The sequence below is a fragment of the Rhodococcus sp. NyZ502 genome (assembly GCF_041464245.1).
Classification (GTDB): domain Bacteria; phylum Actinomycetota; class Actinomycetes; order Mycobacteriales; family Mycobacteriaceae; genus Rhodococcus_F; species Rhodococcus_F qingshengii.
Map to the genome: position 1 here is coordinate 4,022,501 of NZ_CP167155.1, position 57,671 is coordinate 4,080,171.

General features: G+C 62.9%; 52 protein-coding genes and 2 tRNA genes (1 of these 54 cut by a window edge). 16 read left to right on the top strand and 38 right to left on the bottom strand.

The annotated features are described in order from the left end of the window. Positions 1–333: 333 nt before the first annotated feature. Positions 334–1,593 carry a UDP-N-acetylglucosamine 1-carboxyvinyltransferase gene (gene murA / locus ACBG85_RS18485; protein WP_003941314.1) on the bottom strand — a complete coding sequence of 420 codons (1,260 nt, stop codon included), beginning with the start codon at positions 1,591–1,593 and terminating at the stop codon, positions 334–336. A 54-nt stretch (positions 1,594–1,647) separates the two neighbouring features. On the opposite strand from murA, the gene ACBG85_RS18490 reads away from it, so the two are divergent. Continuing rightward, on the top strand, positions 1,648–2,220 hold the full coding sequence (locus ACBG85_RS18490) for a cob(I)yrinic acid a,c-diamide adenosyltransferase (RefSeq protein WP_007726220.1): 573 nt from the start codon (positions 1,648–1,650) through the stop codon (positions 2,218–2,220). A gap of 10 nt (positions 2,221–2,230) precedes the next feature. Here ACBG85_RS18490 and ACBG85_RS18495 read toward each other — a convergent pair whose 3' ends face one another. The 22 genes from ACBG85_RS18495 to argS all read right to left on the bottom strand — a co-directional run bounded on the left by ACBG85_RS18495 (position 2,231) and on the right by argS (position 25,565). Beyond that, the gene (locus ACBG85_RS18495; protein ID WP_029255703.1) at positions 2,231–2,653 is read right to left on the bottom strand and encodes a DUF2550 domain-containing protein; all 423 of its coding nucleotides are present in this window, start codon (positions 2,651–2,653) and stop codon (positions 2,231–2,233) included. A 49-nt stretch (positions 2,654–2,702) separates the two neighbouring features. Beyond that, the gene (locus ACBG85_RS18500; RefSeq protein WP_372024283.1) at positions 2,703–3,071 is read right to left on the bottom strand and encodes a F0F1 ATP synthase subunit epsilon; all 369 of its coding nucleotides are present in this window, start codon (positions 3,069–3,071) and stop codon (positions 2,703–2,705) included. A gap of 6 nt (positions 3,072–3,077) precedes the next feature. After that, positions 3,078–4,529: a F0F1 ATP synthase subunit beta gene (atpD, locus tag ACBG85_RS18505; RefSeq protein WP_003941349.1), complete on the bottom strand. Its 1,452-nt coding sequence runs from the start codon at positions 4,527–4,529 to the stop codon at positions 3,078–3,080. Between the two features lie 3 nt (positions 4,530–4,532). Further along, positions 4,533–5,516 (bottom strand): F0F1 ATP synthase subunit gamma, encoded by a 984-nt coding sequence (locus ACBG85_RS18510; protein ID WP_003941320.1) that lies wholly within the window; start codon positions 5,514–5,516, stop codon positions 4,533–4,535. Positions 5,517–5,564: 48 nt separating this feature from the next. Continuing rightward, positions 5,565–7,208, bottom strand: a complete 1,644-nt coding sequence (gene atpA / locus ACBG85_RS18515) for a F0F1 ATP synthase subunit alpha (RefSeq protein WP_007726218.1) — start codon at positions 7,206–7,208, stop codon at positions 5,565–5,567. A gap of 62 nt (positions 7,209–7,270) precedes the next feature. After that, complete coding sequence (locus ACBG85_RS18520) at positions 7,271–8,095, bottom strand: F0F1 ATP synthase subunit delta (RefSeq protein WP_003941304.1); 825 nt, start codon at positions 8,093–8,095, stop codon at positions 7,271–7,273. 5 nt (positions 8,096–8,100) lie between these two features. Further along, positions 8,101–8,661, bottom strand: coding sequence for a F0F1 ATP synthase subunit B (locus ACBG85_RS18525; RefSeq protein ID WP_003941337.1), 561 nt, complete (start codon positions 8,659–8,661; stop codon positions 8,101–8,103). Positions 8,662–8,668: 7 nt separating this feature from the next. After that, positions 8,669–8,911, bottom strand: coding sequence for an ATP synthase F0 subunit C (locus tag ACBG85_RS18530; protein WP_003941327.1), 243 nt, complete (start codon positions 8,909–8,911; stop codon positions 8,669–8,671). Positions 8,912–8,994: 83 nt separating this feature from the next. Beyond that, the gene (gene atpB / locus ACBG85_RS18535; protein ID WP_042445557.1) at positions 8,995–9,822 is read right to left on the bottom strand and encodes a F0F1 ATP synthase subunit A; all 828 of its coding nucleotides are present in this window, start codon (positions 9,820–9,822) and stop codon (positions 8,995–8,997) included. A 280-nt stretch (positions 9,823–10,102) separates the two neighbouring features. Further along, positions 10,103–10,573 (bottom strand): glycine zipper family protein, encoded by a 471-nt coding sequence (locus tag ACBG85_RS18540; protein ID WP_019749175.1) that lies wholly within the window; start codon positions 10,571–10,573, stop codon positions 10,103–10,105. Between the two features lie 32 nt (positions 10,574–10,605). Continuing rightward, positions 10,606–11,793, bottom strand: coding sequence for a glycosyltransferase family 4 protein (locus tag ACBG85_RS18545; protein ID WP_080726516.1), 1,188 nt, complete (start codon positions 11,791–11,793; stop codon positions 10,606–10,608). Beyond that, positions 11,790–13,115: a serine hydroxymethyltransferase gene (gene glyA / locus ACBG85_RS18550; RefSeq protein ID WP_372024290.1), complete on the bottom strand. Its 1,326-nt coding sequence runs from the start codon at positions 13,113–13,115 to the stop codon at positions 11,790–11,792. Before glyA ends, ACBG85_RS18545 begins: the two co-directional genes overlap by 4 nt. A gap of 2 nt (positions 13,116–13,117) precedes the next feature. Then, entirely contained in the window at positions 13,118–13,780 is a 663-nt protein-coding gene (locus ACBG85_RS18555) for an L-threonylcarbamoyladenylate synthase (protein ID WP_003941345.1), read from the bottom strand. Continuing rightward, on the bottom strand, positions 13,777–14,709 hold the full coding sequence (gene prmC / locus ACBG85_RS18560) for a peptide chain release factor N(5)-glutamine methyltransferase (RefSeq protein ID WP_019749178.1): 933 nt from the start codon (positions 14,707–14,709) through the stop codon (positions 13,777–13,779). The genes ACBG85_RS18555 and prmC overlap by 4 nt, the downstream gene beginning before the upstream one ends. A 77-nt stretch (positions 14,710–14,786) precedes the next feature. Next, complete coding sequence (gene prfA / locus ACBG85_RS18565) at positions 14,787–15,866, bottom strand: peptide chain release factor 1 (RefSeq protein ID WP_003941341.1); 1,080 nt, start codon at positions 15,864–15,866, stop codon at positions 14,787–14,789. A gap of 146 nt (positions 15,867–16,012) precedes the next feature. Further along, entirely contained in the window at positions 16,013–16,249 is a 237-nt protein-coding gene (rpmE, locus tag ACBG85_RS18570) for a 50S ribosomal protein L31 (protein ID WP_003941310.1), read from the bottom strand. A gap of 225 nt (positions 16,250–16,474) precedes the next feature. Then, complete coding sequence (gene rho, locus ACBG85_RS18575) at positions 16,475–18,613, bottom strand: transcription termination factor Rho (protein WP_042923185.1); 2,139 nt, start codon at positions 18,611–18,613, stop codon at positions 16,475–16,477. A gap of 503 nt (positions 18,614–19,116) precedes the next feature. Further along, positions 19,117–20,061, bottom strand: a complete 945-nt coding sequence (gene thrB, locus ACBG85_RS18580; RefSeq protein WP_007726194.1) for a homoserine kinase — start codon at positions 20,059–20,061, stop codon at positions 19,117–19,119. Positions 20,062–20,105: 44 nt separating this feature from the next. Continuing rightward, a complete protein-coding gene (gene thrC, locus ACBG85_RS18585; RefSeq protein ID WP_003941280.1) occupies positions 20,106–21,188 on the bottom strand; it encodes a threonine synthase in 1,083 nt (360 codons plus the stop codon). Beyond that, the gene (locus ACBG85_RS18590; protein WP_030537332.1) at positions 21,185–22,498 is read right to left on the bottom strand and encodes a homoserine dehydrogenase; all 1,314 of its coding nucleotides are present in this window, start codon (positions 22,496–22,498) and stop codon (positions 21,185–21,187) included. Before ACBG85_RS18590 ends, thrC begins: the two co-directional genes overlap by 4 nt. After that, positions 22,495–23,916 (bottom strand): diaminopimelate decarboxylase, encoded by a 1,422-nt coding sequence (lysA, locus tag ACBG85_RS18595; RefSeq protein ID WP_003941384.1) that lies wholly within the window; start codon positions 23,914–23,916, stop codon positions 22,495–22,497. Before lysA ends, ACBG85_RS18590 begins: the two co-directional genes overlap by 4 nt. Further along, positions 23,913–25,565, bottom strand: coding sequence for an arginine--tRNA ligase (gene argS / locus ACBG85_RS18600; protein WP_003941360.1), 1,653 nt, complete (start codon positions 25,563–25,565; stop codon positions 23,913–23,915). The genes lysA and argS overlap by 4 nt, the downstream gene beginning before the upstream one ends. Positions 25,566–25,781: 216 nt before the next feature. Between argS and ACBG85_RS18605 the strand changes: the two genes are divergently transcribed. Beyond that, on the top strand, positions 25,782–26,609 hold the full coding sequence (locus tag ACBG85_RS18605) for a DUF3105 domain-containing protein (protein WP_003941378.1): 828 nt from the start codon (positions 25,782–25,784) through the stop codon (positions 26,607–26,609). Next, positions 26,602–27,321, top strand: coding sequence for a DUF305 domain-containing protein (locus tag ACBG85_RS18610; protein ID WP_007726186.1), 720 nt, complete (start codon positions 26,602–26,604; stop codon positions 27,319–27,321). The genes ACBG85_RS18605 and ACBG85_RS18610 overlap by 8 nt, the downstream gene beginning before the upstream one ends. Before the next feature lie 55 nt (positions 27,322–27,376). Here the strand turns inward: ACBG85_RS18610 and ACBG85_RS18615 are convergent, their stop codons facing one another. Then, positions 27,377–29,746, bottom strand: a complete 2,370-nt coding sequence (locus tag ACBG85_RS18615) for a phosphoketolase (RefSeq protein ID WP_007726185.1) — start codon at positions 29,744–29,746, stop codon at positions 27,377–27,379. Positions 29,747–29,989: 243 nt separating this feature from the next. Here ACBG85_RS18615 and ACBG85_RS18620 point away from each other — a divergent pair. The 4 genes from ACBG85_RS18620 to ACBG85_RS18635 all read left to right on the top strand — a co-directional run bounded on the left by ACBG85_RS18620 (position 29,990) and on the right by ACBG85_RS18635 (position 34,433). Next, a tRNA-Arg gene (locus ACBG85_RS18620) sits at positions 29,990–30,065 on the top strand. 89 nt (positions 30,066–30,154) lie between these two features. Then, a complete protein-coding gene (locus ACBG85_RS18625) occupies positions 30,155–31,081 on the top strand; it encodes a LysR substrate-binding domain-containing protein (protein WP_030537328.1) in 927 nt (308 codons plus the stop codon). A gap of 128 nt (positions 31,082–31,209) precedes the next feature. Then, positions 31,210–32,538, top strand: a complete 1,329-nt coding sequence (locus ACBG85_RS18630; RefSeq protein WP_063316877.1) for an MFS transporter — start codon at positions 31,210–31,212, stop codon at positions 32,536–32,538. A gap of 2 nt (positions 32,539–32,540) precedes the next feature. Then, complete coding sequence (locus tag ACBG85_RS18635) at positions 32,541–34,433, top strand: FAD-dependent monooxygenase (protein ID WP_372027878.1); 1,893 nt, start codon at positions 32,541–32,543, stop codon at positions 34,431–34,433. Positions 34,434–34,506: 73 nt separating this feature from the next. Here the strand turns inward: ACBG85_RS18635 and ACBG85_RS18640 are convergent, their stop codons facing one another. After that, complete coding sequence (locus ACBG85_RS18640) at positions 34,507–36,036, bottom strand: MFS transporter (protein WP_372024299.1); 1,530 nt, start codon at positions 36,034–36,036, stop codon at positions 34,507–34,509. 85 nt (positions 36,037–36,121) lie between these two features. On the opposite strand from ACBG85_RS18640, the gene ACBG85_RS18645 reads away from it, so the two are divergent. Continuing rightward, positions 36,122–36,499 (top strand): MarR family winged helix-turn-helix transcriptional regulator, encoded by a 378-nt coding sequence (locus tag ACBG85_RS18645; RefSeq protein WP_003941367.1) that lies wholly within the window; start codon positions 36,122–36,124, stop codon positions 36,497–36,499. A 233-nt stretch (positions 36,500–36,732) separates the two neighbouring features. Then, positions 36,733–37,884 (top strand): N(5)-(carboxyethyl)ornithine synthase, encoded by a 1,152-nt coding sequence (locus ACBG85_RS18650; protein ID WP_007726175.1) that lies wholly within the window; start codon positions 36,733–36,735, stop codon positions 37,882–37,884. A 9-nt stretch (positions 37,885–37,893) separates the two neighbouring features. On the opposite strand, the gene ACBG85_RS18655 is transcribed toward ACBG85_RS18650, so the two are convergent. The 5 genes from ACBG85_RS18655 to ACBG85_RS18675 all read right to left on the bottom strand — a co-directional run bounded on the left by ACBG85_RS18655 (position 37,894) and on the right by ACBG85_RS18675 (position 43,261). Continuing rightward, entirely contained in the window at positions 37,894–38,265 is a 372-nt protein-coding gene (locus tag ACBG85_RS18655; RefSeq protein WP_007726173.1) for a limonene-1,2-epoxide hydrolase family protein, read from the bottom strand. Further along, positions 38,262–39,416 (bottom strand): 3'(2'),5'-bisphosphate nucleotidase CysQ, encoded by a 1,155-nt coding sequence (locus ACBG85_RS18660; protein ID WP_372024304.1) that lies wholly within the window; start codon positions 39,414–39,416, stop codon positions 38,262–38,264. The genes ACBG85_RS18655 and ACBG85_RS18660 overlap by 4 nt, the downstream gene beginning before the upstream one ends. Further along, a complete protein-coding gene (gene cysC, locus ACBG85_RS18665) occupies positions 39,413–41,257 on the bottom strand; it encodes an adenylyl-sulfate kinase (protein WP_003941334.1) in 1,845 nt (614 codons plus the stop codon). Before cysC ends, ACBG85_RS18660 begins: the two co-directional genes overlap by 4 nt. After that, positions 41,257–42,183 (bottom strand): sulfate adenylyltransferase subunit CysD, encoded by a 927-nt coding sequence (gene cysD / locus ACBG85_RS18670; protein ID WP_209922761.1) that lies wholly within the window; start codon positions 42,181–42,183, stop codon positions 41,257–41,259. The genes cysC and cysD overlap by 1 nt, the downstream gene beginning before the upstream one ends. Before the next feature lie 142 nt (positions 42,184–42,325). Continuing rightward, positions 42,326–43,261: a helix-turn-helix domain-containing protein gene (locus ACBG85_RS18675; protein WP_039972651.1), complete on the bottom strand. Its 936-nt coding sequence runs from the start codon at positions 43,259–43,261 to the stop codon at positions 42,326–42,328. A 116-nt stretch (positions 43,262–43,377) separates the two neighbouring features. On the opposite strand from ACBG85_RS18675, the gene ACBG85_RS18680 reads away from it, so the two are divergent. The 3 genes from ACBG85_RS18680 to ACBG85_RS18690 are packed head-to-tail and all read left to right on the top strand — an operon-like array spanning position 43,378 to position 46,476. After that, entirely contained in the window at positions 43,378–44,544 is a 1,167-nt protein-coding gene (locus ACBG85_RS18680) for a hypothetical protein (protein WP_030537322.1), read from the top strand. Between the two features lie 2 nt (positions 44,545–44,546). Continuing rightward, complete coding sequence (locus ACBG85_RS18685) at positions 44,547–45,329, top strand: SDR family oxidoreductase (protein ID WP_007726165.1); 783 nt, start codon at positions 44,547–44,549, stop codon at positions 45,327–45,329. A gap of 7 nt (positions 45,330–45,336) precedes the next feature. Further along, positions 45,337–46,476, top strand: a complete 1,140-nt coding sequence (locus ACBG85_RS18690) for a sulfotransferase (RefSeq protein ID WP_007726163.1) — start codon at positions 45,337–45,339, stop codon at positions 46,474–46,476. 87 nt (positions 46,477–46,563) lie between these two features. Here ACBG85_RS18690 and ACBG85_RS18695 read toward each other — a convergent pair whose 3' ends face one another. Next, on the bottom strand, positions 46,564–47,409 hold the full coding sequence (locus tag ACBG85_RS18695; RefSeq protein WP_372024308.1) for an alpha/beta fold hydrolase: 846 nt from the start codon (positions 47,407–47,409) through the stop codon (positions 46,564–46,566). Then, positions 47,406–49,196 carry an amidohydrolase family protein gene (locus tag ACBG85_RS18700; RefSeq protein WP_204856357.1) on the bottom strand — a complete coding sequence of 597 codons (1,791 nt, stop codon included), beginning with the start codon at positions 49,194–49,196 and terminating at the stop codon, positions 47,406–47,408. Before ACBG85_RS18700 ends, ACBG85_RS18695 begins: the two co-directional genes overlap by 4 nt. A 97-nt stretch (positions 49,197–49,293) precedes the next feature. Here ACBG85_RS18700 and ACBG85_RS18705 point away from each other — a divergent pair, with 97 nt between their 5' ends. Together ACBG85_RS18705 and ACBG85_RS18710 are read left to right on the top strand one after the other, a co-directional pair. Next, complete coding sequence (locus ACBG85_RS18705) at positions 49,294–49,941, top strand: TetR/AcrR family transcriptional regulator (protein ID WP_042923173.1); 648 nt, start codon at positions 49,294–49,296, stop codon at positions 49,939–49,941. A 394-nt stretch (positions 49,942–50,335) separates the two neighbouring features. Then, entirely contained in the window at positions 50,336–50,461 is a 126-nt protein-coding gene (locus ACBG85_RS18710) for a hypothetical protein (protein WP_255246884.1), read from the top strand. 82 nt (positions 50,462–50,543) lie between these two features. Here the strand turns inward: ACBG85_RS18710 and dcm are convergent, their stop codons facing one another. Together dcm and ACBG85_RS18720 are read right to left on the bottom strand one after the other, a co-directional pair. After that, on the bottom strand, positions 50,544–51,878 hold the full coding sequence (gene dcm, locus ACBG85_RS18715) for a DNA (cytosine-5-)-methyltransferase (protein WP_372024311.1): 1,335 nt from the start codon (positions 51,876–51,878) through the stop codon (positions 50,544–50,546). 120 nt (positions 51,879–51,998) lie between these two features. Then, positions 51,999–52,069: transfer RNA gene (locus ACBG85_RS18720), tRNA-Cys, on the bottom strand. A gap of 233 nt (positions 52,070–52,302) precedes the next feature. On the opposite strand from ACBG85_RS18720, the gene ACBG85_RS18725 reads away from it, so the two are divergent. Then, positions 52,303–53,589 carry a multidrug effflux MFS transporter gene (locus ACBG85_RS18725; protein ID WP_372024314.1) on the top strand — a complete coding sequence of 429 codons (1,287 nt, stop codon included), beginning with the start codon at positions 52,303–52,305 and terminating at the stop codon, positions 53,587–53,589. Here the strand turns inward: ACBG85_RS18725 and mraY are convergent. Beyond that, the gene (gene mraY / locus ACBG85_RS18730; RefSeq protein ID WP_372024316.1) at positions 53,586–54,662 is read right to left on the bottom strand and encodes a phospho-N-acetylmuramoyl-pentapeptide-transferase; all 1,077 of its coding nucleotides are present in this window, start codon (positions 54,660–54,662) and stop codon (positions 53,586–53,588) included. The genes ACBG85_RS18725 and mraY overlap by 4 nt on opposite strands. Positions 54,663–54,747: 85 nt before the next feature. On the opposite strand from mraY, the gene ACBG85_RS18735 reads away from it, so the two are divergent. Next, on the top strand, positions 54,748–55,281 hold the full coding sequence (locus ACBG85_RS18735) for a MarR family winged helix-turn-helix transcriptional regulator (RefSeq protein WP_020970065.1): 534 nt from the start codon (positions 54,748–54,750) through the stop codon (positions 55,279–55,281). Positions 55,282–55,358: 77 nt separating this feature from the next. Here ACBG85_RS18735 and ACBG85_RS18740 read toward each other — a convergent pair whose 3' ends face one another. The 3 genes in view from ACBG85_RS18740 to ACBG85_RS18750 are tightly spaced (at most 23 nt apart) and all read right to left on the bottom strand, a layout consistent with a single transcriptional unit that may run on beyond the window. Further along, positions 55,359–56,135: an enoyl-CoA hydratase gene (locus tag ACBG85_RS18740; RefSeq protein ID WP_003941374.1), complete on the bottom strand. Its 777-nt coding sequence runs from the start codon at positions 56,133–56,135 to the stop codon at positions 55,359–55,361. Continuing rightward, complete coding sequence (mmsB, locus tag ACBG85_RS18745) at positions 56,135–57,028, bottom strand: 3-hydroxyisobutyrate dehydrogenase (RefSeq protein WP_003941308.1); 894 nt, start codon at positions 57,026–57,028, stop codon at positions 56,135–56,137. Before mmsB ends, ACBG85_RS18740 begins: the two co-directional genes overlap by 1 nt. Before the next feature lie 23 nt (positions 57,029–57,051). Beyond that, on the bottom strand, positions 57,052–57,671 hold the 3' portion of the coding sequence (locus ACBG85_RS18750; RefSeq protein WP_372024320.1) for an enoyl-CoA hydratase/isomerase family protein. It continues 439 nt past the right edge of the window; the window shows 620 of its 1,059 coding nt (coding positions 440–1,059); the start codon falls outside the window, past its right edge — the gene reads right to left on this strand; it ends in the stop codon at positions 57,052–57,054.

The following is a 57,671-nucleotide window of genomic DNA, read 5'->3' on the forward strand; positions in this document are numbered from 1 at the left end:
GCCGCCGCTCCGGGGCAACTTTTCCAGCCTATCCCAACCTGGCCACCGGCGCAAACCGCTGAACATTCGGGGAAGAACTGGAGGTGAAGCACAACCATACACGATGGAAACTACTTCGAAATTTGGTCAGGCACTTCGTACAACCTCGTGTCACTCGCCGTAAAGGCGGGAGTCGGTGTCCGTGTCGCTCTGACTTGGAATAAGTTACGCGAACCTTCAATCAATTCACAAATCGCCTGGTCACTACAGCGATTGGCCTGCTAAGGCCAGGTCAGACTGTTGCGCCTATCTGCCAATCGCGAATAGACCCGAGTGTGACGCCGAGCACCGAACCTATTCGGAGCCCACCCGCTCGATCACTCCCCCGAGTCCACGGAGATTCTCGACGAATCGCGGGTACCCACGGTCGATGTGGAAGATGTCGTGAACTTCGGTGGTTCCGTCCGCAACCAACCCCGCAAGCACGAGCCCGGCGCCGGCCCGAATGTCCGAAGACCACACCGGCGCACTCGACAGCACTGGAACTCCGCGGATCACCGCATGGTGACCGTCGGTACGAGCGTCGGCGCCGAGTCGGATCATTTCCTCGACAAATCGGAAACGCGATTCGAATACGTTCTCGGTGATCATCGACGTGCCCTCGGCAACCGCCGCCAAACCGATTGCCATCGGCTGCAGGTCGGTGGGGAATCCGGGGTAAGGCAAGGTTGCGAAATTGACCGCCTTAGGCCGTTCGCGCTGGATGACACGGAAGCCGTCGACCTCGGGAGTCACCTCCGCGCCGGCTGTCCGAAGCTTGTCGAGGACCAACCCGAGATGCTTGTGGTTCACCCCGCGAACTCGGACGTCACCCCTGGTCATGGATGCCGCGACACCCCACGTTGCAGCGACGATCCGATCGCCGATGACACGGTGCGTAGTCGGTTCCAACTTGCGGACGCCTTGAATGGTGAGCGTCGAACTTCCGCCGCCAGATACCTTGGCGCCCATCTCGTTGAGCATGTTGCACAGATCCACGATCTCGGGCTCACGTGCAGCGTTGTCGATCACTGTCTCACCACGGGCGAGGACCGCTGCCATCAAGATGTTCTCGGTTGCACCCACAGACGGGAAGACCAGGCGGATGTTCGCTCCATGCAGGTCGTCTGCCTCGGCAACTACACATCCGTGTTCGATCTCGCTGCGCGCACCCAACAGGCGGAGCCCGGATTGGTGCATGTCGAGGGGCCTCGAACCGATGGCGTCACCGCCAGGCAAGGCAACAACAGCGCGTCGACAACGCGCGACCAGCGGACCGAGAACACACACTGACGCTCGGAACTGTTTCACCGCATCGAAGTCAGCGTGATACTTCGGCTCGGCCGGCGTCGTGATCCGCACTTCGGAATCTTCGAGTTCGACTTCGCAGCCCAGACCTCGCAGAACGTCCGCCATCAGCGGTACGTCGAGAATGTCCGGGCAGTTGGTCACGACAGTGGTGCCTTCGGCCAACAGCGCCGCGGCCATCAGCTTCAGCACACTGTTCTTGGCCCCTCCCACCAGTACTTCACCTTCGAGGCGGTTACCCCCGGTCACAAGAAAGTGCTCACTCACGGTTCACAGCCTAGAGCCACAACCTCGTCGGCACCGCGCCGGTACCGTAGCCCTATGTCTGTTCACCTGACGAAGATCTACACCCGGACCGGCGACGACGGGACCACGGGCCTCAGCGATTTTTCCCGCGTGTCCAAGAACGATCCGCGTCTGATCGCCTACGCAGATTGCGACGAGACCAATGCAGCGATCGGTGTGGCCGTTGCCCTCGGCACTCCCCCGGAGAATCTCCTCGCAATGCTGCGCCAGATCCAGAACGACCTTTTCGACGCAGGTGCCGACTTGTCCACCCCCGTGGTCGAGAACCCGAAGTACCCGCCGCTACGAGTGACTCAGTCCTACATCGATCGACTCGAAGGATGGTGCGATGAACTCAATGAGCAACTGGCACCGTTGAATTCGTTCATTCTGCCGGGCGGTACCGCCTTGGGAGCCCTGCTTCACGTAGCAAGAACCGTCTCGCGGCGTGCGGAGCGTGCGGCTTGGTCCGCCATCGATACGAACCCGGAGGACACGAGCGTGCTCCCCGCGAAATACCTCAACAGATTGTCGGATCTGCTCTTCATCATGGGAAGAGTGGCAAATCCTGAAGGCGATGTGCTCTGGAAGCCCGGCGCCGGGGCTTGAGCGGGACCGGTCAGGCGGTGCGTCGCCTACGGGCGCGCCCGTCCGGCCGCGATTCCACCCAGGACAGGAACGCTGTCAATGCTCCACTGTCCAAAGCGATTTCGTAGGCCGACGAGCCGTCATTGACCTTGACCACGACGATGTCGTCGCTCATGATGTCGAATTCGGTACCCGAGGGAGAACGACGGCTCTCGACCTCGATACCTTGACGATCGATCCTGGAGTCCGGGCCCGGCCGCAGACTCGACAGTTTGAAAAAGACAAAGGTGCTTTCGCCGTAGCGAATGATTCCGTGACGCCACCCGCTGTCCCCCGGGGACGGCAGAACACGAAGCAGTGCAGCGGTACCGCCGCGACGCAGAACCAGCAGACGATACAGAAAAGCCGCGACGAGAACCGCGAGCAGCACAACCAGAATGATCAACACAGTCATTCCGAATGTCACTGTTCGTCGGCTCCCGTCGCGGCTTTACTCGAGTAACTTACGCGCGCTCGACGGCCCGGAGCTGACCCTTGGCGACCGCAATCGCTTCGAGGTCGCCCGAGTTCTCGGCCAAGACAGCCTTGGCTGCCTCGACGTCGATGTCCTGTGCCATGTCCGCGGACTCGGCAAGGATCGTCACCGTCGTCGCAGTGACGGAGAGAAATCCTCCGTGTACCGCAGCAACGATACGCTCGCCGGCGACCGAGGTGATCGACACGGTTCCGCCCTCGATCAGCTGGCCGAGGACCGGCTCATGCCCAGGCATGATTCCGATTTCACCCTCGGTGGTCTGAGCGCTGACCAGCGTCGCCGAACCAGACCACAAGCGCTGCTCGACGGCAACGAGTTCTACGGTCATCTCAGCCATCGTGGACTACTTCCCGGCCATCTTCTTGGCTGCAGCCTCGACGTCGTCGAGTCCACCGCAGCTGTTGAATGCCTGCTCGGGCAGGTGATCGAACTCGCCCTTGCAGACGCGGTCGAAGGCTTCGATCGTGTCGCGGAGCGGCACGACGGAGCCGGGCTCACCGGTGAACTTCTCGGCAACGATGAAGTTCTGGCCGAGGAACTTCTGGATACGACGGGCGCGGCCGACGAGGACCTTGTCCTCTTCCTGAAGCTCGTCCATACCGAGGATGGCGATGATGTCCTGCAGTTCCTTGTACTTCTGCAGAATGCGCTTGACCTCGTTGGCAACGCGGAAGTGCTCGGCACCGACGATGCCGGGCTCCAGGATGCGGGAGGTCGAGCTCAGCGGATCCACAGCGGGGTAGATACCCATCTGCGAAATCGGGCGCGAAAGCTCGGTGGTGGCATCGAGGTGCGCGAACGTCGTAGCCGGCGCGGGGTCGGTGTAGTCGTCGGCGGGCACGTAAATAGCCTGCAGCGAGGTGATCGAGCGACCACGGGTCGAGGTGATGCGCTCCTGGAGCTCACCCATCTCGTCCGCCAGCGTGGGCTGGTAGCCCACTGCCGAAGGCATACGGCCGAGGAGGGTGGAAACCTCGGAGCCTGCCTGCGTGAAGCGGAAGATGTTGTCGATGAACAGCAGAACGTCCTGGCCCTGAACGTCGCGGAAGTACTCCGCCATCGTCAGTGCGGACAGGGCGACGCGCATACGCGTTCCGGGCGGCTCGTCCATCTGGCCGAAGACAAGGGCGGTGTCCTGGAGGACGCCCATCTCTTCCATTTCCAGGTGGAGGTCGGTGCCCTCACGGGTACGCTCACCGACGCCTGCGAACACCGAGGTGCCCGAGAACTCGCGAGCGATACGCGTGATCATTTCCTGGATCAGAACGGTCTTGCCGACGCCGGCGCCACCGAACAGGCCGATCTTTCCACCCTTGACGTACGGGGTGAGGAGGTCGATGACCTTGATGCCGGTCTCGAGGATCTCGGTCTTACCTTCGAGCTGATCGAAGGCTGGTGGCTTGCGGTGGATTCCCCACTGCTCGCCGTCGCGGCCGAGGCCCGGGGTGTCGAGGCAATCGCCCAGTGCGTTGAACACGTGGCCCTTGACGACGTCACCGACGGGAACCGAGATCGGCTTGCCCGAGTCGGTCACTGCAGTGCCGCGGACGAGTCCGTCGGTGGGCTGCATGGAAACGGTGCGGACCAGGTTGTCACCGAGGTGTTGTGCAACCTCGAGCGTCAGCGTCTTGGCGACCGAGGGAAGCGTGATCTCGGCGTTCAGGGCGTTGAACAGTTCAGGAACAGCGCCACGCGGGAATTCAACGTCCACGACGGGACCGATGACCCGCACGACGCGGCCGGCTACGGCCGAAGCCGAACCTGCCCCGTTGTTTTCGGTTACTGCTGCGGTCATGTGCTAGTCACTTCCTGCGCTCGAGGCGAGCGCGTTGGCGCCGCCGACGATCTCGCTGATTTCCTGGGTGATCTGGGCCTGGCGAGCCTGGTTGGCCTGACGGCTCAACGTGTTCACCAGTTCGTTTGCGTTGTCCGTCGCGGCCTTCATGGCAGTACGACGGGCTGCCGACTCCGATGCCGCAGCATCGAGAAGCGACGAGAAGATACGAGTGCTGACGTACTTCGGGAGAAGAGCGCCGAGAAGCTTCTCGGGCTCGGGCTCGAAGCTGAAGTCCGCGACGGGGCCATTGTCATGGTCGTCGTCGTGGCCGTTGGTCAGCATGTCGTCACCGAGTTCGATGCGCTCTTCCGACACGAAGACCTCGAGAGGAGCCATACGGCGAACCTCGGGAGTCTGCGTCAGCATCGACACGAACCGGGTGTAGACGATATGGAGTTCGTCGACGCCCTCGATCGTGCCTTCACCGTTCGGAGCGGCAACCTGGTTACCCGAACCAGCCATGAACAGCTCCACCAGGTGGCGGCTGGCCTTCGCGGCATCCGAGTAACCCGGATCCTGCGAGAAGCCCGTCCACGCAGCACCGATGTCGCGGCCGCGGAACGTGTAGTAGCCGAGCCCCTTGGAACCGAGCACGTACACGACCGGCTCCTTGCCCTCGCTGCGGAGGAGAGCCATGAGCTCTTCTGCCTGCTTGAGGACGTTGGAGTTGTAGCCACCACACATGCCGCGGTCACTGGTGACAACGAGGACCGCTGCCCGCTTGGGCTCCGGACGCTCGTTGAGCAACGGGTGATCGAGCGAAGCAGACGCACTCGCCAATTCGGTGAGTACCTTCGTGATCTCCTCGGCATACGGCTTGGACGCGGCGACGCGAATCTGAGCCTTGGTGATACGCGAAGTCGCGATCAGTTCCTGTGCCTTGGTGATCTTCTTGGTCGAGTTGACCGACTTGATACGAGACCGCAATTCGAGAATGCTCGCCATCGATCAATCACTCTCCCTTCGGAATTCGCAGTGTCATGGGCGCGTACGTCACTTGCTGACGGTCTTGCGCTTGACGTTGATCTGCTCGTTCGCGACCTCGTCGGCGCCCAAAGCGTCAGCCTCGGCTTCGTTCACGACCCGGCTTCCGTCGGATGCGATGAAGCCTTCCTTGAACTTGTTCGTCGCGGCGATCAGCTCAGCAGCGTTGTCGGCATCGAGTGCCTTACCGCCGTTGATGCTGGAGTAGACGCCAGCAGCCGAGTGCTTGAGGTCTTCGAGCAGTTCCTTCTCGAAGCGACGGACGTCGCCGATCGGAACGCTGTCGAAGATGCCTTCGCCGGCCAGGTAGATCGAGACGATCTGGTCCTCGACGGGGATCGGGCTGTACTGATCCTGCTTGAGCAGCTCGACCAGACGGGCGCCGCGCTCGAGCTGAGCCTTGGAGGCAGCGTCGAGGTCGGAAGCGAAGGCGGAGAACGCTTCGAGCTCACGGAACTGAGCCAGTTCCAGACGCAGCGAACCGGAAACCTTCTTCATGCCCTTGGTCTGTGCAGCGCCACCGACGCGGGAGACCGAGATACCGACGTTGATCGCGGGGCGAACGCCCTTGTTGAACAGGTCGGACTCGAGGAACACCTGACCGTCGGTGATGGAGATGACGTTGGTCGGGATGTAAGCCGAGACGTCGTTCGCCTTGGTCTCGATGATCGGCAGAGCCGTCAGCGAGCCACCGCCGAGTGCGTCGGACAGCTTCGCCGAACGCTCCAGCAGACGGGAGTGCAAGTAGAAGACGTCACCGGGGTAAGCCTCGCGTCCCGGCGGGCGACGCAGCAGCAGCGAGATGGCGCGGTACGCCTCTGCCTGCTTGGTCAGGTCGTCGAACACGACCAGAACGTGCTTGCCCTGGTACATCCAGTGCTGGCCGATGGCCGAGCCGGTGTACGGTGCGAGCCACTTGAAGCCTGCGGAATCAGATGCCGGAGCAGCAACGATGGTGGTGTATTCCATCGCGCCCTTCTCCTCGAGGGCAGCCTTGACGCCCGCGATGGTGGAACCCTTCTGACCGATGGCAACGTAGATGCAGCGCACCTGCTTGTTGACATCGCCGGAATCCCAGTTGGCCTTCTGGTTCAGGATGGCGTCGATGCAGACCGCGGTCTTGCCGGTCTTGCGGTCGCCGATGATGAGCTGGCGCTGGCCGCGGCCGATCGGGGTCATGGCGTCGATAGCCTTGATACCGGTCTGGAGCGGCTCTTCGACCGGCTGGCGCTCGAGCACCGAAGCGGCCTGGAGCTCGAGTGCACGGTTCTCGGTGCTCTCGATCTCGCCGAGGCCGTCGATGGGCGCACCCAGCGGGTCGATGACGCGGCCGAGGAAAGCATCGCCGACGGGAACCGACAGAACGTCGCCCGTGCGCTTTACTTCCTGGCCTTCTTGAATGTTCTGGTAATCGCCAAGGATGACGGCACCGATTTCGGTGGCATCCAGGTTGAGCGCGACGCCGACGATTCCACCGGGGAACTCCAACAGCTCGTTGGACATAGCCGAAGGCAGGCCAGAGACGTGCGCAATGCCGTCACTGGTGTCGGTCACTGTGCCGACCTCCTCACGGGAGGCCTCCGGGGAGTAGCTCGCGGTGTAGTTGTCGATCGCGCTACGGATCTCGTCGGAGGAGATCGTCAGCTCCGCCATGTTTTTCCTGCTCTCGGTGTCTGGTCTTCGAAAAGATCTGGAGTATGTGTTCGGCTGAAGGACTACTTGAGGTTCTTCCGCAGTGCTGCGAGTCGACCCGCTGCGCTGCCGTCGATAACCTCGTCGCCCACCCGGACGACCAAGCCGCTGAGGAGTTCTGGATCGACCTCGACGTGCACTGCTACCGGCTTCCCGTAGGTGCGGGTAAGAGTGCTCGCCAAGCGATCCGACTGCTCCGAGCTCAACGCCGAGGCGCTGCGAACGTGAGCAACGGTGGTATCGCGCTGCGCTGCGGCAAGATTCGACAGCTGATCGAAAGTGTCTGCGGGTGCAGACTTCAACCGGCCGACAGCCTGTCCGGCGAGTGCCTCGGTGACCGCGGTGACCTTGCCGTAGAGCAAGCGGGAGAGGAACTCACGCTTGCGGGCTGCGGGAACCGACAGATCCGAGAGCGTCTGCTCCAGGCTGGGATCCCCTGCCACGATGCGACCGAGACGGAAGAGCTCGTCCTCAACGGTGTCCAACTGGCTCTGATCGGCTGCGGCGCGGAGCAGAGCTTCGCGTCCGAGCAGTTCGAGCGAGTTGACCAAGTCGCGGGCCGCAGACCAGTCCTGGCCTGCAGCTGCCTTCACGGTGGCGAGCGCCTCGGCGCCGACCTTTCCGGAGAACAACTGCTCTGCCAAAGCCTGGCGACCAGCGGCCGGTGCCGAAGCGTCAGCCAGCGCGCTGCGAAGAGCGCGCTGGCCGTCGAGTACCTCGACCACCGAGAAGAGCTCGGACCCAGCCTGAGCAGAAGCAGCAGTTGCGGCTCCTGCAGAGACGGCGCCCAGGGCACTGCTCAGCGCAGAACGAGTCTGCGCCAAGGCTTCACGGCTCGCTGCGTACATGTTGCTCACTTCCTGGCTGAATCAGCGCTGACGGTGTCGAGCTCGTTGAGGAAACGATCAACCGTTCCGGCGCGCTTCACGTCGTCGGCGAGGGACTCCCCGATGACCTTCTCGGCCAGGTCTACAGCGGTCTTGCCGAGATCCGAGCGGAGCTCAGCGACGATCTGCTGACGCTGGGCGACGAGCTGGCTGTGGCCTGCGGCCACGATGCGGTCGCTCTCGTCCTGCGCCTGAACCTTCATGTCAGCGATGATCTGCTGACCCTGGGTACGCGCTTCCTCACGGATCTGCGCTGCCTCGGTACGAGCTTCGGCGAGCTGCGCGCGGTACTGCTCGAGCGCTGCTGCTGCCTCCGCCTGTGCGTCTTCGGCTTTCTTGATGCCGCCCTCGATCTGCTCGGTGCGTTCGGCCAAGACCTTCTGGAACTTCGGAAGAACGAGCTTCCAGAAGACGAAACCAACTACTACGAGCGCGACCGCGGACCACACGATGTCGTATGTCTCGGGGATGAGGGGATTGTGTTCAGTCGTCCCCTCCGCCGCGAGAATTGCGATGGTGGCTGCCATGTCGGTCTTAGAAGATGAAGCCGGCGACGAGGCCGATCAGCGCGAGGGCCTCGGTGAATGCAATACCGAGGAACATGGTGGTACGAACCTGGCCGGCCATCTCGGGCTGGCGGACCATGCCTTCGATTGCCTTGCCCACAACGATGCCCACGCCGATGCCGGGGCCGATTGCTGCGAGGCCGTAGCCGATGGCTCCGTAGCCGCGCGACTTGGTCTCGACAACTTCCTGAGCGAGGTAAGCGATGCTCATGGTGTTCCATTCCCTTTCTGTTGACCTCCGCCGGATTCGGCAAGAGGCTCAGTTCTTGGTGTAGCTGGTGAGGAGGTAAAAGGTCAGTGCTCGTCGGCGTGGAGCGCCAGATCGATGTACACCGCGGTCAGCAGCGCGAACACGTAAGCCTGCAGGAAGATGACCAGCAGCTCGAAGAACGTGAATGCGATACCGGCAATGATCGACGGAACACCGAAGATCGCCTGGAATCCGCCGGACACGAAGAAGAAGTAGTTCGTCGCGCTGAAGAACAGCACCAGCAGGATGTGGCCGGCCAACATGTTGGCCATGAGACGAACCATCAGCGTGAACGGGCGCAGGATGAAGGTCGAGATGAACTCGATGGGCACCAACAGGAAGTGCAGGGGCAGCGGGACGCCGGGAACGACGATGCTGCTCTTGACGTACTTGAAGAAGCCGTACTTCTTGATTCCGACGTAGTTGAACACGATGTAGGCGAGCGCCGCGAGTACCAGGGGCATACCGATTCGTGCGTTCGGCGAGATGTTCAGGAAAGGAATGATGCTGGCCAGGTTGCTGGCGACCACGATGAAGAAGATCGTCGTGATGACCGGCAGGAAGCGCTTGCCCTGTTCCTTGCCCAGGATCTCCTCGGCGATGTTGATCCGAACGAAGTCGAGCGCAAGCTCAGCGGCGTTCTGAAGTCCGCGGGGAACCAATCGAGGGCTGCGCATCGCGATCACGAAGAAGGCTGCGACCAGCACCGACATCAGCAGACGAATCAGCATCAGACGGTCGAGCTCGAAGGGGCCCGCGTGGATCAACACGGAGGGCGGGAAAAAATCGTCTAGTGACGGCGCATGGAATTCATCCGCGGCCAGGGTGGTGACGCTCAGCGTTCTCTCCCGTAGTCGGTCCGCAGCCATCATTGACTGCGGTTCGATCGGACATTGACGATCTACAAGTCGACAAGTTCGACTCGCGCATTCGTCAGCAGCTGGAGAACCCTAGAGGGGCCTGGCGTCTGTCGGTGTCGGCGACTCTCGTCGACTCAGTGGTCAGAATTTCGACCACCTGCGAGCACATGGCATCATCGGCTGAGTGTTACTCGGCCCACCATTGCTCTCGCTTGAACCGAACCTTATCAAGTCATCTACGACATTGTGTAGATGGGGTACCTGGAAGTCCGATTAGTTACCTCTTGTAGTACTACTCGTCGTCGTCGACGTTGCTGCTGGGAGTGGGATCGACGTACGGAGTTTTGGTTCCCAGGACGCCGTAAGTCTCCGCACCGAGCACCACGACCAGCGACATGATGATGACCAGGACGAGGGCGGTCTTGTTGTAGAAATCCATGTCCGAGAGGACAAAGAGAACCACCATCGCGAGAATCATCTTCAGCAGCCAGGTACCGAGCAGAACGGCACCGGCCGTGAGCGCAGGCAGCTTCGCTGTGAGCAGCACGCCCAACGCCGTGAACAAGATGAACCCGCCGCCGACGGCTGCGCCGATCAGAGCGCCGTAGACGCCTTCCTTACCGGCGAAGAGCCCGCCCAGGAGCGCGCCGACCACGGCCAGCGCGATCAGCCCCATCACACCCCACTTCACGGCCGACTTCATGGCGGCGGTCGAATCAGGGATGGGTTGCGAGGCAGGTACAGGCTGCGGCGTGTTCGTCACGATGCCCAAGGGTAATGGATCGGAAAACTTGGCTAGCGACGCTGCTGCTTGCGATCGATCAGCGAAGGCACCGCAGTGAAGAACAACGCAAGAACCAAACCGGCCGCGACGAGTACAACAACCAGCTGACGATTGAGCAGCGAGGATCCGACGGCACCGAACGCCAGGACGCTGACCCACAGGTAGATGACCAGCACAACTCGTCGGTGCGTGTGTCCGATCTGCAAGAGGCGATGATGCAGGTGCATCTTGTCCGGACTGAACGGACTGACGCCCGCTTTCGTCCGGCGGATCACGGCCAGGAGCATGTCCAGCATCGGGATGAACATCACAGCCCCGACCAGCAACAACGGCGCGAGGAGGCCGACGAGGTCGCGGGTTCCGTAGGCAGTGAGCGGAATACGACCGGATGCACTGGTGGAGATCGCGGCCAGCATGAGACCAATCAACATCGACCCGGAATCGCCCATGAAAATGCGCGCTGGATTGAAGTTGTGTGGAAGAAAACCGAGACAAGCGCCTGCCAAAGCCGCCGCGATCATCGCCGGCGGGTAGACACTCGCGTCGCCGCCCTGATCGTGGAGAAGACCGATCGAGAAGATGAGGATGGCGAGCGCCGCGATCAGACCCAACCCGGCGGCCAATCCGTCGAGACCGTCGACAAAATTCATGGCGTTGATGGTCGCGACGGCAACAGCAACGGTGAACAGTCCGGATTGAATCTGATCGAGGATGATGGTGGACCCACCGTCACCGCCGAACGGGTTGTAGATGATGAACCAGCTGACGCCCATCACCACGAGAACGCCGGCAGCAGTCACCTGACCGACAAATTTGGTGAGGGCGTCGAGGCCCCACCTGTCGTCGATCACACCCACGAGGACGATGACGGCGCCAGCTACGAGCGCAGCGTGTACGTCAGGACTGCCGAAGCCGAAACCTCTTGTGAGCGCGGGTAATTGCTGCGCAAACAGCAGACCGACAGCCATGCCGATATACATTCCGACGCCACCGAGGCGCGGAATCGGCTCGACGTGAACGTCCCGATCACGAGGAATCGCGACAGCGCCGAACCGCAGCGCCAACAACCGGACTGCGCCAGTCGCCAGGTAGGTCACCACCGCCGCCGTACACAGCACGAGCAAAAGTTCACGGATGGGAACACCCGCTCCCCCGCCACCCTGTGCCAGATACGTGGTCGCCTCGTAGGAAGTGATCACTGCTCGAGATCACCCGTCTGGCGGGCATAGGCAGGCTTTGCCCGGATCAGTTCGCGAACGCCGTCGGCAACTGCTGCCAACTCGGCCTCTCCTGACGTGGTGGCGGGGTCCGCGACAACTGCGCGCGCGATCAACTCCCCCACCACGCTCATGTCGGAGCGGTTGAAACCCTGGGTCGTGACGGCCGCGGACCCGACGCGGATTCCGGACGTGACGGCGGGCGACTGCGGATCGAACGGAATCGCGTTCTTGTTGAGCGTGATCGAAGCCAGTCCGCACCTACGCTCGGCGTCGACGCCGGTGACACCGCTTGCGCGCAGGTCGAGAAGCGCCAGATGTGTGTCGGTTCCACCGGACACGGTGCGCAGACCGCGAGCTTCCAACGACAGCGCGAGCGCCGATGCGTTGGCAACCACTTCCTGTGCATACCAACGATATTCCGGCGTCGACGCCTCTTTGAACGCAACCGCTTTCCCGGCGATCGCATGCATCATCGGGCCGCCTTGAATGAAGGGGAACACCGCGCGATCTACAGCCGAGGCATGCTCGCTGCGGCACAGGATCATTCCGCCGCGCGGGCCTCTGAGGACTTTGTGCGTCGTCGCGGAGACGACGTCGGCGTACGGAACGCACGACGGTATCGCCCGGCCTGCCACGAGTCCGATGAAGTGGGCGGCGTCGACCCACAGGATCGCACCGACCTCGTCTGCGATCGAGCGGAAGGCTGCGAAGTCGATGGTGCGGGAGTACGCGGTCGCGCCGGCGACGATGATTTTCGGCTTGTGCGCCAGAGCCAGGGTGCGAACCTCGTCGTAGTCGATCAATTCGGTGGCCGAATCGACGTGGTAGGGAACGGTGGTGAACCACTGCCCAGAAAAGCTGACGCGAGACCCGTGAGTCAGATGCCCACCGTGCGGCAGACTCATCGCCAATACGGTGTCGCCGGGCTTGGCGAATGCGGCGTACACCGCGAGATTCGCAGTGGCCCCCGAATGCGGTTGGACGTTGACGTGCTCGGCGCCGAACAGCGCCTTTGCCCGATCGATCGCCAGATTCTCGGCTACGTCGACGTACTCGCACCCGCCGTAATAACGCCGACCCGGATAGCCCTCGGCGTACTTGTTGCTCAGAGTCGAACCCAAGGCAGCCAGTACGGCAGGGCTGGTGAAGTTCTCGCTCGCGATGAGTTGAAGTCCGTCGCGCTGACGCTCGAGTTCCGCCAGCGCAACAGCCGCGATCTCGGGGTCTGCCGTGGCAAGCTCACCGAAATCCGGTCCCCAATACGTGGATTCCCCCGCGCGCTCGCCGCCGGCGCCGACCATCGTTACGAAACTCCCTCTACGAGACTTTCCGGACTGGTGCCCAATACCTCGGCGATGGATTCTGCCGAGACGGCACCCACTCGCAAGATACGCGGTGAATTGCCGGTCAGGTCGACGATCGTGGAAGCAACGGCGTGTTCGGCCTTACCCCCGTCGAGATACACGCTGGCAGATCCGCCGAGCTGATCTCGGGCTTCCTCGACGGTAGTTGCCGGCGGACGCCCCGAAATGTTGGCGCTCGAGACGGCAAGCGGTCCGACATCGCGCAACAGTTCGAGGGCAACCGGATGCAAGGGCATGCGGAGCATGACGGTTCCGCGGGTATCACCGAGGTCCCAGGCAAGTGAAGGCGCCTGCTCGACGACCAAGCTCAGTCCGCCGGGCCAGAACGCGCGGATCAGATCCCGCGCCTGGGGGCGCACGCTGTAGACGAGCCCGTCGATGGTGTTCCACGATCCGACCAGTACCGGGACGGGCATGTCTCGCCCGCGTCCCTTGGCGCGCAACAGACTCGTGACAGCTTCGCTGTCGAACGCGTCGGCGGCGAGTCCGTAAAGGGTGTCGGTGGGGAGAACTACGAGGCGGCCGGCCTTGAGCGCGTTCTTCGCGGCGGCCAAGCCGGCGGTTCGGGAATCTGTCTGACTGCAGTCGTACACGGTGCTCACTCAGCCATCCTTTCACTCTGCACTTCGGGCGTTCGATTCCGCTGCGCTTCCACGTCGGTGGCGACACGTCTCGCGACGACGAAACGCGGACGACCGGCAAGATCGGGATGCTGTGCAACGTCGCCGAATACCCGGCGCGCCGAGAACAGCGCAGCGACGCCGTCGCCGTTGGTGTCGTCGTGCTCGATGCCTGCCGCGCCGCCGATTCGAAGCCACCTCGCGATGTTGCTGATCATGGGTTTGATGACGGACAGACCGTCGGCGCCACCGAACAACGCGGTGTGCGGGTCGTAATCCATGACCTCAGGCTGCAATTGCGCGCCTTCGGGGATGTACGGCGGATTGGACACGACCAGATCGACGCCGCCCTCGAGCCCTGGCAACAGGTTCCGATCGGTGACATCACCCTGATGCAGATGGATCGGTGTATCACCGGCCGCCTCGCGGTCGGCAGCGTTACGACGCGCCCATGCCAACGCGGCGGGCTCTTTCTCCACGGCGTGAACGACGGCGTCTGGACGGGCCTCGGCGATGGACAGCGCGAGTACACCCGATCCCGTGCACAGGTCCAGAACTACCGGCGGCTTGCTTCCGCAACCTTCGAGGAACGAGAGCGCCCAACCCATGAGCAATTCGGTTTCGGGCCGCGGAATGAAGACACCCGGACCGACAGCGACGTCGATGTTGCCCATCGATGCGACTCCGATGATGTGCTGCAACGGAATCCGCTTCACGCGTTGCGCAACCAACTCGTCGAACGCCGCGATGACCTCAGGATCGACCAACGGAATCAGCCCGAGACGCGTGCGTTCGACGCCGAGCAGGTGGGATGCCAACAACTCGGCGTCGGTGCGTGGGCTGGGCACACCGGCGGCGTCGAGCTGTTTTGCAGCTTCGATCAGCGCCAAACGAAGTGGAAGTCGACTCACGGGTACAGCCTGCCACGCTCGACCGACACGCGGTTCACCGAGTTCCCGGCGGGACGGAGGTCAGTCATGGTCTGCATCTACTCGGCCGCGAGACGCGCCTCTCGGTCCGCCTTGCCCAATGCGTCGAGAAGTGCGTCGAGCTCACCGTCGAGCACCGCGTCGAGGTTGTGCGACTTGAATCCGATGCGATGATCGGTGATGCGGTTCTCAGGGAAGTTGTAGGTGCGGATGCGCTCCGAGCGGTCCACCGTCCGAACCTGACTCTGGCGACCTGCCGACGCTTCTGCGTCCGCGGCTTCCTCGGCGACTACCTGCAAACGGGCTGCAAGCACCTGCATGGCGCGCGCCTTGTTCTGGAGCTGCGAACGCTCGTTCTGGCAGGTGACGACGATGCCGGTCGGAAGGTGCGTGATTCGGACAGCAGAGTCGGTCGTGTTGACGCCCTGACCGCCCTTGCCGGACGAACGGTAGACGTCGATACGCAGGTCACTCTCGTCGATCTGGACCTGCTCGACCTCTTCGGGCTCCGGGTAGACCAGAACGCCGGCGGCCGAAGTGTGAACGCGTCCCTGGGATTCGGTGACGGGCACTCGCTGGACGCGGTGAACCCCGCCCTCGAACTTGAGCCTCGCCCACACTCCGTCCGGGGTGTCTGACTTGCTCTTGATCGACAGCGTGGCTTCCTTGTATCCGCCGAGATCGGAGACTGTCGCGTCGAGGATCTCGACGCGCCAGCCGTGCCGTTCCGCGTAGCGGACGTACATGCGGGCCAGGTCCGAGGCGAAGAGCGCGGATTCTTCGCCGCCCTCACCGGACTTCACTTCGAGAACGATGTCGTCACCGTCATGCGGATCACGCGGCGCCAACTGATCGGTAAGCGTCTGCTCGAGCTGCGCGACCTCGGCTTCGAGATCGGGGATCTCGGCGGCGAAGCTGGAATCGTCGGCGGCTAGTTCGCGCGCGGCTTCCAGATCGTCCTGCGCAGCGGTGAGCTTGTTGTACGTCGACATGATCGGCGAGAGCTCGGAGAACCGTTTACCGACGCGCCTGGCAGCGGCAGGGTCGTTGTGCAGCGCCGGATCGGACATCTGTGCTTCGAGACCGGCGTGCTCCGCCAAGATGTCGTCGATGGCCGAGGGCTGGGTTGCGCCTGCCATGGTTCGCTCCGCTCTGAGTTTCGATTCCTACGGTGCGCGCTTGAAGGTATTTCGACGCCGGGACCCGGGAAACGCGCAAACCGAGTGCAGGCACAAAAAAGCCGACGCCCGATCTGCGCATGGCAGATCGGGCGTCGGCGGAACAGCTAGGACTCGGTGGCCGGGACCTTGCTGTCTGCGCGCTTGCCGTAGCGAGCCTCGAAGCGAGCGACGCGTCCACCGGTGTCGAGAATCTTCTGCTTGCCCGTGTAGAACGGGTGGCACTGCGAGCAAACCTCGACGTTGATGCGTCCGGACTCCTTGGTGCTGTGGGTCTCGAACGTGTTACCGCAACCGCAGACGACGGTGGTCGCTACGTAGGTTGGGTGGATTCCTGCCTTCATGGTGTCCCTTTCAATGGTCGCCGGGTCGACGTCGCCAATCGACATCGTGAACCGGAACCGGACTCGGCCGTTCAGTATGCCAGATGCGGTACCTCACCGGATAATCCGCGTCTCGCACGCCTCGGGGTGGCTGTACGAAGTTGTCAACGCACTGCCCCTCGGTTTTGTTCCGCCCACGCAAAAGGCCCACAACCAGCTGGTTATGGGCCTTTGACGTCGAGTCGATCAGTCGTCGATCGCACCCGGTGCGGTCTTGGAGACCTGCATCAGGAACTCGAGGTTGTTCTTGCTCTTCTTCAGTCGATCGATCAGCAGATCGATGGCCTGATGCGAGTCCAGACCGGACAGGACGCGGCGGAGCTTGTGCAGCACCGCAGCTTCGTCCGGGCTCAGGAGCAACTCGTCCTTACGCGTGCTGGACGGGTTGACGTCCACGGCCGGGAACACGCGGCGTTCGGCGATCTTGCGATCGAGCTTGAGCTCGGCGTTGCCGGTGCCCTTGAACTCTTCGAAGATCACGGTGTCGCCGGTGGATCCGGTCTCGACCATTGCGGTAGCGATGATGGTGAGCGATCCACCGTTCTCGATGTTGCGGGCAGCACCGAGGAAACGCTTCGGCGGGTAGAGCGCCGTCGAGTCGACACCACCGGAGAGGATGCGTCCCGACGCCGGCGAGGAGTTGTTGTACGCACGACCCAGACGCGTGATGGAGTCGAGCAGTACGACGACGTCCTTACCCATCTCGACCAGGCGCTTCGCACGCTCGATTGCCAGCTCGGCAACTGCGGTGTGATCTCCCGGCGGGCGGTCGAAGGTGGAGGAAATGACCTCACCCTTCACGCTGCGCTGCATGTCGGTCACTTCCTCGGGACGCTCGTCCACGAGGATGACCATCAGGTAGCACTCAGGATTGTTGGTGGCGACGGCATTCGCGATCGCCTGCAACACGCTGGTCTTACCTGCCTTGGGCGGGCTCACGATGAGGGCGCGCTGGCCCTTACCGATGGGCATCACCAGGTCGATGACACGCGTGGTGAGAATGTGCTGCTCGGTCTCGAGGCGCAGACGCTGGTTCGGGTACAGCGGCGTGAGCTTGTTGAACTCGGGGCGCTTCTTCGCGGCCTCGACGTCGCCGCCGTTGACCGTGTCGATGCGAACCAGCGGGTTGAACTTCTGGCGCTGGCTGCCCTGCTCACCGTCACGCGAGACGCGGACGGCACCGGTGATGGCGTCGCCACGGCGAAGGCCGTTCTTGCGGATCAGGTTCATGGAGACGTAGACGTCGTTGGGACCGGCGAGGTACCCGGACGTACGCACGAAGGCGTAATTGTCGAGGACGTCGAGGATGCCGGCGACCGGCTGAAGGACGTCGTCCTCACGAATCTCGGTCTCGCGTGAATCGTTGGGTGCGCCACCCTCACCGCGGTCACGACCACGGCCACGGCGCTCGCGGAAACGGCGTCCGCGGCGTCCGCGTCCACCCTCTTCGTCGTCGTCCGGCCCGTTGTTGCGGTTGTCTGTGCGAGGACCGGCGTTGTTCTGGCCGGCGTTGTTCTGATTGCCGCGGTCCTGGCGGTCCTGGCGATCCTGGCGATCCTGGTTGCCCCGGTTGCCCTGGTTCTCGCGCTGGCCCTGGTTGTCGCGCTGGCCCTGGTTGTCGCGGTTGCGCTCGCGGCGGGGACGCTCGTTGCCCTGCTCGGCGGGAGCCTGATCAGCGTCGGACTTGCCCTCGGTGCGCGCAGGACGCTCGGCCGGAGCCTCGGCCTTGGCGGTCTCGGCGACCTTCGAAGAATCGGCGGCCTTCGCGGTGTCCGCGTCGGACTTCGCCGAAGGCGCTTCCTGCTCGATGCTCAGTTCGCCCTGGTCGGGTGAACCTGCACGACGAGCGGCGCCACGACGCTGACGTCCGCGACGGGGTGCGCTCTGATCGGAATCCTCGGCGGATTCGGTACGCGCAGGCGCGGCCTCGGCAGGAGCCGACTCGGCTGCCGGAGCTGTTTCGGCTGCGGGGGTTTCGGTGCGTGCGGCGCGAGTGCTCTTGGCACGAGTGCGCGCAACGGGTGCGTCGTCGAGAGTGAGTTCACTCTGTGCGGGTGCAGCCTTCGCGCTGCCGCCCTGGCGCTCCTTGATGGCTGCGATCAGGTCACCCTTGCGCATGCCGGAAGTGCCTTTGATGCCCAGTTCACCCGCAAGAGTGCGGAGTTCGGTGAGCACCATGCCGGAGAGTCCGGCACCACGGCGCGTTTCGGCACGCTTCGTGGAGGTCGCCACCGCACCGTTCGATGCTGAAGATGACGCCTGAGAATTGTCGCCTGATTCCGACCCGGCGGGTGCAGAAGTGGCGATGAGGTCCGTATCGGTCACGGAGGTCCTTTCCTTCCCTCACTCGCACTGCGCAAAGTCGAGGGTTCGTCCCGCAGTTCGATTGAATAACGAACTCGGTGGTGCCGTACGTGGTTGCTGTCCAGAACTGCCGGCTTGTCCGCCGTCACATGATTGTCGGAAACTCTCGCCTCAAACTTTTCATGCGCTCGCAAACCTGCCCAACGCGCCTTCGTCGACGATTCACTCCCCCGTGTGTTGAACCCCAGAGTGATGGAACCTCTGAGTGTTCGATCCGCGGAGGATTCAAACCTTCGGAGAAGGTACAAGCGTGAGGATCATGCCTGCGAGAATCATGCCAAGGACTGTGGACCCCGATTGGGAAGGAGTTTTGCCCCCTGGTGATGCACCGGCGACTGACGCGCACGATGTACGGACATAGCCCAGGATAGCGCCCAAACCTGAGTCCGGCAAGAATTTGGACGACTGGGTGTGTCAGTTCACTACCGATCGGTAGTGGGCGATCACCTGGACCAAGGCAGGGATCAGACCGTCGTCGTGGATACTTCGACGCCGTCGGCGATGTCCAATTCGAGCACACGTAGTCCGTCTGCCCGCGCCGCTTCCGCGAGTTCGACGGGGAAAGGTTCTGTGCTGAGCGCCAACACGGTGGGGCCGGCTCCCGAAACGGTCGCAGCGATACCCGCCTCGCGCAGGATCCCGATCCATCGCGTCGTGAGCGGAAGCGCGGGCGCGCGCTGCGCCTGATGCAGGCGATCCTCGGTGGCCGCCATCAACAGATCGGGCCGAGCAGTGAGCGCAACGACGGCGAGCGCGCTGCGGCTCGCGTTGAACGAGGCATCCTGGTGCGGAACCAATTCGGGCAGGAGCCCGCGAGTGTGTGCGGTGGACGACCGCTCCTCGGGAACCAGTGCCACAGCACGGATGTCGGGATGGACGTCGAGTTTGGCCGCGGAGTAGATCGGCTCGTCGCCTTCGACTGCCGGTGGGCAACTCCACGAGACGACTGCGCCACCGAGAACACTGGCAGACGCGTTGTCCGGGTGACCTTCGAACTCGGACGAGAGTTGAACCAACTGCTCTTCCGTCAAGCCGATCTCGGCATCGAGAGCGCGCGCCAGACCGTTGGCTGCTGCCAATCCACCGACAGCCGCGGAAGCCGAGGATCCCAACCCGCGCGAATGTGGAATCGCGTTGCGGCACAACACGTCCAGGCCACTGGCCCACACTCCGGCCGCCTCGAGACCACGCTCGATGGCGCGGACCACGAGATGCGAAGGACCCCAGGGCACGTCGGCAGCGCCTTCACCTTCGACGCGAATCTGAAGGCCTGAATCCGTTGTGGTGACCACGATTTCGTCGTACAACCCCAACGCCAGACCGAGGGTGTCGAACCCCGGCCCCAAGTTTGCACTCGAGGCCGGGACGCGAGCAGTCACCGAAAGGCCGATAGGCAGGGTTATAGTCATGTCAGACACCGGATTCCGCGGAGTGGTCGATGAATCCACGGACACTATGCAAGCTCGAGGGCAGCCGCGACGGCAACGGGATCGACACCGATCGGCTCGACGTTCGGCATACCCTTCAAAGCCGTGTCAGGATCCTTGAGACCGTTACCGGTCACCGTGCACACGACGGTCAGGCCCGGCTCGAGCCAGCCCTCTGCACGTGCGGCGAGCAGGCCGGCGACGCTGGCTGCCGACGCCGGTTCGACGAAGACGCCCTCGGTGGCGGCGATCAGACGGTAAGCCTCGAGGATCTTCTCGTCGGTGGCGGCACGGAATGCACCGTTCGACTCTTCCTTCGCGGCGACAGCGCCGTTCCAGGACGCGGGAGAACCGATTCGGATTGCGGTGGCGATGGTTTCGGGATCCTTGACGGGTGCACCGTTGACCAGCGGAGCCGCTCCGGCTGCCTGGACGCCGAGCATGCGGGGCTTGACCGTGGTCAGACCGTCCGCGTAGTACTCGGAGTATCCGCGCCAGTACGCGGTGATGTTACCGGCGTTTCCGACCGGGAGTGCGTGCACGTCGGGAGCCTTGCCGAGGACGTCCATGATCTCGAATGCCGCGGTCTTCTGGCCTTCGATGCGCACCGGGTTGACCGAGTTGACGAGGCCGATGGTGGGGAACTCGGCCGTGGTCTTGCGTGCCAGCTCGAGGCAGTCGTCGAAGTTGCCCTGGACCTGAATGATCTTGGCACCGTGCATGACTGCCTGCGCAAGCTTGCCCATGGCGATCTTGCCCTGCGGGATGAGCACGGCGCAGGTCATGCCTGCCTTGGCTGCATACGCAGCGGCCGAGGCGGAGGTGTTGCCGGTGGACGCGCACAGAACTGCACGCTGGCCACGGGCCAAGGCGTCGGTGACGGCCATCGTCATGCCGCGGTCCTTGAAGGAACCGGTGGGGTTGAGACCCTCGACCTTGAGGTAGACGTCGCAGCCGGTGATCTCGGAGAGGTGGCCGGCCGGCAGGAGCGGGGTGCCGCCTTCGCGCAGGGTGACGGTCTTCCAGTTGTCACCGATCGCGAGACGGTCCCGGTATGCCTCGATGAGACCCGGCCATGCCTTGTGGACGGGGTTGACGATGCCGGTCATTGTTCAGTGCCTTCCAGTCGCAGCACGCTGGTCACAGCGGTGACGAATTCGAGTTCGTTGAGAGCCGCCACGGTCTCGGAGAGAGCCGCGTCGGTTGCTACATGAGTGACGACCACCAGACGCGCGCCGGCGCCGGCGCCCTCCTGGCGGACGACGGAGATGCTCACGCCGTGCTTGGCGAACTCGGCGGCGACTGCGGACAGCACACCTTCCTTGTCCGCGACCTCCATGTTCACGTAGTAGCGCGTGAGGATGTCGCCCATCGGGGCGACCTTCAGCTTGGCGTACTTGGACTCGCGGGGGCCGCGGCCGCCGTGAACCTTGTTGCGCGCAGCCATCACCAGGTCACCCATCACCGCGGAAGCGGTGGGGGCGCCGCCTGCGCCCTGGCCGTAGAACATGAGCCGGCCGGCGTTCTCTGCTTCCACGACAACGGCGTTGAACGCGCCGTTGACCGAGGCCAGCGGATGGCTGAGCGGAACCAGCGCCGGGTACACGCGAGCGGAAATCCGCTCCTTGCCCTTGGGCGTGACGATGCGCTCGCAGATCGAGAGCAACTTGATCGTGCACTCGAGTGCCTTCGCCGACGCCAGGTCGGCGGAGGTGATCGTGGAGATTCCTTCGCGGTACACGTCCGCGGCAGTGACGCGGGTGTGGAACGCGATCGACGCGAGGATCGCTGCCTTCGCCGCGGCGTCGTAGCCTTCGACGTCCGCGGTCGGGTCGGCCTCCGCGTATCCGAGGCGTCCGGCTTCGGCGAGGGTCTCCTCGTAGTCGGCGCCGGTCTCGTCCATCGCGGAGAGGATGAAGTTGGTGGTGCCGTTCACGATTCCGGCGACCTTGTTGACACGGTCTCCGGCCAACGACTGTGTGAGCGGGCGGATCACGGGGATCGCACCGGCAACAGCGGCCTCGAAGTACAGGTCGACAGAGTTGGCCTCTGCAGCCTCCGCCAATTCACCGGTGTGGTCCGCGAGCAGCGCCTTGTTGGCGGTCACGACCGACTTACCGGAGTTGAGGGAAGAGAGAATCAGCTTGCGAGGGAGCTCGATTCCGCCGATCACCTCGACCACGATGTCGACGTCGTCACGACCGACCAGGGACTCGGCGTCCGTCGTCTGCAGTTCCTCGGGAATTCCGCGGTCCGAGCCGATACGGCGGACGGCAACCCCCCGCAGTTCCAACGGGGCGCCGACGCGAGCTTCGAGTTCCTCGGCCTGCTCACGAATGATCCGGACGACCTCGCTCCCGACGTTGCCGAGGCCGAGAACGGCCACACCGATAGCGCGATGCGCCGATTCGCTCGTCACTGCGATACCTCCAAGCTGAGCAGATCTTCCACTGTTTCCCTCCGCAGAATCACGCGTGAGACTCCGTCACGCACCGCCACCACGGCTGGGCGGGTGAGCAGGTTGTACCTGCTCGACATCGAATAGCAGTATGCACCGGTCGCTGCTACCGCTAGTAAATCACCGGGCCCGACGTCCTCGGGCATCCAGGTGTCCCGAATGACCACGTCACCGGACTCGCAGTGCTTACCGACGATACGTGCAACGACGGGATCAGCCTCGGAAGTTCGCGAAACCAACTTGGCTTCGTACTCCGCACCGTAGAGGGACGTGCGGATGTTGTCGCTCATCCCGCCGTCGACGCTGATGTAGCGGCGTGTCAGCGAGCTACCCACCGTGACGTCCTTGATGGTGCCGACCTCGTAGAGCGTCACCGTGCCAGGTCCGGCGATGGCGCGGCCGGGTTCGACGGCAAGCGTCGGCTCCGGCAATCCGGCCAGTGCGGACTCGTTGCGCACGATGTGGCCGAGCTTTGCTGCCAGTTCGTCGACGGGCGGCGGGTCGTCGGAGGGGATGTACGAGATCCCCATGCCGCCGCCGAGGTCGATGATCGAAATCTGCTTGGTCTTCTCGACTCCGAACTCGGTGACGACGTCGCGGAGCAAACCGATCACGCGGTGCGCTGCCACCTCGAAACCGTCGACGTCGAAGATCTGCGAACCGATGTGGCTGTGCAGGCCGACCAGGCGCAAGTTGTCGGCAGCGAAGACGCGACGGACCGCGTCGATCGCCGCTCCCCCGGCCAGCGAGAAACCGAACTTCTGGTCCTCGTGTGCGGTGGAGATGAATTCGTGAGTATGCGCTTCGACGCCGACGGTCAGTCGGATCAACACGTCCTGAACGACACCGGCCTCACCGGCGACACGATCGAGTCGGTCGATCTCGATCGACGAGTCGAGCACGACGTGTCCGACGCCCGCGGCGACACCAGCGGCCAGTTCGGCGACTGACTTGTTGTTGCCGTGCATGGCAATTCGCTCGGCCGGGAAGTCCGCGTGCAACGCGATCGCCAGTTCGCCGCCGGAGCAGACGTCGAGCGAGAGGCCTTCGTCGGCGACCCAGCGTGCGATCTCGCCACAGAGGAATGCCTTGGATGCGTAGTGCACCTTGGCATCCGGGCCGAAGGCGCGGGCCATGTCACGGCAGCGTGAACGGAAGTCGTCCTCGTCGATGACGAACAACGGAGTGCCGTACTTCTCGGCAAGTTCACCGACCTTGACACCCGCGAGGGTCACTTCACCGTCGTCGCCGCGAGAAGCGTTGCGCGGCCACACCTGCGGTGAGAGTTCGCCGAAGGCTTCGGGGCTGGTCGGACGGTCGGGCAAGCCGGGGGCCTGCAACTGCTCGGCATGCTTGGGGCCGGCGGGGTGCGCGTTCACATTTGCTCCGGTGCGGTGACGCCGAGCAGTTCGAGACCGTTGGCCAGGACCTGTCGGGTGGCGGCGCAGAGAGCCAGACGCGCGCGGTGCACGTCGGTGGCGTCTTCGTCGCCTTGCGGAAGGATGCGGCACGCGCCGTAGAAGCGGTGGTACGCACCCGCGAGTTCTTCGAGGTAGCGGGCAATACGGTGCGGCTCACGCAGATTCGCAGCGCTCGACACGACGCGTGGGTACTCGCCGATCGTGCGGATGAGGTCACCCTCCTGCTCGACGGTGAGCAGGGCGAGGTTGCTCGCGTCGGCGGACAGACCGAGGTCTGCGGCGTTGCGAGCGATCGCCGAGAGGCGTGCGTGCGCGTACTGCACGTAGTAGACGGGGTTCTCGCTGCTGGTCTTGGTCCACAGGTCGAGGTCGATGTCGATGCTCGAGTCGACCGACGAGCGGATCATGACGTAACGCGAGGCGTCGACGCCGATTGCCTCGACCAGGTCGTCGAGGGTGATGACGGTGCCTGCACGCTTGCTCATCTTGACGGCAGTGCCGTCCTTGACGAGGTTGACCATCTGGCCGATCAGCACCTCGACGGTGTCCGGATCGTCGCCGAATGCGGCAGCGGCAGCCTTGAGACGGCCGATATAACCGTGATGGTCGGCGCCGAGCATGTAGATACAGAGGTCGAACCCACGTGCGCGCTTGTTCTGGAAGTAGGCGATGTCACCGGCGATGTAGGCGGCGTTGCCATCGCTCTTGATGACGACGCGGTCCTTGTCGTCGCCGTAGTCGGTGCTCTTGAGCCACCACGCACCGTCTTCGTGGAAGAGGTTGCCCGAACCCTTGAGGGATTCGACGGCCTTCTCGACCGCACCGGATTCGAAGAGCGAGTTCTCGTGGAAGTAGACGTCGAAGTCGACGCCGAAGTCGTGCAGGGTCTGCTTGATGTGCGTGAACATCAATTCGACGCCGATGGCGCGGAAGGTTTCCTGCTGCTCGTCGGCAGGCAGATCCATGACGTCGGGACGCTGCTTCAGAACCGAGGCGGCGATGTCGGCGATGTATGCACCGGCGTAACCGTCTTCGGGAGCTGGTTCACCCTTCGCTGCAGCGATCAGCGAACGCGAGAAGCGGTCGATCTGGGCACCGTGATCGTTGAAGTAGTACTCACGTGTTACCAGACCACCCTGCGCGGACAGAATGCGTCCGAGCGCGTCTCCGACTGCGGCCCAACGGGTTCCACCGAGGTGAATCGGTCCGGTGGGGTTGGCGGAGACGAATTCGAGGTTGATCTTCTTGCCGGCGAGGGAGTCACCCGAGCCGTACGACGCACCGGCTTCGAGAACCGACACGACGATCGCGCCCTGGGCGTCCTTGTCCAACCGAATGTTGAGGAAGCCGGGCCCGGCGATCTCGGCGGATTCGATTCCGTCGGCAGCGGTGAGGGCTTCGGCGATCCAGCCCGCCAGCTCGCGGGGATTCGTGCCGACCTTCTTGGCTACCTGCATGGCAATGTTGGTGGCGTAATCGCCATGCTCGGGGTTGCGTGGTCGCTCGACGGTGAGGGTTTCGGGTAGCACGGATACGTCGAGGCCACGATCGGCAAGGACGCTCGCTGCGGTTCCGCGGAGCAGTTCGGCAAGGTCAGCTGGAGTCACAGGTATTCATCCTATTGCCTGCACACCGGAAGTGGAGACTCGCCTCACGCCTCGCTCTCCGTGAACGTGCGCGGGGCCGCTGTGGCGTGTCGCACGCCACTCTCAAAGTTTGCCCTCAGACTCGGAAAGTACAGTGGTAATGCCCGAGCTACCACCGCGTACCTTCATGCGCGGGCGCGCCACACCTCAAGCCCACACACCGAAAGAGCCCAATCGATGCCAAGCGGTTCCGATAGTCGCGGTCCCAACAAGAACTCCGGGGCCAAATCAGCCAAGGCCATCAAGGCCGCCAACAAGAACAGTCGGCCGGCCAAGAAGGGCAAGGGCGGCGTCCCCGCTCCCCGCCAGATCCCCTGGCTGTCGATCGGCGCCGGTGTGGCTGTGCTCGCACTCATCGCCGTGCTCGGTATCAATCTGTGGCCCAAGGTCGAGGAGCGGCAGGCCCTCGAGCCGTACAAGTACAGCTCCGAGAACAAGGATCCGTCCGACAAGATCGACGGCGTCCTCAAGATCGAGTACCCGGCCGGCCAGCACGTCGATTCCACTCAGCGCGTGGCGTACGACCAGACCCCGCCGTTCGGTGGCCCGCACGACGCCACCTGGGCTAACTGCACCGGAACCGTGTACGCCGACCCGATTCGCACCGAGAACGCCGTCCACTCGCTCGAGCACGGCGCCATCTGGATCACGTACAACCCCGATCTCGTCGACCAGGACCAGATCGACAGTCTCGCCGGACGCGTGAACGGCAAGTCCTACATGCTGATGTCGCCGTACCCCGGTCAGAGCAGCCCCATTTCTCTGCAGTCGTGGGGCCATCGCCTCGAGATCGACAAGGCCGACGACGATCGCATCGATCAGTTCATCACTGCGCTGAACCAGAACCCGAACGTCTACCCCGAGGTCGGCGCGAGCTGCACCAACCCGCTGTTCACTCCGTCGACGTCGCCGTTCGATCCGACACCTCCGGGCGCCGACGCCATCCAGATGGACGGCACGGGCGCTACCCCGGCCACCGACGAACAGATTCCCGCCGGTGGATAGTTCGACGAACACCGATCAGTCTTCGAAGCCGAGTCAGCGCACCGCACTGCTGATCATCGGTCTGATCGGCGCGATCGCCGTCGGTTTTGCGCTCGGCGCACTGACCAACCTCCTCGGACCCGATGCGAAGTCGTCACTGACCGTTCCGGCTTCGGATTCGGTGGACGTGGGCTTCGCGCAGGACATGAGCGTGCATCACAGCCAGGCCGTCGACATGGCGGCCATCGCCCTGACGAAGTCCACGGACAACGACGTACGCACGCTGGCGTTCGACATCTTGACCACGCAGCAGAACCAGCTCGGTCAGATGCAGGCGTGGCTGACCATGTGGGATCAGCCGCTGTCCAAGGTGGGCCCGTACATGGAGTGGATGTCGTCGGATTCGGGCTCCGGCCATGGATCGCACGGGACTTCGGCCACGATGGACATGAGTCATTCCGGGCCGGTCGACACGATGCCCGGCATGGCGTCCCCCGAGGACCTTGCGGCTCTCCGCGCAGCGGAAGGTCTGCAACTCGACACCTTGTTCCTGCAGCTGATGCTTCGTCACCACGAAGGTGGGCTTCCGATGATGGAGTACGCAGCAGCCGACGCCACCGAGGGGCCGGTGCGCAGCCTGGCGCAGACGATGGTCAACACGCAGCAGAGCGAGTCCAAGCTGATGACCGACATGTTGGCAGCTCGCGGCGCAGTGCCACTGCCCATGAACTGAGCAGAACTGAACTGAGCCGAGAATGTTCAGACCCAACTGGGCCTGGTCCTGAATTTCAGGACCAGGTCCAGTTTTCTACTTCCGGCATGTCTTCGAGGTGCTCGACGATGTAACGCGAGTGCTTTTCGAGTTGTGTGCGGCAGAACTCCGCCAACTCGGACGCCCCGGCCGGCCGACGCTTGGAGCGTCGTAGCGCCTCGATCACCAGGTGGTAGCGGCTCATCTTGTTGAGGACGACCATGTCGAACGGTGTTGTGGTTGTTCCCTGTTCACTGAATCCGCGAACGTGGAAGCGCTCGGGACTCGGACGCCCGTGAATCAGTTCGTGCACGGCACGCGAGTATCCGTGGAATGCGAACACGACGTCGGTCTGCGCGGAGAACAGATCGAGGAAGACCCGCTCCCCGAATCCGTGGGGATGCTCGGTTGGCGTCAGCAAGGCCATCAGATCGACGACGTTGACGACGCGGGTGATCAGTTCGGGTGTGTGATCGCGCAGCAACTGTGCAGCAGCCAGGATCTCCTGCGTCGGCACATCTCCCGCGGCGGCCAGGACCACGTCCGGTTCCTGTCCGCGAGCCTCGGTTCCGGCCCATTCCCAGACCGAAGCGCCCGCCGCGCAGTGCTCGTGCGCTTGCTCGAGCGTGAGGTACTGCAGGTGCGGTTGCTTGTCCACGACTATCAGGTTGACGTGGTCGGTACTACGCAGGCAGTGGTCCGAGATCGAGAGCAAGGTGTTGGAATCCGGCGGCAGCCACACGCGGATCACACTGGGTGCCAAGGGAATAACGGCGTCGATCATGCCGGGGCCCTGATGACTGAATCCGTTGTGATCGTTGCGCCAGCACGTACTGGTCAACAGCACGTTGAGCGAAGCGACGGACGCCCGCCACGGCAGGTCGACGGCATGTTGGAGCCACTTGGCGTGCTGGATGAGCATCGAGACACTTACCATGGCAAATGCTTCGTAGCTCGCGAACATCCCGTGTCGGCCCGACAGCAGATAGCCCTCGAGCCAACCCTCGCAGAGGTGCTCGCTGAGGACCTCCATGACACGACCGTCCGCGGACAGCCCGTCGTCGTAGTCGGTGATCGGCAGTTGCCAGCAGCGATCGGTTGTCTCGAATACGGCGCCGAGGCGATTGCTAGCCGTCTCGTCCGGACAGAAGAGTCGGAAGATCCCGCCGCTGTCCTCGGTTTCCGTGGCGGCGTAGATGTCGCGCAGAAGCTCGCCGAGCACTCGCGTCGTCTCGTGGAAGGTCGAACCCGGCGATTGGATGGGAAGCGCGTACTTTTCGAGCGGCGGCATCGGGAGATCGACGCGAAGTCGTCCACCGTTCGCGTAGGGAGTGCTCCCCATGCGCTTGTCCCCCGTCGGCGAGAGCGCCGCCAGTTCCGCGGCCAGTGATCCGTTGGCGTCGAACAACTCGTCCGGACGGTACGACCGCATCCACTCTTCGAGTTGCCGCAGATGCGATTCGTTGGTTCGCACGCCGGACAACGGCACCTGGTGCGCACGATGTGTGCCCTCGACCAAAATTCCGTCGACGGTGTGTGGACCGGTCCATCCTTTTGGCGTCCGCAACACGATTGCCGGCCACGAACCCGTCCACTCCTCTCCGCGGCGTGCGGCACCCTGCATCTCGCGGATCTTCTCGTGCGCCTGCGAGATCGCTTGATACAGCTGAGGAAACACCGCGTCGGGGTCGTCACCGGAGACGACGATCGGCGCCCACCCCTGTCCACCAAGATAGGCCTGGATGTCTTCGTCGCTGCTGCGTCCGTAGACCGTCGGCCCGGCGATCTTGGCACCGTTCACGTGCAGGATCGGCAACACCGCGCCGTCGCGTCGTGGATTCAGGAACGCCGGGAGCTTCCACGAACCGGACAACGGCCCGGTCTCCGCTTCGCCGTCGCCGATCACACAGGCCACCACGAGGTTCGGATGATCGAAGGCAGCGCCGGCCGCATGGGCAAGGGCGTAGCCGAGTTCGCCGCCTTCGTGGATGCTTCCGGGTGTCTGCACACTCACATGGCTGGGCACTCCGCCGGGAGCGGAGAATCGCCGACACATCCGGTGGATGCCCTCGGCGTCGTCCGAGACTTCCGGATAGATCTCCGAGTACGTTCCCTCGAGATACGTCGACGCGACCAGCGCCGGACCGCCGTGCCCGGGACCGGTCACGTAAAGCCAGTCTGCGCCGGTGGCGACGATGTGCCGATTGAGGAGCGTGTAGATCATCGACAAGCCGGGGCTGGTCCCCCAGTGCCCGAGCAGTCGGGGCTTGATGTGCTCGGCACGCAACGGTTCCCGCAGAAGCGTGTTGTCCTTCAGATAGATCTGCGCGACGGTCAGGTAGTTGGCCGCTGCCCACCACTTCAGGTCGAGCGCGAGCTGGTCTTCGGAATAGTGGTGATCGGTCATCAACGACTCCCGTACCTCACGAGGGTGCCCGAGCAGTCCGCCCGAGCCTGTGCTCAGAGCCGAGCCTAGGCGTAAAAAGCATCCGAGTCAGTCGGTACAGATGATTCGACGACCATGGTCCCCGGCCGCATCCTCGACTACCTCACGCGAGGACGCCATGCCGAGACGGGTGCCGGTTTGGTCTTGTCCCCCCGTGATGCGCTACGCTAACGCAGCCCAATCGGCACACCGAAAGTTCGGTGCGCCCCCGTAGCTCAGGGGATAGAGCGTTCGCCTCCGGAGCGAAAGGTCGCAGGTTCGAATCCTGCCGGGGGCACCACGAAGACGCAGGTCAGCGATTGATCGTCGACCTCTTCACGGTGCCACACCAAAATATTCAGGGCAATCTACCCGACTACTGTCGATCTCATGCCTCGCATCGATCCTGCTCCCACGTACACGATGCGTCAGCTTGCTGCGTTTGTCGCGGTAGCCGAGACCGGAACGATCAGTGCCGCGGCCGAGCGCCTGCACCTCTCTCCTTCCGCCCTGTCCGCGGCGCTCACCGAACTCGAACGCGCGCTCAAAGTTCAACTGTGCGTTCGCCGTCGCTCATTCGGCATTCAACTGACCCGCACCGGTGAATCCGTTCTGGTGCGCGCCCGGGCGCTACTTCAGCAAGCCGGGGAACTCGAATCCGATGCGCTCGGAACCGGCGGAAGCGTGTCGGGGCCCATCGCGATCGGCTGTTATCCCGCTCTGGGGCCGACGGTGTTGCCGTCGATGATCGCCGGGTTCACCCGTGAGAATCCTGACGCGCAGGTGGAGTTCCGCGAGGACACTCAGAATCGGCTCCAGACACATCTCGAGAACGGCGAGTTGGACCTCGCAATCGCTTACGACCTGGACCTGTCTCCACAATTGCGCACAGTTCCGTTGGCCATCCGCGAACCCTTGATCGTCCTGGGTGCAGAACACCCACTCGCGCGGTCCGAGCGACCGATCCATCTTCCGGACCTCGCGGAACACCCGATGGTTCTCCTCGACGCGCCGCCGAGCACCAAACACGCGCTCGACGTCTGTCGCGCAGGCGGATTCGCCCCGAAGGTTGCCTACAGAACTGCGAACTTCGAGACGGCGCGGGCATTTGTCGGCCGTGGCCTCGGCTGGACGCTGCTACTCCAGCGGCCCAAGATCGACGTCACGTACGAGGGGCTCGAGGTGGTCGTCAAGACCATCGCTTCCCCCGCCGTGCCGTCGGTGCACGTAGTTCTCGCTTGGCACCAGAACACTCGCCTCAGCCGCGTCGCACGCGCTTTCATAGAATTCGTTTCACCCTCAGAACCTGCCCAATAGTCCCGCTACCAGGCAGCGGAGCTGGTTCCACGTATTTTCCGTGCAAGAACCTCCATTTCTTTCGCTTTTCAATTGTTGTGGCGCACGTCATTGTTTCTTCAAGCCACATTCATCTCGAAAGGCACTTCATGACCTCCATCGCCTCACCGACCGCAACGCGCGCCGCCGCGACGGTCAAGGCGCGTAAGGCCGCCCTCGGCAGCTTTGTCGGCACCGCCATCGAGTGGTACGACTTCTTCATCTACGGCACCGCCGCCGCACTCGTGCTCGGCAAGCAGTTCTTCCCCGGCACGTCCGATCTGGCCGGCACCCTCGCCGCCTTCGCCACCCTCGCCGTCGGATTCGTCGCGCGTCCCATCGGCGGAATCGTGATGGGCCACTTCGGCGACCGCATCGGACGCAAATCCATGTTGGTCACCTCGTTGATGCTGATGGGCTGCGCCACCGTTGCCATCGGGCTGCTACCCAACTACGCCGCTATCGGCGTCTTTGCCCCCATACTCCTGGTGACCTTGCGATTCGTTCAGGGACTCGGTGTCGGCGGCGAGTGGGGCGGCGCAGTTCTGGTCGCCACCGAAAACGCACCGGAGGGCAGGAAGGGGCTGTACGGCAGCGCACCACAAATCGGTGTTCCCGCAGGAGTACTGGTGGCCAATCTCGTCTATCTCCCCCTCGCCGCCTTCATGGACGACGATGCATTCAACTCCTGGGGATGGCGAATCCCGTTCCTGCTCAGCGCAGTTCTGGTGGGCGTTGCGATGTGGATCCGTCTCGGCCTCGAGGAAAGTGACGAGTTCACCGCGTCCAAGTCCGAGGCACCGGCGGAGTCCATGCCGATTCTCGAGGTTCTCACCAGACACTGGAAGACTGTGCTCCTCGCCGGTGGAACCTTCATAGCCACCAACGGAATCGCGTACGCGTACATGGTTTACGTCCTCAAGTACGGCGAGACCGAACTCGGCTTCAGCAAGACCACGATGCTCTTTCTTCTCATCGCATCCTGCCCGTTCTGGATGGCGGGAATGGCTTTCAGCGCTCACAAGTCGGACACTCTCGGACGCCGGACCGTCTACATCCGCAGTTCGATCACCCTGGTAGTGGCGGCAGCGGTGTTCTTTCCGCTGATCGACACAGCGATCGTTCCGGTGATGCTCGTATCGATGATCGCCCTCGGCTTCACGCTCGGCTGCTGCGCCGGCCCACAAGCGGCACTGTTCGCCGAATTGTTTCCCGCACACATCCGCTACAGCGGAGCGTCACTCGGCTACCAGATCGGCGCAATCCTCGGCGGCGGTCTGGCCCCGATGATCGCCACCGCGCTCTACGCCGCCTTCGGCACCTCGTTCGCCATCACCGCCTACTTCGTGATCATTGCCGTGATCAGCCTGGTTTCCATCCTGCTGCTCCCGGAACCTCAATTGATCCCGAAAAACACTGCCGCACAGAAAGCCTCGTGACCATGTCGACCTACTTTCATCCGAAGAAGTACGCACCCGAGGACTTCGCCTCCCTGGCGCCTTCGGCCGACGCACTTCCCGTCGTGATCGTCGGAGCCGGCCCAGTCGGCATGGGCGTAGCCATGGGCTTGGCGCAGCGCGGCATTGCCGTCACGATTCTCGAAGCGGCCGATCAGGTCTCGTTCGGCAGTCGCGCGATCTGCGTGTCACGCCACAGCCTCGAAGTTGCCGAACGCCTCGGCTTCGGTGCCGAGCTCGAAGACATCGTTCTGCCGTGGGTGGGTGGTCGGAGTTACTACCGCGATCAGGAAGTACTGCAGTTCCGCATGGCATCCGCCGAGCACGACGCGCGTGGACCCATGGTCAACGTCTCGCAATCAGAGTTCGAGCAGATCATGACCGACAAGCTGCTCGCTTACCCACTGGTGAACTTCCACTGGTCGTCGTCGATCGCCGGCATCTCCGTCGGTGACAACGAGGTGACTCTGACCGTCGACACCGCGTTCGGAACCCGCGAACTGCGCGCGGCGTGGGTCGTTGCCGCCGATGGTGGACGCAGCAAGATGCGCGAACTCAGCGGAATCCGCTTGCAGGGCAACAGCTACGAGGGCAACTACGTCATTGCCGACATTCATTGGGAATCGGAACTCCCGGCCGAGCGTCTGGTGTGGTTCGACGCACCCAGCAACCCGGGGTCCACGATCATCATGCATCGCCAACCACGGGACATCTGGCGCATCGACTACCAGCTCGACGCCTCGGACGATCCGGAAGCGGAGACGCAAGAAGATCGCATCCGTGACCGCATCACGCGTCACCTCGAATGGCTCCAGAGCGACATCCCCTGGACCCTGGAATGGTTCGGCTTCTACCGCGCCCACGCACTCGCTCTGGAAGATTTCACTCACGGCCGTGTGCTTTTTGCCGGCGACGCCGCGCATCTCGTTCCGATCTTCGGTGTTCGCGGCCTGAACTCGGGCATGGAAGACGCCGAGACCTTGGTGTGGCAACTAGCCGCCGTCATCAACGGAGCTGCCGATTCCACCATCCTCGACGCGTATTCGAAGGAACGTCGCAGCGCGTGGCAGCAGAACGTCGACAACGCAGGCAAGTCGACGCTCATCATGTCGCCGGGAAGTCACGGCTACCGGACCACCCGCGATGCCGTACTCGAACTCGCCACCAAGCGAAGCGAATTCGCGCACCTCATCAACCCGCGCCAGTCGAGTGCGACGCACGCCCGGCTCTCCCCGCTGACGTGGCCGACAGCTGCGGGCGCCGAGGGCGTACTACCCGGCGATCCGTTGGAAGACAGGGTCGTCCAGGTCTCGGCGGACGGTTCATCTACCTCCTTGAACAGTCTGCGCGGTACTGGATTCGGCCTGCTGGCTTTCGGACTGTCAGCTGAGCTGGTATCCGAACTCGACACGCAAGCCGAAATCCTTGCTCAGGCCCTTGCACCGGAAACCGTACGCGTGATCACCGTGGGAACTACCGACTCCACGGTTCCCGATGCCGAAGGCAATCTCGCATCTGCCCTCGGCGCTCGTGTCGGCGAAATCTTCGTGATTCGGCCCGACGGATTGGTGCTGTGCCGCATCAGCGATCCCACGCAATTGAACGACGTGGCCAAACACCTCACCGCCGGCACTGCGCCGACGCACTTCGATACGGCACAGTCGGCGACAACTGCGGTGGTCGACGACGAGGGCCACCGCGAACACGTCTGGTTGGCACTGTCGAACGCACTCGATCAGGCTGATCCGTCCGACCGCGAAGCCATGTTGGTGCGCCTTGCCTTGATTCTCGGTTCGCAAGCTACGTCGACGAGCTTCGACGTAGCACTGAAAGACGCTGCCCTGAAAGACGCAGCCCTGAAATCTGCCACCCGATAGTTCAGACACAGCAACTCGGCCGCGCAGGATTGTCTCCTACGCGGCCGAGCGCATTCGCGGATGAAGCGAGTATTCAGTTCACCTCGGCCAATTCCTTTTCTTCCTCAGCGCGCCTTTCACGCACGGATCTTCCCCGCAGCGACCTTCCACGTACCAGCGGCGAGACGGTGATCGCCAAGCCCACCAGCGCGACTCCGGTAACCAGGATCAGTCCGGGATGGAACTGCTCGAATCCGGCGGTACCGGCGCCGGACGCGGTGTGCGATCCAGCGGTTACGAGGGCAGTGGTGAGAGCGAGCACGAGCGCCGCACCGACCTGAGCGGAGGTGTTCACCAGCCCGGACGCCAAACCCTGCTCCGAGTCGTCGACACCCGAGGTGGCCTGGGCCATGATCGAGGTGTACCCCAGCGCGAATCCGAGTCCGAGCAGGATGACGCTCGGCAGAATCGCCACGACGTACGACGGTGAATCGCTGCCCGCGAAGAGGAACCAGAGGTACCCGACGCTGAGCGAGGTCAGTGCCGCGATGATGAGCTTGGCACTGCCGTACAGGTCGACCAGCCGTCCGACGAACGGCGATCCGAATGCGACGATGATGCCCGCGGGCAGCAGTGCCATCGCCATCTTCAGGGGCGACCAGCCGAGGGCCGATTGCAGGAAGATCGTCATCATGAACTGGAAGCTCAGGTAGGAACCGAAGAGCGCGATGATGGCCAGATTCGCACGAACGATAGTGCCGACGCGCAGAAGCCCAAGTCGCACAAGCGGATGCGCCACCTTCTTCTCCACGAAGAAGAACGTCGCCAGAAGCACGGCTGCGACGGCGAACGAACCCAGCGTCATCGGGTGTGCCCATCCACGGGTCGGAGCCGAAACCATCGTGTACACCGTGAGAAGCATTCCCGTCACCAGGGTGACGGCGCCGACGAGATCGTGTCCCCCGGTATCTGCGGGACGGTCCCGCGGAATGAGGAAGTACCCACCGATCAGCGCGATGACGGCAAACGGAACCGGCATCAGGAACGTGAATCGCCAACCGGCACTGGTCAACAGCCCACCGAGGATCAGACCGGACGAGTAACCACTGGCGCCGAACACGGAGAACACCGACAGCGCACGGTTACGGGCCGGACCTTCCTTGAACGTCGTGGTGAGAATGGACATTGCGGTCGGAGCGGTGAAGGCCGCAGCCAATCCCTTCACGAATCGTGATGCGATCAGCAGTGTTCCGTTGTCGACAAGGCCACCGACCAGCGAGGCGATTGCGAACACGGTCAGTGCGATCAGGAAGACCTTCCTGCGCCCGAGAAGATCGGCGGTACGTCCACCGAGTAGCAACAGGCCGCCGAATCCGAGGACGTAGCCGTTGATGATCCACTGCAGCGAGGTAGTGGACAGGCCCAGTTCATTGCCGATGGACGGTAGCGCGACGCCCACCATCGACACATCGAGACCGTCGAGGAACAACACGAGGCAGAGCACCGCGAGGATGCCCCACAGCTTGAGGGACCAGCCCTCCCCTGTGGCCGGATCCGAGGATTCCGTAGAAACCGGGGCGTCCGGCGAATCGAATGGTTTGAGTGTCGAGTCTGTGCAAGTCACGTCAGCGAGAATAGATGCACATGCACATAATGCACAAGCATTTAATGCAATTGCACGTAATCGAGTCTTCAACTAGAATGCGGTCGTGACGTCGGAATCCGAATTGCGCAACACCTGGCGCTCGCTGTCGACCAGCTACAACGACATCGCGTGCGAACTCGATCGCCAGATGCAGTCGGCGCATGGGCTGAGCATGAGCGACTTCGAGGCTCTCGACCGACTCATGGACGCCACGTGCGAACGTCCACGCATGCAGGAGCTTGCCTCGGAGATGTACCTGAGTCCCAGCGCGCTCTCCCGTAGCGTGGCCCGTCTCGAGAAGGCCGGACTGGTTCAGCGAGCACTGTGCGAGGCCGACCGGCGCGGAGTCTTCGTCGACGTCACCGACAAAGGACGTCAGGTACACGCGGACGCCAGCAAAATTCAACTGGCCGTACTGGATTCACGCCTGCGCGAGCAGTAGCCACACGTCAGCGGAGCACAACACAGCGCCCGGCCACCGGGTGAGGGCCGTTCCGGACTAGACTGAGCACATACCGACGCGCCTTTCTGTTGCCGTCGGCGATCGACAGCAGCGCAGCCAGCACGCTTTCACGCGGTCCTGGCCGAGGCAATCTGCCAGCGTTCCTGCGGCTTCTGCTAGTCCCTCAGGCTCCTGCCTGACATCTCTACCTGCTCCTATCGAGAGATACACAATTGAACAACGCACGCACCCTTGGAGTCATCGGACAGTCGAGCAAACCGGCAGAACGCCGGTTGCCGATCCATCCTGCGCACTTCGATCGCATCGATGCCGAACTACGTTCTCGGATCTACCTCGAAGAAGGCTACGGTCACCCCTTCGGCTACTCCGACGACTACCTCTCGCGCCTCGTTGCCGGAATCCGCACGCGCAAGCAGATTTTGGCGGAAACCGATGTGGTTCTGCTACCGAAGCCGTTGGTGCGTGACCTCGCCGAGCTACGATCAGGTCAGGTTCTCTGGGGCTGGCCGCACTGTGTCCAGGACACCGAACTGACACAGATCGCGATCGACAAGAAACTGACTCTCATCGCCTTCGAGGCCATGAACTTCTGGCACAGCGACGGATCGTTCAATCTGCATGTGTTCCACAAGAACAACGAGCTCGCCGGTTATTGCTCGGTACTGCACGCCCTGCAGTTGATCGGTTCCACCGGTGACTACGGCCGGCGTCTCACCGCTGCCGTGATCGGTTTCGGAGCCACTGCACGCGGCGCGGTCACAGCACTCAAGGCGCACGGTATCCACGAAGTGGACGTCCTCACCCAGCGTGGAGTCACCGCGGTCAGCTCCCCCATCCACTCGGCGCGCATGGTCTCGTTCGACAACAACAACGGTGACGTCCGTGGCAGCCACGTCATGCTCGACAACCACAGCGTGCCGGTGCCCGGCTTCTTGGCCGAGCACGACATCGTCGTCAACTGCGTACTGCAGAACACGGACGCCCCACTGACGTTCTTGACCGAGGAAGATCTCATGGACTTCCAACCGGGAAGCCTCATCGTCGACGTCTCGTGCGACGAAGGCATGGGGTTCAGCTGGGCTCGTCCCACCTCGTTCGCGGATCCGACCTTCATCGTCGGCGACAACATCACTTACTACGGCGTCGATCACAGCCCATCGTACCTGTGGAACTCCGCGTCGTGGGAGATCAGCGAATCACTTCTTCCCTACCTGCCCACTGTGATGGCAGGAGAGACGGCCTGGAAGGCAGACGAGACCGTCGACCGCGCCATCGAAATCCGTGACGGCGTCATCGTGAATCCCGCCATTACGCGTTTCCAGCACCGCTCGTCGGACTACCCGCACGCTGTCATCGCGGAGTAGGCGCCCCGATCAGGCCTGGCCGGCTGCCGCATTGATCGGCGCCATGTCGAAATAGTCGCGCCAGGCTTTGATCTTTCCGTCCTCGACTTCGAACACCCCCATGACCGGGAGCGCTACCTCGGCGCCGTTGATGGTGAAGACGTCGACGCGCTCGTTCATGACGGTGTTGCCGTCCGCGACCTGACGCTTGATCTGAAAGTCGATGTTGCCGAAGGCACCGACAAACTGCTCGATGAACGCCCGGACGGCCTCGCGACCGACCACGGGCTCCATCGGGATGTTGTGATAAACGACGTCATCGGTGAAGTAGTCGACGATCTTTGCAACATCGGCGTCTGCCCACAGCGCACAGAAATCGGTGATCAGTTTGTCCGATGTCATTGTGTTCCAGCCTCTTTCGAATCGTCTTCGTGGGGTTCGATGATTGCCAGGATGCTTTCGATCTCGCCTGCCGGTATCCCGAAGTACTCGGTCACGAAAACCGTGACGGCCGGTGCCTGGCCGGGTGTTCCGAGGTCGAGCAGATACCGGGCTACTACGCTCTCGCCCCACTCACGCAGCGCGAGTTCACGTATCGCCACGATTCCGCGATATTGCTGGCCTTGTTCGAGCTCGTTGCTGATGAAGGCGCCGCTGTCACCGGTTCGCTGACCGTTCTCGACCCGCCAGGCGTCGGCGGCGAAGCGGACCTTCGCTGCGTCATGAGTGAGCAATGCGTTCACGTATTCACGCGCCATGGCGACGCGTCCGCTGACCGCAGACTCCGTGGAGTGCTTGGCAATTGCGCCCAGGATCGACTCCGACAACTCCGGTCGGCAGATCACGAGATCCGGCAGGTACGGATGAGATTCGTTGTAGAGCAGCGGCGAACCGTCGATGCGGCTGCAATGCAGTCCCGCCGCCTGTGCGACGCCGACGGGCGCAGCCGAATCCCATTCCCACTGCCCACCGGCGTGCAGGTACGCGTCGACCTCGCCGCGCACCACCGCCATCGCCTTGGCGCCGGCCGATCCCATGTGCACCACGTCGGCGCCGAGTTCGGCTGCCACCGCTTCGGTGAATGCGGGTGGTCGCGATCCGCTGACTACTACGCGGAGCGGCGAGTTGGCGGCAACCGAAGCTGCCTCGTCGCCACTGGAGTACACCGCTCCGAGCGCCGGCTGAGCAACCGCGGCTGCGGTAATTCCGCTACCGCGCTCCCAAAGCGCCACGTGCACTGCCCAATCCGCATGATTCGGCAAGCCGTATTCCTTGGAGCCGTCCAGCGGATCGATGATCCAGACCCGAGCTGCATCCAGACGACTGCGATCGTCGGCAGATTCCTCAGAGAGCACGGCATCGCCCGGCCGCTCGGCAGCCAACCGGTCGAGGATGTAGGAATCGGCGGCCTTGTCGCCCCGGCGACCCAGTTCACGACCGTCGTCGACACCCAGACCCTCGGCTCGGATCCCCAGGAGGATCGCACCGGCGGCCTGCGCCAATTCCGCCGCGAGTGCCTCGTCGGCGATTCTGCTGTGTGTGGATTCGCTCACCGGTCCAACACTTCCATAATTCGCAGCGCAAGTTCGGTAGGCGTTCCGTCTTCGGGTCTGATCACCAGCTCGGGACTTGTCGGAGCTTCGTAGGGATCGTCGACTCCGGTGAATCCCGTGATTTCCCCGGCCCTGGCCTTGGCGTACATGCCCTTGGGGTCTCGGGCTTCACATTGCTCGATCGGGGTGTCGACGTAGACCTCGACGAACTTCAGCCCGGCGGCCTCGTGCGCCGCCCGCACTCGATCACGATCTTCGCGGTACGGGCTTATCAGGCAGGCCACTGCCACTGCACCTGAATCAGCGAACAACTGCGCCACCGAGCCGACTCGGCGGACGTTCTCGGCGCGGTCATCGGCACTGAATCCCAGATCCGCGTTCAATCCGTGCCGGAGGTTGTCGCCGTCGAGGCGGTACGCCGGAATACCCGCGGCCACCAAGCGGCGTTCGAGTTCCACCGCGATCGTCGACTTACCCGAGGCCGAGAGACCGGTGAGCCACACGGTGGCGCCGGCAGTCGCACGTTCCTCGCGAGAAACCTCCGAACTGTGCCAGACGACGCGCGATTCCTTGAGCGTCGGACCGTTGATCATTCCGGCGGCGACGGTATTGCCCGTGGTCTCGTCCACGAGAATGAAGCTGCCCGTCACGCGGTTGCGGCGGTAGGGATCGAACATCAACGGCTGCTGCGTCTTGATCGAGATGCGGCCGATCTCGTTGAGGGACAGAGATTCTGCCTTCTCGTCGCGGTGCAGAGAATTGACGTCCAGCCGGTAGTCGAGCTTGACGATCTGCGCTTTCGTGGAGCGCGTGGTGTGCAGCAACGAGTAGCGATTGTTCTCCGACAGAGTTGTCTGTTCGGTCAACCAACAGACCATCGCATCGATTTCCTGCCCGACCTGCGGCCGGTTGTTGAGCCGACACAATTGGTCCCCGCGGCTGACGTCGAGATCGTCGGTCAGCTCGATGCATACGGCCGAGGGCGCAAACGCTTCGTCGATCACGTCACCGCCCGGCCCGTGGACTGCCTTCACCGTCGAGGTGAATCCTGAAGGCAAAGCCACGATTTCGTCGCCGGGCTTGAAGACGCCGCTGGCCACCGTTCCGGCGTATCCACGGAAATCGTGGAGGTCGGCGTCGGTCTGCTTCTGCGGACGGATCACGTACTGCACCGGAAACCGAGCGTCGATCAAGTTGCGATCCGACGCGATGTGCACCTGCTCGAGATGGTGCAGCAGAGAAGGCCCGTCGTACCAGGACATGTTCTCGGTCCGGGCAACGATGTTGTCCCCCAACAGCGCCGAGACCGGAATGAACGTCAGGTCGTGGACGTCCAACTTGATCGCGAACTGTCGGAATTCTTCCTTGATCTCCTCGAACCGTTCCTGAGACCAGCCCACCAGGTCCATTTTGTTCACACACAGCACGAGGTGGGGTATCCCCAGGAGAGTGGACAAGAAGGCGTGCCGCCGCGTCTGTTCGAGCACCCCTTTGCGAGCATCCACCAGGATCAGGGCAAGGTCGGCCGTCGACGCGCCGGTCACCATGTTGCGGGTGTACTGCTCGTGCCCGGGAGTGTCCGCAATGATGAACTTCCGATGAGGGGTCGCGAAATACCGGTGGGCCACGTCGATCGTGATGCCCTGTTCACGCTCGGCGCGCAATCCGTCGGTCAGTAGCGCGAGGTTGGCGTACTCGTCGCCGCGTTCTCGACTGCTCCGTTCCACGGCCTCGAGTTGGTCCTCGAAGATCGACTTGGAGTCGTAGAGCAACCGGCCGATGAGTGTCGATTTTCCGTCGTCGACACTGCCCGCTGTAGCGACTCTCAGCAGTTGCGGCATCAGAAGTACCCCTCTTTCTTACGATCTTCCATGCCAGCTTCGGAAATCCGGTCATCAGCCCTGGTTGCGCCACGCTCCGTGATACGGCTCGCCGCAACTTCTTCCACGACAGCGCCCGGTGTTTCGGCCGACGATTCGACACATCCGGTACACGTTGCGTCGCCGACCGTACGGAAGCGCACCAACGCCTCGTAGGACTCTTCGCCGGCGCGAAGCTCGAGGAAACGGGTGCGTGCCAACAACATTCCGTCGCGTGGAACCACCTCGCGACGATGGGCGTAGTAGATGCCGGGGAGGTCGATCTGCTCGCTCTCGATGTACTGCCAGATGTCGAGCTCTGTCCAGTTGGAGAGCGGGAAGATCCGAATATGTTCGCCCTTACGGTGTTTGCCGTTGTACAGGTTCCACAGTTCAGGTCGCTGCACCTTCGGATCCCATTGCCCGAACTCGTCCCGGAAGCTGAACACCCTCTCTTTGGCGCGCGCCTTCTCCTCGTCTCGGCGAGCACCACCGAACACGGCGTCGAACTTGTTGTAGCGAATTCCGCGCAGCAACGCGTGCGTCTGCAGGCGATTGCGACTGGAACCGACTCCGGTGTCCTCGATGACGCGTCCGGCGTCGATGTCGTCCTGCACGCTGGAGACGACAAGACGCAGGTTGAAGCGATCGACCGTCTGGTCGCGGAATTCGATCACCTCGTCGAAATTGTGACCGGTGTCGACGTGCATCACAGCGAACGGCAGTGGGGCAGGCCAGAATGCCTTGGCCGCTACGTGCAGCATCACGACGGAATCCTTACCTCCGGAGAACAGGAGGACCGGCTTTTCGAAAGTCGCTGCGACTTCGCGGAAAATATGGACCGCCTCCGCTTCGAGTGCTCGCAGATGCGACAACTCGTAGGCGGGCGGGGTCTGGAGTGTTGCCATGTCTTTTGCTCCTGAGCATCACGTACTCCGTGCGGAACACCATTCCGCATCGGTACATTTATGTACCGGACTGGTTCTAAATTGAACGCAATCACAGAATAGAACTCGTTCTACCCAAAGGTCAATGACCGGCAATCAGACGTCACAGACCGCGAACCGGACTCCTGCCACCAACTTCCGCCGTCACCGCATCCGCCGCCGCAACCAGCGCCGCGGCGCGGCGCTCGATCTCGGCGCCCGTGATCGCCCCACCCACATACAGAGTGAGCACAAGGGCCTGATGCCCCTCGGCGTCGTAGGTCGGGGCGGCAATGAGACTCACCGGATGCTCGTCGTCAGAGCTGATGTCGCGTCCGAGATACACCCTCTCGCCCAGGCTCGAGACCATCTCACCGAGCAGTTCACGCACCTCCGGCGGAAGATCGTGCGTCGCAACGCCCGCCATCAGCGTGTGCAGTCGCTGCCCGACGGGATCCAGACTCTCGACCAGATACCCCGCAGCCCGACACTCGCGGACCACGTTCCACAGACGCTCGCGATCCAAGCGCACCGGTAGGCTCGGCTCTTTGCTCAGCCAACTGTCCATGTCGTGATCCGAACCCCAGAGGACGTACATCAGTCCGACCGGTGGAGCGAACGGGTACACCTGACCGACCTTGGCGGCGCGACGCGCGCCGATCGGTCCGGTCACTTCGAGAACGCTGATCTGATCACCGATCACACCGGACGCCGTGCACGTCGTCCCGAACTCCGTGCTCACTTTCTCCAGATGGGTGCGGGCAATGGGTCCGACGGCAAATCCCCGCTGAGCTGCACGTCCGGCTGCGATCAAGGCCGGACCGAGCCCATAGGTCTTCGACACCTCGTCCCGAGTCAGGTATCCACGATCAGCCAGCGCCGTGAGGATTCCCAAGCAGGTGGGCTTGCTGATCTCGAGCGCGCGGGCCAGTTCCGACAGCCCGAACCGCTGATCAGGGCGACCGACGAGGTAGTCGAGCACCTGAACCACCCGTTCGGTGGGAGGCGATTGTCTCCCCCTCGGGCGTCCCTCTTCAGGCGTCTTCTCCGGTCCACCCATTGACCACTCCCTAGAACGCGTTCTATTGTCGAAATACCCAACATCTACCAAATAGGTACATATTTGTACCACGACGCTCTGGACCGGCGACATAGTCGGAACTGTGAGGAGCCAGCGTGCTGACGGACCCGTTTGCCGAGGCGATCGCCGAAGCCGAGAAATTGATCGAGACTGCGCCGCACATCAGATCCGAACAGGATCTACTGGAGGGATACCAATATCTGGCCGGCGGAATAATCGCGACGACGCATGCCGCCTGGGCCGGCGAAAAGACCCATCCGAGTTTCATCCAGGGCACCGGACCATTCACCAAGATGGGCCTCGACAACCCCGACACTCTGTACTTCGGCGCCCGAATCAACGACGACAAGGAATACAAGGTCACCGGAAAGCGCGGCACCACAGCCGATCTCAGCTTCCAAGTGTTGAGTGGGAACTACACCAACTCGAACGTTCCCGGAAGCGAAATTGCCTTCGACGACCGCGAGCTGGAGATAGACGACGACGGCAACTTCGTCGCTTGGTTCGGCCCCGGCCCCGCCGACGGACGAGCCAACTACTACACCCTGGCGCCCGGATCCTCGCAGCTGGTTGTTCGCGAGGTCTACAGCGACTGGAGTCAGCAGCGCGGCGTGATCCGCATCGAGCGCACCGATTCGATCGGGATCGCGCCGCCACCTCTCACCGCCGAAGAGACCGAGAAGCGTTACGCCCGGGCTGGGAAGGCACTGGTCACGCGGGTCAAGACGTGGCTCCAGTTCCCGGAGTGGTTCTACCTCAAGCTCGCGGTCAACACCATGACCGAACCACGCCTGACACCGGGCGGGCTGGCAACGCAGTACTCGTCGGTGGGACATTACGAACTCACCGACGAGCAGGCGATGATCATCACCGTTCCCGCCTCCGACGCACCGTATCTCGGCTTCCAACTGGGGAGCCTCTGGTACATCTCACTGGACTACGTCAATCATCAGACCTCCCTCAACAACGGCCAGGCACAGGTCGATCCGGACGGGATGGTTCGAATGGTGGTCAGCGAGAAGAACCCCGGTGTCACCAACTGGATCGAAACCGTCGGACATCCGCGCGGCATTCTGCAGTTCCGTTGGCAGCGCGTGTCCCGCGAGCTGACGCCGCAGGACGGTCCCACCGTCGAAATCGTCGCCGTCGCAGATATTGCGAAGCACCTGCCGCATTTCGACACCAACGCCATCACCGCCGAGGACTGGGCAGCACGCATTGCCCAGCGCCAGGCCGCCATCGACAACCGAATGCTGGGGTAATCATGACCGCCTTGCTCGAAGACCGTGTAGTAGTCATCTCCGGAGTCGGCCCGGCACTCGGCCGCGCTCTGGCCCTTCGATGTGCGTCGGCCGGCGCGAGTCTTGTTCTCGCAGCACGTACGCAATCGCGACTCGACGACGTTGCGAAGGAAATAGTCGATGCCGGTGGGCGCGCCGTCACCGTTGCCACCGACATCACCGACCAGGCTTCCGCCGAGAATCTGGTGGCCGAGTCCATTGCCGCCTACGGCAAAGTGGACACTCTGATCAACAATGCATTCTCGATTCCGTCGATGAAACCGTTGGCTCGCACCGATTACCAGCACATCCGCGACAGCATCGAACTGACCGTACTGGGTGCGTTGCGCCTGACTCAGCTGTTCACGCCGGCACTTGCCGAGTCGGACGGCTCCGTGGTGAACATCAATTCGATGGTGTTGCGGCATTCGCAAGAGCGTTACGGCAGCTACAAGATGGCGAAGTCGGCCCTGCTCGCCATGTCGCAGTCCCTGGCCACCGAACTCGGCCCGCAGGGAATTCGTGTCAATTCGATTGCACCCGGCTATATCTGGGGAGACACCCTCAAGGGATACTTCGCGCACCAGGCGGAGAAGTTCGGCATGACCGTCGAGCAGATCTACGAGCACACTGCGTCGAACACCGACCTCAAGCGCCTGCCGACGACGGATGAAGTATCCGACGCGGCGATCTTCCTGGCGTCTCCGATGGCCAGCGCGATCACCGGCCAATGCATCGACGTCAACTGCGGCGAATTCCATCACTAGGAGCACCATGACTGAACGCACTCACGTCGGCACCGTCGAGGATCTCCACGCCTCGGCGACGCGGATGACCGGACTGACGGACTTCGGCGTCGACGATTACACCGAAGCTCTGTCGGTCCTGCTCGAGTCCTACGACCGCGACGAGGATCTGACGCCGTTCGGCAGCAAGATCTCTCGGGTATTCCTTCGCGGCGCCCTGGTGGCCCGTCTGCTCAGCGAATCGGCGTGGAAGGAGCATCCGGAACACGCCGACGTCAAGATCGAGCGACCGATCTTCGTCACCGGATTGCCACGGACGGGCACCACTGCCTTACACCGCCTCCTCACGGTCGACCCGGCTCACCAGGGCCTCGAGATGTGGCTGACCGAGTTCCCTCAGCCTCGCCCGCCTCGCGATACGTGGGAATCGAACCCGGTCTTCGCCAAGATCGAGGAGACATTCGGTCAACACCACGTCGAGCATCCCGAATTCATGGGCGTGCACTACATGTCGGCCAGCGAAGTCGAAGAATGTTGGCAACTCTTGCGTCAGACGTTCAAGTCCGTGTCGTACGAGTGCCTGGCAAATCTACCCACGTACTCCGCATGGCTGAAGGACCAGGAGTGGTCGAACGCCTATGCACGACACAAGAAGAACCTGCAGCTGATCGGTCTGCCCGATCAGGATCGACGGTGGGTCCTCAAGAACCCGAGCCACCTGTTTGCGCTCGACGAATTGATGGAGGCGTACCCCGACGCTCTCGTCATCCAGACTCACCGCTCCCCTACGACGATCATTCCGTCGGTGTGCAGCCTGGCCGCCCAGGCGACAGAGGGTTGGTCGAACACGTTCACCGACAAGGTGATCGGCGAAAGTCAGCTCGAATTGTGGGCCAGGGGGCTCGAGCAGTTCGACAGTGCACGCGCACACCACAATCCCGCGCAGTTCATCGACGTCGACTATCAGGACTTCGTCACCGATCCACTGGGAACCGTCGAGAACATCTACACGCACTTCGACATCCCGTTGACATCTACCGCCCAGCAGTCGATGGAGGCCATGCACGAGGAAAGCCGCTCGGGTGCTCGCAAACCGTCGCACAAGTACACGCTCGAGGAGTTCGGCCTGACGAAGGAGCAGGTGGAAGAGCGATTCGGAGCTCGCTGACCACGGTTGGTCGACGACCTTGCTGACGACCTTGCTGACGACTGAAGCCCCCGCCGAACGGCGGGGGCTTCAGTGATCAAAACGCGGTCAGCTGCTGAGATGCTCACCCAGCAGTCGGTCCAACTCGACCGGCGCCTCGTCCGAAATCCAGTGGCTCACGCCGCTGAGAACCTCGAACCGGTACGGGCCGTCGACAAACGCGGGGGTGAGCGCAGACCCTTTGGGGCCGATGGCGGCGTCGCCGTCACTCCAGACGTGCAGGGTCGGCACGGTGACCCTGGCAGTTGCGGGGTTCGGCTTGGTCATCCACATCGCGCGGTACCAGTTCAGACCGCCGCGTAGCCGACCGGGAGCCAGCATGGCGTTCAGATCGCGCCGCGCGTTCTCCGGCGTCTGCCCGCTCGAAATCAGGAACTTTTCACCTGCCGACGTGGAGGACAGAATCTTCTCGGGGACGAAGGGCAATTGGAACGCCCCCATGTACCACGACTTCAGTCCCTGTGTGCTGGTCACCATCGCCTTGACGAACGCCAGTGGGTGCGGAACCGACACCGCGGTCACGGTATCGAGCAAGTCCGGCCGTTCGGCGGCCACCTGCCATGCGACTGCGGCACCCCAGTCGTGGCCGACCAGGTGCACTTTGCCCACCGCGAGCGCGTCGATCAGTGCGACAGTGTCAGCGGCGAGTTCGGACCCACGGTACGCCCAGCGCGCTTTCGGCCTGGCGCCGGGTGAGTACCCTCGCTGATCCGGTGCGACGGTCCGGAAGCCGCGGGCGTGCAGTAACGGCGCAAGGTGATCCCATGAGCGGGAATCCTGCGGAAACCCGTGCAGGAGAACCACGACCGGACCGTCGGCGGGTCCTTCGTCGCGTACGTCGAAGGTCAGCCCGGACCGGGAGTACGAGGTGAGGCGATCCGCCGGTGTAGTCATAGCGCCACGCTAGTCTTCGCGGCCCTGGTAACCGGAGCCTTTTCACCGGCACGCAGGAACTGACCTGTCTTTTCGATTCCGAATCCGGGGGCGAATTCGCCGTCGCGGTAGACGAGTCGGCCGTTGATCACCGTAGCGACCGCTGCGTCGTCGCTGCGGTTGACCATCCGGCTGATCCCGCCGTACTCGGGAACCTTTGCCTCGAACAACCCGTCCACCGACCCGTCGAGCCCGGCCGGGTCGATGACAACGAAGTCCGCGCGGTCACCCTGGCGTAGATGCCCGGCGTCGATGCCGTACCAGTCCGCCAGTTCGCCCGTCAGGCGGTGGATTGCGCGCTCGATGGTGAGGAACGGCTTGCGGTCACTCTGAGCGTCCTTGACGCGCTTGAGGAGTCGCACCGGGTAGTTGTAGAACGCCATGTTGCGCAGATGCGCGCCGGCATCGCCGAAGCCCATCTGCACACCGGAACTCGCGGCGAGTTTCTTCGCGAACTTGGGCCGGTGATTGGCAATGGTGGTGCGCCAGCGAAGATCTCGCCCGTACTTCACCACCAGGTCGAGGTACGCGTCCACCGGGTGCACTCCGCGGATGTCACCGACCTGACCGAAGTTCTTGCCGATCAACGTCTCGTCCGGGCATCCCACGATGACCGCATCGTAGAAATTGCGATGCCAGATGCGGGGTGAGAACTTGTTGTCGTAGTCCTTACGGAATGCGCGACGGTACGACTCGTCCTGGAGCAGTTCGTTGCGCTCCACCTGGTCCTTGAGGTGCAAAGCGGCGGCGCCGGCACCGAACTCCTCGAACACGACCAGGTCGATTCCATCCGCGTAGACGGTGAAGGGAACCGGAAGGTGCTGCCACTTGAAATCGGTCTTGGCGAAGCGATTGAGCAGTGGGGCCGCAGCGAGCATGAAGTACACGATCACCGGATAGGCCTTCGAATCCGCACCGGAGAGCAGCGACGTCTTGAGCGGCTTCTTGCGTCCGATCGCCGAGCTTTCGGCGAAGAACGCCGCGACGTTCGGATGCAGGTTGATGGTCGGAGCGCTCTGCAAGATCTTTCCGCGATCACGAAGGATGCGGTTGAGGAATCGGAACTCTTTCCACCGTGCATACGTAGACGGCAAAGAGCGAGAACGATATTCGTCGCCGTCGATCTTGTCGAGGGCATTGGTCATCGACGACAGGCCGAGCATCCCAGCGTCGATGGCATCCTCGAGCATCGAGCCCATCCGGCCGAGTTCCGAGCGAGTCGGCTTGACCTTCTTGTCGGTGCCGCGCCCCAGTCCGAGTACGTGCGTGCGGATGTCGGAATGACCGATGAAGGCCGCGACATTGGGTCCGAGGGGAAGGGCTTCGAGGGCGGCGGTGTACGCCGCGGGACCGGTCCAGGTCTTGTTCGCTTCGAGGATGCGCAGCACCGCGTCGTGGGGAACTGCTTCGACCCGGCTGAACAGATCCGCGATCTCGCGCGGCGTCGAATACACCGTCGACAGCGAGCAATTGCCGAGCACGACCGTCGTGACGCCGTGGCGAACCGATTCCGGAAGCCCTGGACTGACCAAGGCTTCGGCGTCGTAGTGCGTGTGGACGTCGACAAAGCCGGGGAGAACCCATTTGCCGGCCGCGTCGATCACTTCTGTGTCCGGCCCGATCTCGAGGCGCGTCGTGGACACCTCCGCGACCACGCCGTCTCGAATTCCGAGATTACGACGCAGACCTGGAGCCCCCGTCCCGTCGAACCACAACCCGTCGTTGACCACGATGTCGAAAGCAGACACTGTCGGACTCCTCGCCTCACGTATGTGTTACCTCACGTTATAGACAGCGTTGAGTAAAAGTCAATGAACCTTCCGAACCAATACATAAGATGACGGAATGGCTGCAGTCCCCCGCTCCCCCGAAGACCGTCAGAGGCAAATCCTCGAGGTGGCAGTACACATGTTGCGGACCGAGCCTTTCGACCAACTGTCGATGGATCGCGTCGCAGCCGAGGCCGGTGTCTCGCCGCCACTGCTGTTCCACTACTTCAAGAACAAGAAGGGTTTCCAGAACGCCATCCTCGAGGCCGCCTCGGCCGATCTCGAAGATCGAATGCGACCGGATCCCGAGCTACCCATCACGTCCCAGCTGCGCTCAGGCATCGAGACATTCGTCGACGCCGTTATCGAGCACCCCACCATTTACCTCGCCGTGATGCGCATGGCCGGCAGTGGCGACGTTCGAATGCGCACGATCTACCGAGGCATGCGCCGCACTTTCACCACGTGGATCGTCGCTGCGCTGACGAATCTAGGCATCGAATCGAATGCGACCGTGGAGGCGACAATCGCCGGGTGGCAGGCATTCATGGAGGAAATCGTCGTCAACTGGATCGACGAGCCGACGCTCGAGCGAGGCGAAATGGTCGACCTCTGCGAACGAATCTTCTACCACTGCCTACCGGCAGCGGGCATCAGCGTGGAGCAAATAGTGGCAGCCACCGTTGTCGCGACGGCCAGTGAGTCCGGCGCAACACAACTGTGATCTTCGTGCCGGGGTTTCACAGGTGGTCACGATTGGGTATCTTGCTTGCAGTGGCACTGGACCACGACCCCAACACATGAAGGATCCAACATGGAGTCTGTCGAAAACGTATTGCCCGAGGGTGTCAAGCTCGAAGACGTCTTGAGTGTCCTCAAGGTCGCAGTTGCGGGCATCGGCCTCATCAGCGCACTTTCGGCATTCAGCTGATCGCAAAGCGTCATCGACAGGCCGGACTTCGGGGAGTCCGGCCTGTTTTTTGTTTACGTTCCTGAACAATCCGTGAACTTTTCAGCAACTTCAGCGCAAAGCGGTCATTTCGACCCAAACAAGCGTCCAGTTTGCTAACTTGTGTCTGCGACACAAGGTCGTACAGAAACACCACGCAGACACAACCTTGTACATACAAACCTGTACATACGACACGGAGGACCGAAACATGGGTTCCATCAACACCCTCAGCGCCGTCATCGACATCATCAAGGTCGTCCAGCCGTTGATCGCCAAGCTCAACCTCAGCTGATTCGCTTGGACCACACCCCTGCCAGGGCGTAACTCGAAATGGGGCCGACATCGTCGGCCCCATTTTCCGTAGGTGCCCTATCTCAGCCGAGTGCCTTCTTGATCTCTCCTGCCAGTACCGACGCCAGCTGCGGCGGCACCGCATTGCCGATCATGGTGCGCACCGCTCCCCACTTACCCTCGAAGACGTAGTCGTCGGGAAAGGTCTGGAGGCGAGCAGCTTCTCGAACGGTCAACGATCGCGTGTGTTTCGGATGCACGTTGCGTGAAGCCGAGATCATCCCGAAAGTGGTTCCGACCGTGGACGCCGGCTCGTCCCACCGGAGGCGCTTGTACGTCGTGTTGTATCCGGACGACGGTCGCATCGCCGGATCTTCGTTGTCGTGAGCCGACATTCCTTCTGGTACATCACGCAGCCACCGCAAGACGTGCTCGGGATGTTCGACGGCCCAGTGCAGCGGGTCCGCCTCGCAGGCCTGCCCGGATTCCAGCGGGGCCAGGTCGACGGTGGCGTCGCGGAAAGTCCTCAGCGGTGCAACATCATTCACGCCGTGAGTCTTCGGCGGGAAACGCAGCGGCCCGATACCACTGTCGCGGCGGGTCGCCACGATGAACACTCGTTCCCGGAACTGCGGCACTCCGTAATCCTGCGCATTCACCGTGTTGACCGAGGCGTCATAACCGCATGCAGCCATCTCGCCGAGAATCCGGTCGACGACCATCCCACCGTCCGGGTCTTTCATGCTCAGCAGCAGCCGAACATTTTCCATCACCACGACCTTCGGCCTCACCAGATCGGCGAGCTCGAGTAGGTTCCGGAAGAGATGGTTACGCGGATCGTCGCGGTCTCGCCGGCCGGCGAGACTGAAACCCTGACACGGCGGCCCCCCGGCCAACACATCGATATTCACCTGTGCCAGAAGATCTTTCACACGGGCTTCGTCGATCGCCCGGATGTCCTCACCGAGGCACTTCGCGCCGGGGAAGTTCCGATCGAAGGTCGCGCGCGCCTCCGGCACGACTTCGATGTATCCCTCCACCGAAAACCCCGCCATCCGAAAGCCTTCGGCCATACCGCCACAACCGGAGAACGCCGTCAATACGGTGGGGCCACCGTTTCCTGCCCCCGCGACCGCACGCCTGGCCACCGAGGCGGGGTCGTTGACCGGTGTCGCTCGACGCGCACGGGTACTACCGCTCGATCGCTTCCGGGGGGCCGCGTACGTGCCCTCACGCTTGGCCGCTTCCAGCGCGGAGAGGGCCGTGAGGACTGCTCGTTCCGCCGGTGGCTTCGGATACGCCTTGTCGAGTTCCCACGCGGAGACGACGGCTGACGAGACTCCCGCCTGGCGGGCGAACTGGAACTGACTGATCCCCACGTGCAAGCGCCGCGATCGCAGGTCCTGTCCCGAAATCAATTCAGTGCCTCACTCATGTGGTCCGCTCGCTCCGGCAGCCCAGACTATCGCAGCCGACCCCGCGAACCAGGACCACACAAGAGAGACCGGCAGGCGATATGCCTGCCGGTCTCCGAGACGAGCGGATGACGGGACTCGAACCCGTGTGAACGGCTTTGCAGGCCGGTGCCTAGCCACTCAGCCACACCCGCGTCAGTGAGTAACTCTGCCCTGAGTGACGATCTCGAACCACAGTTCCGCTCAGCATGATTCGAGTGCATTCTCACCAAGCGTTCCAGTCTCTGGGAAAAGTGCGGGCCCTTCGGGAACAAATCGGTCAGTCTCGATGCTGACTCCCTCGGTGGGCGCAGGTCATTCGATTGCGGCCCGAAATTCGACCGAACGACCGAGCAGTTCGCCAGACCCAGACAACCCAGAAGGTTTCATGAGTGCCGAGAACACCGCCGTTGCCCCGCACGTCAAGGCAGCCCCGCCCATAGAGGCAGCCCCGCCTGTGAAGGCAGCTCCGCTGGAAACGAGCAGTGTCGATCGTAAGCCGAGCGTCGGCAAGATCCTGGCCCTCGGTTCCATGACGGCGCTCGGGCCCTTCACCATCGACATGTACCTGCCCGCGCTGCCGGATATCGGCGCCGATCTCGGAGTCTCGTCGTCAACGGTTCAGCTGACGATCACCGGAACCCTCATCGGCCTCGCGCTCGGACAGCTGTTGGTCGGGCCGCTCTCGGACACCCTCGGCCGCAAGAAGCCGCTGCTTGCCGGAATCGGCGTCCATATCCTGGCTTCGCTGCTGGCAGTCTTCGCACCGAGCATCGCTGTCCTCGGCATCCTGCGGGTTTTCCAGGGCATGGGCGCGGCAGCCGCGGCAGTGGTCACCATGGCGATCGTCCGCGACCTCTACAGCGGTAACACCGTTGCCGTCGTGATGAGCCGGCTGATGCTCGTGCTCGGTGTGGCACCGATCCTGGCGCCCAGCATCGGCGGCGCTCTCCTCGTCGCCCTCGACTGGCGCGGAATCTTCGTCGTCCTGGCGTTGATCGGCGTCGGCACAGCGATGATCGGTGCGTTCGGACTCGCAGAAACACTGCCGAAGGAAAAGCGTCGCCCGAGCGGATTGAAGTCGGTTCTCCGTACCTACGGTTCGCTGCTCGGCGACCGCACATTCATGGTCCTGACGCTCGTCTCCAGCGTTGGCATGGCGTCATTGTTCGCGTATGTCTCAGGCGCGTCGTTCGTCTATCAGGATCAGTACGGCCTCAACCAGCAGGAGTTCGCGCTGCTTTTCAGTGCGGGCGCGATTGCGTTGATCGGCGCTTCGCAGGTCAACGTCCGACTGCTGGACCGCTGGACTCCTCAGCAGATCACCAAGTGGGCGCTCGTGGCTGCGGTTGTCTCAGGCGCTGTAGTCATCGCTGTCGCGGTCCTGGAACTGGGCGGGCTCGCCGGATTCGTGATCGCACTGTGGGTCATGGCCGGTGCCATCGGGTTTGTTCTGCCCAACGCCCCGGCACTGGCGCTCGCTCGTCACGGCGAAGCGGCCGGTACTGCCGCGGCAATGCTCGGTGCATTCCAGTTCGGCGTCGGTGCGGCCATCGCGCCCGCAGTCGGTCTACTGGGAAACACGAGCACAGCCCTGGCCGTCACGATGACGGCGTGTGTGTCGCTCGGCCTGATCGCTCTTCTGGCTACGACCCGAAAGAGTGAATCGGTCTAACCGGCAGCGGAGAACCACTCGCTGTAGAAGGTGGCAAGTCCCAGGACACACGAGATCGCGACGAAGATCCAGAATCTTGCGATCACGACGGTTTCCGGCCAACCGAGTAACTCGAAGTGATGATGGATCGGGGCCATCTTGAATACGCGTCGGCCGGATGATCGGAAGACCAGAACCTGGATGATCACCGACAGGATCTCAGCCACGAACAGGGCGCCGATGACGACCATCAGCAGTTCGGTGTGCGTCGTGACGGACAGACCGACAACCAGGCCGCCGAGTGCCAAGGAGCCGGTGTCGCCCATGAAGATCTGAGCCGGGGCGGCATTCCACCAGAGGAAGCCGAGGCACGCCCCGCCTGCGGCGGCAGCGACGATCGCTAGATCGAGAGGGTCACGAACGTCGTAGCAACCGGCGGCAGGCTCGAGGACACACGAGTTCCGGTACTGCCAACCGGCGATGACGACGTAGGTCCCCAGGATCATGCCCATCGAACCGGCCGCGAGACCGTCGAGGCCGTCGGTGAAATTGACGGCGTTGGACCAGGCGAACACCAGAATGCAGAAGAAGACCACAAAGCCGATGGCACCCATGGAGAACACCGAGATGTCACGAACATGGGACAGGTACTGGCTTCCGGGAGTGACTCCGTTGTTGTTGGAGAACTGCAGGAACAAAATGCCGAAGATGATGGCACTCGCCAGCTGACCGACGGTCTTCGCTGTCTTGTTGAGCCCGAGATTGCGCTTCTTACGGATCTTGATGAAGTCGTCGAGAAAGCCGACGATTCCCAGTGACGTGGCGAGCGCGAGAACCAGCCAACCGGATGCAGACAGCCGCGGTAGCCGCGAGCCGAATCCGATGATGTGTGCCGCCAGGTAGCCCGCCCACATACCGGCGATGATCGCGATCCCGCCCATCGACGGGGTGCCACGCTTGCCCTGATGACTCTGCGGACCCTCGATCCGAATCTCGTGCCCGAGCCCCTGCCGCGAAAGCACACGAATGAGAAACGGAGTCAGGAAGAGCGCGACGAACAACGAGACGCCACCCGCTACGAGGATTGAAATCACCCGTGGGACTCTACAGACGTAAGCGGCTGCGACACACAATCAGACAAGGCACCCGACCGCTTGCCAGCATGGGATGATCGAACTTATGTCTCCCCCCGCGCCGCTCCCCCTCGACCCCATCGAAGAGGCGCATCGTCAGTGGACGAAGCACGGTTGGAGCGATGTCGCCGACGGTATGGCTGCGGTCACGTCGGTGATGCGTGCGCAGCAGATCATGATGGCGCGGGTCGAAGAGGTACTCAAGCCTCTCGGGCTGACCTTCGCCCGCTACGAACTGCTGACGCTTCTCACCTTCACCAGGTCGGGCGCACTCCCGATGGCCAAGGCAAGTGCCCGACTCCAGGTTCACCCCACCAGCGTCACCAATGCCGTCGACCGTTTGGAGAAAGCGGAGTTGGTCAGGCGGGTCCCGCATCCCAGCGATCGCCGTGCAACGCTCATCGAGATCTCCGACGCGGGTCGCGCACTGGCCCTCGAAGCGACCGAAATGCTCAACAGCAAGGTGTTCGCTCACCCCGGACTCCAGCAGGACAAGCTCGAGCAATTGGTGACGATCCTCACTGAACTTCGCAAGACTGCGGGTGACTTCGACACCGGCGGCGCACCGACCAAGTGGTGAACCGACCACCCGTACACACAAAGAAACTGCCCTCACACTCTCGACGAGTGTGAGGGCAGTTTCAGCGCTGTTGAAATTCAGCGGTGCTTGAATTCTGCCGACCGCTTCTCCACGAACGCGGTCATGCCTTCCTTCTGATCCTCCGTCGCGAAGGTCGAGTGGAACACCCGACGCTCGAAGCGGACGCCCTCGGCGAGGGTGGTCTCGAAGGAGCGGTTGACTGCTTCCTTGGCCATCATCGCAATCGGCAGCGACATCTCGGCGATGGTGGTTGCGGTCTTCAAGGCATCGTCGAGCAGATCGGCGGCCGGAACGATCCGGGCAACCAGGCCTGCACGTTCGGCTTCTTCTGCGTCCATGTTGCGGCCGGTGAGGCACAGCTCCATGGCCTTGGCCTTGCCCACGGCGCGCGTAAGGCGCTGCGAGCCACCGATACCCGGAATGACACCGAGCTTGATCTCGGGCTGGCCGAACTTCGCGGTATCCGAAGCGATGATGAAATCGCAGAGCATCGCAAGCTCGCAGCCACCACCGAGCGCGTATCCGGAGACGGCGGCGATCAGCGGCTTACGAGCTGCTGCGACGCGATCCCACGGGGTGAAGAAATCCTCGACGTATGCGTCCATGTACGTCTTGGACTGCATTTCCTTGATGTCGGCACCGGCGGCGAAGGCGCGCTCGGAACCGGTGATCAGGATGGCTCCGATGCCGTTGTCCGCCTCGAGGTCGGCAACCGCGGCGACGACCTCGTTCATCAGCTCGGAGTTCAGCGCGTTGAGAGCCTTCGGGCGGTTGAGCGTGATGACGCCGACGCGACCCTTACGCTCGAGGATGATGGTGTTGAAGTCGGTCACTACTGTCCTTCGGTCGAACGGTCACGGATGTCGTTGATGATGGCAGAGAAGTCCTGACCGCCACCGCCTGCGGCATGGAAGCGACTGTAGAGCTCGGCGGCCTTGAGTCCGATCTCCGCATCGACGCCGTTGTTGCGCAGCGCATTTGCTGCCAGACCCAGGTCCTTGTCCATCAGTGCAACAGCAAAGCCAGGCTGGTAGTCGTTGTTGGCCGGGCTGGTGGGCACCGGTCCCGGTACCGGGCAGTTGGTGGTCAGTGCCCAGCACTGCCCCGAGGCGTTGGACGCCACGTCGAAGAGCGCTTGGTTGCTCAGGCCGAGCTTTTCGCCCAACACGAACGCCTCGCTGATCGCGATCATCGAAATGCCGAGGATCATGTTGTTGCAGATCTTGGCTGCCTGGCCGACACCGGCGTCGCCGCAGTGAACGACCTTGCGGCCCATCACGTCCAGCAACGGTGACGCGGCTTGGAAGTCAGCCTCGGAACCGCCGACCATGAATGCCAGCGTGCCTGCGGTAGCCCCGACGACTCCACCGGAGACCGGTGCGTCGACGCTGCGGTGACCGGCCGCTTCGGCCTTGTCGTGTGCCTCGCGGGCGTCGGCGACGTCGATGGTGGAACAGTCGATGAACAGCGTGCCCGGTGTTGCCACCGGTAGCAGCTCTTCGTACAGACCCAGAACGTGCTTACCGCTCGGCAGCATCGTGATCACGACGTCGGCACCGCGAACGGCGTCGACCGCCGAATCCGCCACCGATGCACCGTCTTTGACTGCCTGCTCCAGCGCCGCAGGTGCCAGGTCGAAACCGACGACCTTGTGTCCGGCCTTGACGAGATTGGCCGCCATCGGGCCACCCATGTGACCGAGTCCGATAAATCCAATGGTGCTCATTAGTGATGCTCCTTCGGCGGTGATCAGTTGCCTTGCGGTTGAGGGGCGAGTCCGAGCTCGTTGTCGCCCAGCGGGGCGAAGTAGGCGTCGACGGATTCTGCCGTGACGTCGTCGAGAGTTGCCGGCAACCACTTCGGGTTTCGGTCCTTCTCCACGACCTGGGCGCGAATGCCCTCGACCAGATCGTGTGAGGCGAGCGCAGCGGTCGAGACCCGGAACTCCTCGTTGAGGACTTCTTCCAAGCTTGCTGCTTCCTTGGCATGTCGCAGGGATCGCAGGGTCACCGACAGTGCAATCGGGGACTTGCCGAGAATCTGCTCCGCTGCCTTCTCCGCTTCGGGGATTCCACTTGCGCGAAGACGCTCGACGATGGTGGATACGTCGTCGGCGGAGTACGCGGCGTCGATCCAGCTCTGCTGGGCCAACAGTTCCGACACCGGAGCCGGCTCCGCGTACTGCGCCACGGCGTCGGCAACCGAAGACGACGCGAGTGCGGCGATGAACGTCTCGATGTTCTCCGACGGGATGAAGTGGTCAGCGAAACCTGCTGCGATGGCATCGCCGGCGCTCAGTCGCGCCGTGGTGAGCGCGATGTGCGTCCCGAGTTCACCGGGAGCACGCGAGAGCAGGTAAGTTCCGCCCA

Excerpts from the sequence above, each read along its gene's own strand:
- ACBG85_RS18490 (WP_007726220.1), top strand. The coding sequence starts at position 1,648 with ATGTCTGTTCACCTGACGAAGATCTACACCCGGACCGGCGACGACGGG.
- ACBG85_RS18495 (WP_029255703.1), bottom strand. The coding sequence starts at position 2,653 with ATGACTGTGTTGATCATTCTGGTTGTGCTGCTCGCGGTTCTCGTCGCG.
- ACBG85_RS18500 (WP_372024283.1), bottom strand. The coding sequence starts at position 3,071 with ATGGCTGAGATGACCGTAGAACTCGTTGCCGTCGAGCAGCGCTTGTGG.
- atpD (WP_003941349.1), bottom strand. The coding sequence starts at position 4,529 with ATGACCGCAGCAGTAACCGAAAACAACGGGGCAGGTTCGGCTTCGGCC.
- ACBG85_RS18510 (WP_003941320.1), bottom strand. The coding sequence starts at position 5,516 with ATGGCGAGCATTCTCGAATTGCGGTCTCGTATCAAGTCGGTCAACTCG.
- atpA (WP_007726218.1), bottom strand. The coding sequence starts at position 7,208 with ATGGCGGAGCTGACGATCTCCTCCGACGAGATCCGTAGCGCGATCGAC.
- ACBG85_RS18520 (WP_003941304.1), bottom strand. The coding sequence starts at position 8,095 with ATGTACGCAGCGAGCCGTGAAGCCTTGGCGCAGACTCGTTCTGCGCTG.
- ACBG85_RS18525 (WP_003941337.1), bottom strand. The coding sequence starts at position 8,661 with ATGGCAGCCACCATCGCAATTCTCGCGGCGGAGGGGACGACTGAACAC.
- ACBG85_RS18530 (WP_003941327.1), bottom strand. The coding sequence starts at position 8,911 with ATGAGCATCGCTTACCTCGCTCAGGAAGTTGTCGAGACCAAGTCGCGC.
- atpB (WP_042445557.1), bottom strand. The coding sequence starts at position 9,822 with ATGATGGCTGCGGACCGACTACGGGAGAGAACGCTGAGCGTCACCACC.
- glyA (WP_372024290.1), bottom strand. The coding sequence starts at position 13,115 with ATGGTCGGCGCCGGCGGCGAGCGCGCGGGGGAATCCACGTATTGGGGA.
- prfA (WP_003941341.1), bottom strand. The coding sequence starts at position 15,866 with ATGGCAGGCGCAACCCAGCCCTCGGCCATCGACGACATCTTGGCGGAG.
- rpmE (WP_003941310.1), bottom strand. The coding sequence starts at position 16,249 with ATGAAGGCAGGAATCCACCCAACCTACGTAGCGACCACCGTCGTCTGC.
- thrB (WP_007726194.1), bottom strand. The coding sequence starts at position 20,061 with ATGACTATAACCCTGCCTATCGGCCTTTCGGTGACTGCTCGCGTCCCG.
- thrC (WP_003941280.1), bottom strand. The coding sequence starts at position 21,188 with ATGACCGGCATCGTCAACCCCGTCCACAAGGCATGGCCGGGTCTCATC.
- ACBG85_RS18605 (WP_003941378.1), top strand. The coding sequence starts at position 25,782 with ATGCCAAGCGGTTCCGATAGTCGCGGTCCCAACAAGAACTCCGGGGCC.
- ACBG85_RS18615 (WP_007726185.1), bottom strand. The coding sequence starts at position 29,746 with ATGACCGATCACCACTATTCCGAAGACCAGCTCGCGCTCGACCTGAAG.
- ACBG85_RS18625 (WP_030537328.1), top strand. The coding sequence starts at position 30,155 with ATGCCTCGCATCGATCCTGCTCCCACGTACACGATGCGTCAGCTTGCT.
- ACBG85_RS18630 (WP_063316877.1), top strand. The coding sequence starts at position 31,210 with ATGACCTCCATCGCCTCACCGACCGCAACGCGCGCCGCCGCGACGGTC.
- ACBG85_RS18635 (WP_372027878.1), top strand. The coding sequence starts at position 32,541 with ATGTCGACCTACTTTCATCCGAAGAAGTACGCACCCGAGGACTTCGCC.
- ACBG85_RS18655 (WP_007726173.1), bottom strand. The coding sequence starts at position 38,265 with ATGACATCGGACAAACTGATCACCGATTTCTGTGCGCTGTGGGCAGAC.
- cysC (WP_003941334.1), bottom strand. The coding sequence starts at position 41,257 with ATGCCGCAACTGCTGAGAGTCGCTACAGCGGGCAGTGTCGACGACGGA.
- cysD (WP_209922761.1), bottom strand. The coding sequence starts at position 42,183 with ATGGCAACACTCCAGACCCCGCCCGCCTACGAGTTGTCGCATCTGCGA.
- ACBG85_RS18675 (WP_039972651.1), bottom strand. The coding sequence starts at position 43,261 with ATGGGTGGACCGGAGAAGACGCCTGAAGAGGGACGCCCGAGGGGGAGA.
- ACBG85_RS18685 (WP_007726165.1), top strand. The coding sequence starts at position 44,547 with ATGACCGCCTTGCTCGAAGACCGTGTAGTAGTCATCTCCGGAGTCGGC.
- ACBG85_RS18690 (WP_007726163.1), top strand. The coding sequence starts at position 45,337 with ATGACTGAACGCACTCACGTCGGCACCGTCGAGGATCTCCACGCCTCG.
- ACBG85_RS18695 (WP_372024308.1), bottom strand. The coding sequence starts at position 47,409 with ATGACTACACCGGCGGATCGCCTCACCTCGTACTCCCGGTCCGGGCTG.
- ACBG85_RS18705 (WP_042923173.1), top strand. The coding sequence starts at position 49,294 with ATGGCTGCAGTCCCCCGCTCCCCCGAAGACCGTCAGAGGCAAATCCTC.
- ACBG85_RS18725 (WP_372024314.1), top strand. The coding sequence starts at position 52,303 with ATGAGTGCCGAGAACACCGCCGTTGCCCCGCACGTCAAGGCAGCCCCG.
- ACBG85_RS18735 (WP_020970065.1), top strand. The coding sequence starts at position 54,748 with ATGTCTCCCCCCGCGCCGCTCCCCCTCGACCCCATCGAAGAGGCGCAT.
- mmsB (WP_003941308.1), bottom strand. The coding sequence starts at position 57,028 with ATGAGCACCATTGGATTTATCGGACTCGGTCACATGGGTGGCCCGATG.